Origin of the sequence: Amycolatopsis arida (assembly GCF_900115565.1) — a bacterium.
GTDB classification, from domain to species: Bacteria; Actinomycetota; Actinomycetes; order Mycobacteriales; family Pseudonocardiaceae; genus Yuhushiella; species Yuhushiella arida.
The window spans coordinates 821323-877264 of the sequence record NZ_FOWW01000001.1 but is presented as its reverse complement, the minus strand read 5'-3'; the positions used below and the strand labels follow the sequence as shown (position 1 = coordinate 877264).

General features: G+C 72.6%; 59 protein-coding genes and 1 tRNA gene (2 of these 60 running past the window's edge). 37 read left to right on the top strand and 23 right to left on the bottom strand.

Annotated elements, in window-relative coordinates; genetic code table 11:
- From BM051_RS04100 to BM051_RS04065, 8 genes are all read left to right on the top strand, one after another.
- Nucleotides 1-227, top strand: the final stretch of a protein-coding gene (locus BM051_RS04100) for a phytanoyl-CoA dioxygenase family protein (protein ID WP_092528014.1). The gene continues 556 nt to the left of window position 1, outside the view; only the last 227 of its 783 coding nucleotides appear in the window; its start codon lies beyond the left edge, outside the window; its stop codon occupies nucleotides 225-227.
- A gap of 272 nt (nucleotides 228-499) precedes the next feature.
- Complete coding sequence (locus BM051_RS04095; protein ID WP_092528011.1) at nucleotides 500-742, top strand: hypothetical protein; 243 nt, start codon at nucleotides 500-502, stop codon at nucleotides 740-742.
- Nucleotides 739-1731, top strand: a complete 993-nt coding sequence (locus BM051_RS04090; protein ID WP_092528008.1) for an acyl-CoA desaturase — start codon at nucleotides 739-741, stop codon at nucleotides 1729-1731. Before BM051_RS04095 ends, BM051_RS04090 begins: the two co-directional genes overlap by 4 nt.
- An 89-nt stretch (nucleotides 1732-1820) precedes the next feature.
- Complete coding sequence (locus BM051_RS04085; protein WP_166677717.1) at nucleotides 1821-2156, top strand: STAS domain-containing protein; 336 nt, start codon at nucleotides 1821-1823, stop codon at nucleotides 2154-2156.
- A gap of 6 nt (nucleotides 2157-2162) precedes the next feature.
- On the top strand, nucleotides 2163-2903 hold the full coding sequence (locus BM051_RS04080; RefSeq protein WP_134046156.1) for a GAF and ANTAR domain-containing protein: 741 nt from the start codon (nucleotides 2163-2165) through the stop codon (nucleotides 2901-2903).
- Between the two features lie 28 nt (nucleotides 2904-2931).
- The gene (locus BM051_RS04075) at nucleotides 2932-3690 is read left to right on the top strand and encodes a GAF and ANTAR domain-containing protein (protein WP_092527999.1); all 759 of its coding nucleotides are present in this window, start codon (nucleotides 2932-2934) and stop codon (nucleotides 3688-3690) included.
- Nucleotides 3691-4211: 521 nt separating this feature from the next.
- A complete protein-coding gene (locus BM051_RS04070; protein WP_092527996.1) occupies nucleotides 4212-4706 on the top strand; it encodes a monooxygenase family protein in 495 nt (164 codons plus the stop codon).
- Between the two features lie 215 nt (nucleotides 4707-4921).
- On the top strand, nucleotides 4922-14239 hold the full coding sequence (locus BM051_RS04065; protein WP_092527993.1) for a non-ribosomal peptide synthetase/type I polyketide synthase: 9318 nt from the start codon (nucleotides 4922-4924) through the stop codon (nucleotides 14237-14239).
- Nucleotides 14240-14419: 180 nt separating this feature from the next.
- On the opposite strand, the gene BM051_RS04060 is transcribed toward BM051_RS04065, so the two are convergent.
- Nucleotides 14420-15046: a class I SAM-dependent methyltransferase gene (locus BM051_RS04060; RefSeq protein WP_243859540.1), complete on the bottom strand. Its 627-nt coding sequence runs from the start codon at nucleotides 15044-15046 to the stop codon at nucleotides 14420-14422.
- 44 nt (nucleotides 15047-15090) lie between these two features.
- Here BM051_RS04060 and BM051_RS04055 point away from each other — a divergent pair, with 44 nt between their 5' ends.
- The 7 genes from BM051_RS04055 (at nucleotide 15091) to BM051_RS04025 (ending at nucleotide 21523) form a co-directional block, all read left to right on the top strand.
- Nucleotides 15091-15489, top strand: a complete 399-nt coding sequence (locus BM051_RS04055; protein ID WP_092527990.1) for an ArsR/SmtB family transcription factor — start codon at nucleotides 15091-15093, stop codon at nucleotides 15487-15489.
- On the top strand, nucleotides 15486-17453 hold the full coding sequence (locus tag BM051_RS04050; RefSeq protein ID WP_092527987.1) for a heavy metal translocating P-type ATPase: 1968 nt from the start codon (nucleotides 15486-15488) through the stop codon (nucleotides 17451-17453). The genes BM051_RS04055 and BM051_RS04050 overlap by 4 nt, the downstream gene beginning before the upstream one ends.
- A 71-nt stretch (nucleotides 17454-17524) precedes the next feature.
- Nucleotides 17525-17710, top strand: a complete 186-nt coding sequence (locus tag BM051_RS04045) for a hypothetical protein (protein ID WP_092527984.1) — start codon at nucleotides 17525-17527, stop codon at nucleotides 17708-17710.
- On the top strand, nucleotides 17711-17944 hold the full coding sequence (locus BM051_RS04040) for a hypothetical protein (RefSeq protein ID WP_092527981.1): 234 nt from the start codon (nucleotides 17711-17713) through the stop codon (nucleotides 17942-17944).
- A gap of 81 nt (nucleotides 17945-18025) precedes the next feature.
- Nucleotides 18026-19666: a multicopper oxidase family protein gene (locus BM051_RS04035; protein ID WP_092527978.1), complete on the top strand. Its 1641-nt coding sequence runs from the start codon at nucleotides 18026-18028 to the stop codon at nucleotides 19664-19666.
- Nucleotides 19667-19747: 81 nt separating this feature from the next.
- On the top strand, nucleotides 19748-20380 hold the full coding sequence (locus BM051_RS04030; protein ID WP_424923277.1) for a class I SAM-dependent methyltransferase: 633 nt from the start codon (nucleotides 19748-19750) through the stop codon (nucleotides 20378-20380).
- Between the two features lie 126 nt (nucleotides 20381-20506).
- Nucleotides 20507-21523 (top strand): alpha/beta hydrolase, encoded by a 1017-nt coding sequence (locus tag BM051_RS04025; protein WP_341770798.1) that lies wholly within the window; start codon nucleotides 20507-20509, stop codon nucleotides 21521-21523.
- On the opposite strand, the gene BM051_RS04020 is transcribed toward BM051_RS04025, so the two are convergent.
- From BM051_RS04020 to BM051_RS04000, 5 genes are all read right to left on the bottom strand, one after another.
- A complete protein-coding gene (locus tag BM051_RS04020) occupies nucleotides 21474-23498 on the bottom strand; it encodes a bifunctional copper resistance protein CopD/cytochrome c oxidase assembly protein (protein ID WP_134046154.1) in 2025 nt (674 codons plus the stop codon). The genes BM051_RS04025 and BM051_RS04020 overlap by 50 nt on opposite strands.
- A gap of 103 nt (nucleotides 23499-23601) precedes the next feature.
- Entirely contained in the window at nucleotides 23602-23967 is a 366-nt protein-coding gene (locus BM051_RS04015) for a BlaI/MecI/CopY family transcriptional regulator (protein ID WP_092527970.1), read from the bottom strand.
- 210 nt (nucleotides 23968-24177) lie between these two features.
- On the bottom strand, nucleotides 24178-24657 hold the full coding sequence (locus BM051_RS04010) for a TIGR02611 family protein (RefSeq protein ID WP_243859539.1): 480 nt from the start codon (nucleotides 24655-24657) through the stop codon (nucleotides 24178-24180).
- 216 nt (nucleotides 24658-24873) lie between these two features.
- A complete protein-coding gene (locus BM051_RS04005) occupies nucleotides 24874-25821 on the bottom strand; it encodes a M56 family metallopeptidase (RefSeq protein ID WP_092527967.1) in 948 nt (315 codons plus the stop codon).
- A complete protein-coding gene (locus BM051_RS04000; RefSeq protein ID WP_092527964.1) occupies nucleotides 25818-26234 on the bottom strand; it encodes a BlaI/MecI/CopY family transcriptional regulator in 417 nt (138 codons plus the stop codon). The genes BM051_RS04005 and BM051_RS04000 overlap by 4 nt, the downstream gene beginning before the upstream one ends.
- Before the next feature lie 202 nt (nucleotides 26235-26436).
- Here BM051_RS04000 and BM051_RS03995 point away from each other — a divergent pair, with 202 nt between their 5' ends.
- Genes BM051_RS03995 through BM051_RS28320 form a run of 4 tightly spaced genes read left to right on the top strand, consistent with a single transcriptional unit; the run spans nucleotide 26437 to nucleotide 28956 of the window.
- Nucleotides 26437-27393 (top strand): cytochrome c biogenesis CcdA family protein, encoded by a 957-nt coding sequence (locus tag BM051_RS03995; protein ID WP_092527961.1) that lies wholly within the window; start codon nucleotides 26437-26439, stop codon nucleotides 27391-27393.
- Nucleotides 27374-28117: a peroxiredoxin family protein gene (locus tag BM051_RS03990; protein WP_208325944.1), complete on the top strand. Its 744-nt coding sequence runs from the start codon at nucleotides 27374-27376 to the stop codon at nucleotides 28115-28117. The genes BM051_RS03995 and BM051_RS03990 overlap by 20 nt, the downstream gene beginning before the upstream one ends.
- The gene (locus tag BM051_RS03985; RefSeq protein WP_092527958.1) at nucleotides 28114-28389 is read left to right on the top strand and encodes a glutaredoxin family protein; all 276 of its coding nucleotides are present in this window, start codon (nucleotides 28114-28116) and stop codon (nucleotides 28387-28389) included. Before BM051_RS03990 ends, BM051_RS03985 begins: the two co-directional genes overlap by 4 nt.
- A 39-nt stretch (nucleotides 28390-28428) precedes the next feature.
- Nucleotides 28429-28956, top strand: coding sequence for a hypothetical protein (locus BM051_RS28320; protein ID WP_134046152.1), 528 nt, complete (start codon nucleotides 28429-28431; stop codon nucleotides 28954-28956).
- A 219-nt stretch (nucleotides 28957-29175) separates the two neighbouring features.
- On the opposite strand, the gene BM051_RS29640 is transcribed toward BM051_RS28320, so the two are convergent.
- The 6 genes from BM051_RS29640 to BM051_RS03955 all read right to left on the bottom strand — a co-directional run bounded on the left by BM051_RS29640 (nucleotide 29176) and on the right by BM051_RS03955 (nucleotide 32513).
- Nucleotides 29176-29562: a hypothetical protein gene (locus BM051_RS29640; RefSeq protein ID WP_092527955.1), complete on the bottom strand. Its 387-nt coding sequence runs from the start codon at nucleotides 29560-29562 to the stop codon at nucleotides 29176-29178.
- Nucleotides 29563-29827: 265 nt separating this feature from the next.
- Nucleotides 29828-29900, bottom strand: a tRNA-Ala gene (locus BM051_RS03975).
- A gap of 86 nt (nucleotides 29901-29986) precedes the next feature.
- Nucleotides 29987-30571 carry a YbaB/EbfC family nucleoid-associated protein gene (locus BM051_RS03970; protein WP_092527952.1) on the bottom strand — a complete coding sequence of 195 codons (585 nt, stop codon included), beginning with the start codon at nucleotides 30569-30571 and terminating at the stop codon, nucleotides 29987-29989.
- 3 nt (nucleotides 30572-30574) lie between these two features.
- Nucleotides 30575-30967: a hypothetical protein gene (locus BM051_RS03965; protein ID WP_092527949.1), complete on the bottom strand. Its 393-nt coding sequence runs from the start codon at nucleotides 30965-30967 to the stop codon at nucleotides 30575-30577.
- A 98-nt stretch (nucleotides 30968-31065) separates the two neighbouring features.
- Complete coding sequence (locus BM051_RS03960) at nucleotides 31066-32175, bottom strand: C40 family peptidase (protein ID WP_092527946.1); 1110 nt, start codon at nucleotides 32173-32175, stop codon at nucleotides 31066-31068.
- Nucleotides 32172-32513, bottom strand: a complete 342-nt coding sequence (locus BM051_RS03955; protein WP_092527942.1) for a hypothetical protein — start codon at nucleotides 32511-32513, stop codon at nucleotides 32172-32174. Before BM051_RS03955 ends, BM051_RS03960 begins: the two co-directional genes overlap by 4 nt.
- A 145-nt stretch (nucleotides 32514-32658) precedes the next feature.
- On the opposite strand from BM051_RS03955, the gene BM051_RS03950 reads away from it, so the two are divergent.
- Together BM051_RS03950 and hrpB are read left to right on the top strand one after the other, a co-directional pair.
- Nucleotides 32659-33486 (top strand): glutamate ABC transporter substrate-binding protein, encoded by an 828-nt coding sequence (locus BM051_RS03950; RefSeq protein ID WP_092527939.1) that lies wholly within the window; start codon nucleotides 32659-32661, stop codon nucleotides 33484-33486.
- Nucleotides 33483-35906 carry an ATP-dependent helicase HrpB gene (gene hrpB / locus BM051_RS03945; RefSeq protein WP_092527936.1) on the top strand — a complete coding sequence of 808 codons (2424 nt, stop codon included), beginning with the start codon at nucleotides 33483-33485 and terminating at the stop codon, nucleotides 35904-35906. Before BM051_RS03950 ends, hrpB begins: the two co-directional genes overlap by 4 nt.
- A gap of 15 nt (nucleotides 35907-35921) precedes the next feature.
- Here hrpB and BM051_RS03940 read toward each other — a convergent pair whose 3' ends face one another.
- Nucleotides 35922-36722 carry an ion transporter gene (locus tag BM051_RS03940; RefSeq protein ID WP_092527933.1) on the bottom strand — a complete coding sequence of 267 codons (801 nt, stop codon included), beginning with the start codon at nucleotides 36720-36722 and terminating at the stop codon, nucleotides 35922-35924.
- A gap of 130 nt (nucleotides 36723-36852) precedes the next feature.
- Complete coding sequence (locus BM051_RS03935) at nucleotides 36853-37416, bottom strand: TetR/AcrR family transcriptional regulator (protein ID WP_092527931.1); 564 nt, start codon at nucleotides 37414-37416, stop codon at nucleotides 36853-36855.
- A 65-nt stretch (nucleotides 37417-37481) separates the two neighbouring features.
- On the opposite strand from BM051_RS03935, the gene BM051_RS03930 reads away from it, so the two are divergent.
- The 3 genes from BM051_RS03930 to BM051_RS03920 all read left to right on the top strand — a co-directional run bounded on the left by BM051_RS03930 (nucleotide 37482) and on the right by BM051_RS03920 (nucleotide 39798).
- Entirely contained in the window at nucleotides 37482-38627 is a 1146-nt protein-coding gene (locus tag BM051_RS03930) for an FAD-dependent monooxygenase (RefSeq protein ID WP_092527929.1), read from the top strand.
- A gap of 152 nt (nucleotides 38628-38779) precedes the next feature.
- Entirely contained in the window at nucleotides 38780-38992 is a 213-nt protein-coding gene (locus BM051_RS03925; protein ID WP_092527927.1) for a hypothetical protein, read from the top strand.
- A complete protein-coding gene (locus tag BM051_RS03920; protein WP_243859538.1) occupies nucleotides 38989-39798 on the top strand; it encodes a hypothetical protein in 810 nt (269 codons plus the stop codon). Before BM051_RS03925 ends, BM051_RS03920 begins: the two co-directional genes overlap by 4 nt.
- A 27-nt stretch (nucleotides 39799-39825) precedes the next feature.
- On the opposite strand, the gene BM051_RS03915 is transcribed toward BM051_RS03920, so the two are convergent.
- Entirely contained in the window at nucleotides 39826-40527 is a 702-nt protein-coding gene (locus tag BM051_RS03915) for a TetR/AcrR family transcriptional regulator (RefSeq protein ID WP_208325943.1), read from the bottom strand.
- A 76-nt stretch (nucleotides 40528-40603) separates the two neighbouring features.
- Between BM051_RS03915 and BM051_RS29635 the strand changes: the two genes are divergently transcribed.
- The 3 genes from BM051_RS29635 (at nucleotide 40604) to BM051_RS03905 (ending at nucleotide 42992) form a co-directional block, all read left to right on the top strand.
- Entirely contained in the window at nucleotides 40604-41110 is a 507-nt protein-coding gene (locus tag BM051_RS29635) for an alpha/beta fold hydrolase (protein ID WP_243859537.1), read from the top strand.
- Nucleotides 41026-41418 (top strand): alpha/beta fold hydrolase, encoded by a 393-nt coding sequence (locus BM051_RS29630; RefSeq protein WP_243859536.1) that lies wholly within the window; start codon nucleotides 41026-41028, stop codon nucleotides 41416-41418. The genes BM051_RS29635 and BM051_RS29630 overlap by 85 nt, the downstream gene beginning before the upstream one ends.
- Before the next feature lie 74 nt (nucleotides 41419-41492).
- The gene (locus tag BM051_RS03905; RefSeq protein WP_092527925.1) at nucleotides 41493-42992 is read left to right on the top strand and encodes an FAD-dependent oxidoreductase; all 1500 of its coding nucleotides are present in this window, start codon (nucleotides 41493-41495) and stop codon (nucleotides 42990-42992) included.
- A gap of 13 nt (nucleotides 42993-43005) precedes the next feature.
- Here BM051_RS03905 and BM051_RS03900 read toward each other — a convergent pair whose 3' ends face one another.
- Together BM051_RS03900 and BM051_RS03895 are read right to left on the bottom strand one after the other, a co-directional pair.
- Nucleotides 43006-44169: an epoxide hydrolase family protein gene (locus BM051_RS03900; RefSeq protein ID WP_092527923.1), complete on the bottom strand. Its 1164-nt coding sequence runs from the start codon at nucleotides 44167-44169 to the stop codon at nucleotides 43006-43008.
- Nucleotides 44170-44214: 45 nt separating this feature from the next.
- On the bottom strand, nucleotides 44215-44418 hold the full coding sequence (locus tag BM051_RS03895) for a hypothetical protein (RefSeq protein WP_092527921.1): 204 nt from the start codon (nucleotides 44416-44418) through the stop codon (nucleotides 44215-44217).
- Between the two features lie 123 nt (nucleotides 44419-44541).
- Here BM051_RS03895 and BM051_RS03890 point away from each other — a divergent pair, with 123 nt between their 5' ends.
- The 6 genes from BM051_RS03890 to ykgO all read left to right on the top strand — a co-directional run bounded on the left by BM051_RS03890 (nucleotide 44542) and on the right by ykgO (nucleotide 48095).
- Nucleotides 44542-45564, top strand: a complete 1023-nt coding sequence (locus BM051_RS03890) for a TerC/Alx family metal homeostasis membrane protein (protein WP_092527919.1) — start codon at nucleotides 44542-44544, stop codon at nucleotides 45562-45564.
- A gap of 122 nt (nucleotides 45565-45686) precedes the next feature.
- Nucleotides 45687-46175 (top strand): SRPBCC family protein, encoded by a 489-nt coding sequence (locus BM051_RS03885; RefSeq protein ID WP_166677716.1) that lies wholly within the window; start codon nucleotides 45687-45689, stop codon nucleotides 46173-46175.
- A 97-nt stretch (nucleotides 46176-46272) separates the two neighbouring features.
- The gene (locus BM051_RS29625; RefSeq protein WP_243859535.1) at nucleotides 46273-46446 is read left to right on the top strand and encodes a DM13 domain-containing protein; all 174 of its coding nucleotides are present in this window, start codon (nucleotides 46273-46275) and stop codon (nucleotides 46444-46446) included.
- 88 nt (nucleotides 46447-46534) lie between these two features.
- Nucleotides 46535-46696: a hypothetical protein gene (locus tag BM051_RS28915; RefSeq protein WP_166677715.1), complete on the top strand. Its 162-nt coding sequence runs from the start codon at nucleotides 46535-46537 to the stop codon at nucleotides 46694-46696.
- A 475-nt stretch (nucleotides 46697-47171) separates the two neighbouring features.
- Nucleotides 47172-47801 (top strand): class I SAM-dependent methyltransferase, encoded by a 630-nt coding sequence (locus BM051_RS03870; RefSeq protein WP_092527915.1) that lies wholly within the window; start codon nucleotides 47172-47174, stop codon nucleotides 47799-47801.
- 171 nt (nucleotides 47802-47972) lie between these two features.
- On the top strand, nucleotides 47973-48095 hold the full coding sequence (gene ykgO / locus BM051_RS03865; RefSeq protein WP_092527912.1) for a type B 50S ribosomal protein L36: 123 nt from the start codon (nucleotides 47973-47975) through the stop codon (nucleotides 48093-48095).
- A gap of 206 nt (nucleotides 48096-48301) precedes the next feature.
- On the opposite strand, the gene BM051_RS03860 is transcribed toward ykgO, so the two are convergent.
- From BM051_RS03860 to BM051_RS03840, 5 genes are all read right to left on the bottom strand, one after another.
- Nucleotides 48302-49123 (bottom strand): SDR family oxidoreductase, encoded by an 822-nt coding sequence (locus tag BM051_RS03860; RefSeq protein ID WP_092527909.1) that lies wholly within the window; start codon nucleotides 49121-49123, stop codon nucleotides 48302-48304.
- 444 nt (nucleotides 49124-49567) lie between these two features.
- Complete coding sequence (locus BM051_RS03855) at nucleotides 49568-50275, bottom strand: Crp/Fnr family transcriptional regulator (protein WP_208325941.1); 708 nt, start codon at nucleotides 50273-50275, stop codon at nucleotides 49568-49570.
- Complete coding sequence (locus BM051_RS03850; RefSeq protein ID WP_208325940.1) at nucleotides 50268-50567, bottom strand: thioredoxin domain-containing protein; 300 nt, start codon at nucleotides 50565-50567, stop codon at nucleotides 50268-50270. Before BM051_RS03850 ends, BM051_RS03855 begins: the two co-directional genes overlap by 8 nt.
- A complete protein-coding gene (locus tag BM051_RS03845; protein WP_166677714.1) occupies nucleotides 50564-51028 on the bottom strand; it encodes a DUF1440 domain-containing protein in 465 nt (154 codons plus the stop codon). The genes BM051_RS03850 and BM051_RS03845 overlap by 4 nt, the downstream gene beginning before the upstream one ends.
- 207 nt (nucleotides 51029-51235) lie before the next feature.
- Nucleotides 51236-51808, bottom strand: a complete 573-nt coding sequence (locus BM051_RS03840; RefSeq protein WP_166677713.1) for a CGNR zinc finger domain-containing protein — start codon at nucleotides 51806-51808, stop codon at nucleotides 51236-51238.
- Nucleotides 51809-51892: 84 nt separating this feature from the next.
- Between BM051_RS03840 and BM051_RS03835 the strand changes: the two genes are divergently transcribed.
- Nucleotides 51893-52585, top strand: a complete 693-nt coding sequence (locus BM051_RS03835) for a haloacid dehalogenase type II (protein WP_092527900.1) — start codon at nucleotides 51893-51895, stop codon at nucleotides 52583-52585.
- A 27-nt stretch (nucleotides 52586-52612) separates the two neighbouring features.
- Here BM051_RS03835 and BM051_RS03830 read toward each other — a convergent pair whose 3' ends face one another.
- The gene (locus BM051_RS03830; protein WP_092527897.1) at nucleotides 52613-52942 is read right to left on the bottom strand and encodes a VOC family protein; all 330 of its coding nucleotides are present in this window, start codon (nucleotides 52940-52942) and stop codon (nucleotides 52613-52615) included.
- A gap of 179 nt (nucleotides 52943-53121) precedes the next feature.
- On the opposite strand from BM051_RS03830, the gene BM051_RS03825 reads away from it, so the two are divergent.
- The 3 genes in view from BM051_RS03825 to BM051_RS03815 are tightly spaced (each overlapping or abutting the next) and all read left to right on the top strand, a layout consistent with a single transcriptional unit that may run on beyond the window.
- On the top strand, nucleotides 53122-54267 hold the full coding sequence (locus BM051_RS03825; protein ID WP_092527894.1) for an acyl-CoA dehydrogenase family protein: 1146 nt from the start codon (nucleotides 53122-53124) through the stop codon (nucleotides 54265-54267).
- Complete coding sequence (locus BM051_RS03820) at nucleotides 54257-55546, top strand: sensor histidine kinase (RefSeq protein WP_092527891.1); 1290 nt, start codon at nucleotides 54257-54259, stop codon at nucleotides 55544-55546. Before BM051_RS03825 ends, BM051_RS03820 begins: the two co-directional genes overlap by 11 nt.
- Nucleotides 55543-55942, top strand: partial view of a response regulator gene (locus BM051_RS03815; RefSeq protein ID WP_092528512.1) — the 5' portion only. It continues 248 nt past the right edge of the window; only the first 400 of its 648 coding nucleotides appear in the window; the start codon lies at nucleotides 55543-55545; the stop codon falls past the right edge of the window. Before BM051_RS03820 ends, BM051_RS03815 begins: the two co-directional genes overlap by 4 nt.

The window sequence follows — 55942 nt, the reverse complement described above, 5'->3', positions numbered from 1 at the left end:
TCACCGTCCCGCTGCGGGCCGGCGACGCCACGTTCCACCAGGGCCGCACCGCCCACTACGCCGGCGCCAACACCAGCGACGAGGCCCGGCTGTCGTTCCTGGTCACCTTCACCGACGCGGACGCCACCTACCGGCCGTTGCCCGGCCGCGACCCGCTCGACCTGCGCCCCGGCCAGCCCCTCCCGGAGGCCCGCTATCCCAGAACGCCGCGCAACGGCAACCCGTGACCCACGACCAGCCGGTGGGAAGGCTCTCGACGGCGTGCGCCACCCCCGCTTCCGGGGCCGTCCCCGACGGCGAAGACGAGCAGATCCGACAACGGGTGGCTTCGCTCCGCTGACCGCCAGCTCGGCCGTTTTGGGCTCTCCATTGGGGAATCCCGGCCCGGGTCGGCGCGAAGATTCTCTTTCGAAGTTGGACCATGTTGCCGGTGGAGGGTAGTGTTACGGGTAAGCGCCCTGGACCCCGGTGTGTGACACCAGCCAACCGAGGGACTTCCATGGCGCATCTCCACACCACTTCCGTTCCCGTGCCGGTCGCGGGGATCGCGGAACCTCATCAGAGCACGGTCGAGGTCATCCTGCGCGGGGTCAGGCAGGGCTTGTTCACCATGGCCGAGGGAGAGTTGCTGATCGACCGAGTCCGCGCGCGCGGCGTGCCCATCAATGACGGTCGTCTCCCCTCAGGTGGCGAGCTCGCACCGGAAGCGGTCCAGATCAGTCGCAACAGGACAGTCTCATGACGACATCGACCGCGCCTCGACCGACACCGCGACCCGTTCCCGGCCCGAAGCCGATGATCCTTCCCGGGCGGTCGACGAGCGAGCAGATACTGGTCAAGATCTTCGTGTTGATCCCGTTCGCCGCGCTGATCGCGGCGGCGCCGATCGTCTGGGGCTGGGGACTGGGGTGGACCGACATCGCCTTGGCCGTCGGCTTCTACGTGGTGTCCTGCCTCGGGGTGACGGTCGGCTACCACCGGTATTTCACCCATCGCGCGTTCAAAGCCAAGCGCGGCCTGCGGATCGCGCTCGCCGTCGCGGGTGGGCTGGCGGCACAGGGGCCAGTGATCGGATGGGTCGCCGACCACCGGCGCCACCACGCCTTCTCCGACCGCGAGGGTGACCCGCACTCACCGTGGCTCTTCGGCACCGGACCGGTCGCGCTGGCCAAGGGGTTCTGGCACGCCCACATGGGCTGGCTGTTCGAGAGGGTCAGCACCAACGCCGAACGGTTCGCCCCGGACCTGCTGGCCGACCGGGATCTGCGGGTCATCGACCGGCTCTTCCCGCTGTGGGTCGCGGTCAGCATCGCGCTGCCCACCGTGCTGGGCGGCTTGATCACGTGGTCCTGGTGGGGTGCGCTCACCGCGTTCTTCTGGGCCGGGCTGGTACGGGTGTCGCTCCTGCACCACGTGACCTGGTCCATCAACTCGATCTGCCACATGATCGGCGAACGGCCGTTCGCCAGTCGGGACAAGGCGGCGAACTTCTGGCCGCTGGCCATCCTGTCCATGGGCGAGTCCTGGCACAACTCCCACCACGCCGACCCCACCTGTGCGCGGCACGGCGTGCTGCGTGGCCAGGTCGACATCTCCGCCCGAGTGATCTGGATCTTCGAGAAACTCGGCTGGATCTCCGACGTGCGCTGGACCAGCCCCACGCGACTGGCCCGCATCACGGCGACCACGACAGGGCGCAACGGCGCACGCACCGAGGAGAAGATGCCATGACCGGCCTCCGCCCGTCTCAGTCGTCTTATCGCCTTCCCCATGCCGCCGCGGTTCCGCCGGGCCTGCGACCAGGCCAGGAGCTCTTGACCGTGACGACACAGCCGGTCCCGGGCGGTGCGGTGGTGCTCGGGGTGCGCGGTGAGGTGGACTTGTGCACCAGCCCGTTGCTGCGGGACGGTCTCCTCGCCCACCTGCGGCAGGCCTCTGTACCGCTGGTCATCGACCTCACCGACGTGAGTTTCTTCGCAGCGGCCGGTCTCACCGTCCTGGTCACCGCCAGGCAGGCGGCGGTGACGGCGGGAATCGGGCTCTGCGTGGTGGCCAACAGCCGCCCGGTCCTGCTGCCACTGACGATCACCGGCCTGGACCGCGTGCTCGACATTCACCCCGACCTCGCCGACGCCCTGCTGTGCCTGAGCGGATGACACACCATGCGAAGTCCCCGAGTGGCCGAGATCCTGTCGGTGATCGCTGCTCGCGGGGATGGGCAGGACAGCGCCACGCTGCCCGCCAGGCTGGGTGCGGAATGCTTGTCGGCGTTGCCGGTCAGTGGTGTCGGTGTGGCGTTGATGACCGCCGAGGGGCCCAGCGGTGTCGTGCTCGCGGCCACCGACGAGCGGGCACGGCAGTTGGAGGAATTGCAGTTCGCTCTCGGGGAAGGTCCGTGTGTGGACGCGTCCGGCAGTGGTCGCCCGGTGCTGCAACCGGACCTCGCGGCGGACGGGTCGGCGCGGTGGCCGGGGTTCGGGGCCGCCGTGCTCGATGCCGGGGTGCACGCCATCTTCGCATTCCCGCTGCGGGTCGGCGCCATCCGCGTGGGCGTACTGGACCTGTACCGCGACACCCCCGGGTCGCTCAGCGCCCTCGACCTCGCCGACGCGCTGGCGTTCGCTGAGGCGGCCACCGTCGTGGTCCTACACCTGCAGGACCACGACGAGCACGGTGGTTCAGCCCTGACCGGGCCGATCGACGGCCAAGCCGCGGTCCACCAAGCGACCGGGATGATCACGGTCCAACTCGGTGTCAGCCTCGCCGAGGCACTGCTGCGGTTGCGAGCGCACGCGTACACTACGGGACGGACGGTGTCGGCCGTCGCCGCCGATGTGGTCAACCGGCGGCTGCGCTTCGACGACGGCGAACCTGGCACCACCACACAGCGGGATCGGCCATGACCCCCGACGAGACAGAGGCGGTGGGCTCATGACGAGCCGGGAACAACTCCTCGCCAGCACATTCGTGAGCCTGGCCGACACGCTGGTGGCCGATTTCGACGTCATCGACTTCCTGCACACACTGGCCAGCCGCAGTGTCGAACTCCTGGATGCCGACGCCGCCGGGATCATGCTGGCCGACCGGCACGGCGACCTGCACGTGATGGCCTCCTCCGCCGAGGAAGCTCGCCTGCTGGAACTCTACGAACTGCAGAACAACGAAGGCCCGTGCCTGGACTGCTTCCGGTCCGGACGCTCCGTGGCCCGCGACGACCCGCCCGCGATGCGCGCCTCCTGGCCCGCGTTCACCGAGCAGCTACAGGGGCTCGGGTTCCACTCCGCGCAAGCACTCCCGATGCGCCTGCGCGAGGAGACCATCGGGGCACTGAACCTGTTCCGCATCGAACCCGGCCGGCTGAGCGCGACCGATCGGGAGATCGGCCAGGCCATGGCCGATGTGGCTACCGTCGGGCTGATCCAGGAACGCGCCATCGCCGCCAGCGAACTGCTGGCTACTCAACTGCAAACCGCCCTGAGCAGCCGCGTCCAGTTGGAACAGGCCAAGGGCGTACTCGCCCAACGCGCCGGCCTGCGCATGGACGCCGCCTTCCAGGTGATGCGTGCCTACGCTCGAAGCCACAACCACCGGCTCAGCGACGTCGCCGCACAGGTCATCGACGGATCGCTGGACGACGATCAGATTCGCCAGGGCCCGCATCCGACGCCCAGCGCGGCACCCCGGACTTGACCGGCATGGCGGCCTCGCGCACGGCGGTATGAAGGTCGGCCGCTACCGGAACCGGTGGCGTGCCGACCCTGGTCACGCTGGGTTCGAGGGCGACCTGCTGTCGCCGCACCGCAGCGTCGGCGCTGCGCCAGTTGGTGTGTTCGGGTGGAAAGGTGTTGTTGGTAAGGGCTTCGTCCCACCGCTCCCGCAGAACTCGCCAACCTCGACAATGGCCCTTCGCCGCTTTGTGGGCAGGATCGCCACGGCGAAGTCCGTCACACCCGCGTGGTCGGCGAGCGCTTGTTCTCATGGTCGGTAGCCTTCACCCGAACGTGCGGCGGGTTTGACAGACCGAGCGAGCGCCTGACGAAACCCGCTTCGTTGTCACTCGAACGGCTGAGATTTGTCGGGATCTCCTCTTGGTGGGTCCGAACTGGGCTTCGATGGTCGGAGCTCTATTGCGCGGACAACGGGTGCGGAATGAGGGAGGAACACGGTGGTGGTAATCCACGGCAACACCTGCCACACCGGTTCACCGACCGTTGGACGGACAGGACGCCGACGGGGAAACGGCAGTGTGGCGACCGTCCGTTCGCGTCGGGCAACTGTACGAGCAACTGTATGGCACGATTGGTCGGCACGTGGTGCACCGCTCGATTCTCAACGAGCAGTCCGAGCACGGGTGCCTCGGGTACCACACGTGGTTCGGGCGCACGGTGGTGTGCGTGCAGTACTGGAACAGTATGGAGGCGCTGCTCAGTTATGCGTGGAACGTCGACGCGTCGCACGTCCGAGGATGGCGTTCCTTCATCAGGCGGATCGGCGACAAAAGAGACGTTGGCGTGTGGCACGAGGCTTACGTCACTCATCCGAGTGGCGTCGATGTGATTTACCGGAACATGCCGGCGTTCGGCATGGGCAAGGCGACCACACTGGTGCGACCCGGCGGCCATGAGCCTGGTGAACGCGCGGCCGGAGAACCCGGTGAAGGCTCGACCCGCGACGAGGGTGGTGACGCCGACGGGATCGCCGGATGAGCACGCCTTGATAGACGCCGAGCCGGGACGCACGGTCAGTGAGGCGATGGGGCCTCGTCCCGGCTCCGAGAACCAGCTGGCAGGTGAGTCCCCGGCCTGTCAGGTCGACCTGTCGGCGCACTCCGATCCTCGGGGCCGCCGAATCTCTCGCAGCGACCGTTCGTGCCCGCGCGACGGAGTCCGCTCGCGCCGCACACGTGAAGGAACCTACGTCCATGTTCGACAGCACTTTCCCGGCAGTACACGACAACCGGTTGGCGATCATCGGGATCGGTTGCCGGTTCCCAGGAGGGGCCGGCGACTACCGTACGTACTGGCGAAATCTCCTCGATGGCAAGGACTGCCTCACCGAGACACCGCCCGATCGCTACGACGTCGCGACTCTCGCCAGCCGGGACAGGGCGAAGCCGGGCAGGCTGGTCGGTGGTCGCGGGGGCTACATCGACGGGTTCGACGAGTTCGACCCCGCGTTCTTCGGCATCGGCCCGCGCGAGGCGGAGCACATGGACCCGCAGCAGCGCAAGCTGCTGGAGGTCGCGTGGGAGGCGTTGGAGGACGGCGGGCAGCGGCCCGGTGAGCTGGCGGGCACGGACGTGGGGGTGTTCGTCGGCGCCTTCACCCTGGACTACAAGATCCTGCAGTTCGCGGACCTGAGCTTCGAGACGCTGGCCGCGCACACCGCCACCGGCACGATGATGACGATGGCGTCGAACCGGATCTCGTACTGCTTCGACTTCCGCGGCCCCAGCGTCTCCATCGACACCGCGTGCAGCTCGTCGCTGGTGGCGGTGCACCTGGCCGGCCAGAGCCTGCTGCGCGGGGAGACCGGCCTGGCGCTGGCCGGCGGCACGCTGCTGCACCTGACCCCGCAGTACACGATCGCGGAGACCAAGGGCGGGTTCCTGTCGCCGGAGGGACGCTCGCGAACCTTCGACGCCTCCGCCAACGGGTACGTGCGCGCCGAGGGCGTGGGCATGGTGGCCATCAAGCGGCTGGCCGACGCCGAGCGCGACGGCGACCCGATCCACGCGGTGATCGTCGGCACCGGCGTCAACCAGGACGGGCGCACCAACGGCATCACCGTGCCCAACGCCGACGCTCAGGTCCGGCTGATCCGGCAGGTGTGCGCCGAGGCGGGCATCGCCCCCGGCGACCTGCAGTACGTGGAGGCGCACGGCACCTCCACCCCGGTCGGCGACCCGATCGAGGCCAACGCGCTGGGCCGGACGCTGGCCGAGGGGCGCCTTCCCGGCTCCCGCTGCTACGTGGGCTCGGTCAAGACCAACATCGGCCACACCGAGTCCGCCGCGGGCATCGCGGGCCTGATCAAGACGGCCTTGGCGCTCGAGCACCGCCTCATCCCGCCGCACATCAACCTCACCGAGGTGAACCCGAAGATCGACCTGGACACGCTGCCCTTCGACATCCCCACCGAGGTGGTGCCCTGGCCCGAGCACGACGGTCCGGCCCGTGCGGGCGTGAACTCCTTCGGCTTCGGCGGCACCAACGCGCACGTCCTGCTGGAGGAGGCGCCGCCGCGCCCGGCGCGCCGCGAGCCCTCCGGGACCGTGGCCCGCACCGTGTTGCCGCTGTCCGCCCGCGACCCCCGCGCGCTGGGCGAATTGGCCGCGGGCATCCGCCGGGAGCTGGCCGCGGGTACTCCGCTCGCCGACATCGGCCACACCTTGGCGCACCGCCGCCAGCACCACGAGCACCGGTTGGCGGTCGCCTACGCGGGCGCCGGGGACCTCGACGAGGCGCTCGCCGCTCGCGAGCGCGGCGACGCGCACCCCGACGTGGTGGAGAACCAGGTGTCCGCCGAGCCGGCCGACCCGGTGTGGGTGTTCACCGGCATGGGCCCGCAGTGGTGGGGCATGGGCCGCGGCATGATGGCCGCCGAACCGGTCTACCGCGAGGTGATCGGGCGGGTCGACGCCGAGGTCCGCGCGCAGGCCGGCTGGTCGCTGATCGAGATGATGGCCGCCGACGAGGCCGACTCGGTGATGGCCGAGACGTGGCTCGCCCAGCCCGCCAACTTCGCGGTGCAGCTCGCCCTGGCCGCGGTGTGGCGCTCGCGCGGCGTGCGACCGGCCGCCATCGTCGGGCACAGCACCGGCGAGGTCGCCGCGTTCCACGAGGCCGGCGTCTACACCCTGGCCGACGCGGTCAGCGTGGTGCTGCACCGCAGCCGCCTGCAGCAGAAGCTCGTCGGCACCGGCACCATGCTCGCGGTCGGCCTGACCGAGGACGCCGCGACCGCTCGCACGCTGCCCTACGGCGACCACGTCTCCGTCGCCGCGGTCAACTCCCCGTCCGCGGTGACGCTGGCTGGCGACGAGGACGCCCTGGAGGAGCTGCGCGAGGCGCTGACCCTGGAGGGCGTGTTCGCCAAGTTCCTCACCGTCCGGGTGCCCTACCACAGCGCCCACATGGAGGCGATCAAGGACGAGCTGATCACCGCACTGGCCGACCTGCGCGGCCGGGAGGCGGAGGTTCCGCTCTACCTCACCGGCAGGGCGGGGCGTGCCCGCGGCCCGGAGCTCGACGCCGGCTACTGGTGGGACAACGTGCGCGAGCGGGTCCGGTTCCGCGCCGCGGTGGACGCCCTCGTCGCCGACGGCCACCGGCTGTTCCTGGAGATCGGGCCGCACCCGGTGCTCGCGCACTCCATCGCCGAGTGCCTGGCCGCCCGGGGCGTCGAGGGCCGCTCGGTGCCCTCGATCCGCCGCGTGGAGGACGAACCCGCCCGGTTCACCCGCTCGCTCGCCGAGTTGCACACCCTGGGCGTGCCGCTGGACTGGGACGCGCTCCAGCCCGCCGGCTCCCCGGTGCCGCTGCCGTGCTACCCGTGGCGGCGCGACCGGTACTGGGTGGAGCCCAAGCCGGTCGAGCAGGTCCGCCTGGGCCGGCGCGACCACCCGCTGCTGGGCCGGCGCGTCGAGGGCGCCGAGCCCACCTGGGAGGTTCGCCTGGACGTGGAGGACCTGCCCTACCTCGACGACCACCGCATCGAGGGCACCGCGCTGTTCCCCGCCGCCGGGTACGTGGAGATGGCCGTGCAGGCCGTGCGCGTGCTGACCGGCGGCGCGTCGGCGGCCGTGGCGGATGTGGAGCTGCGCAAGGCGCTGTTCGTGTCCGATACCGAGTCCCGGCCGGTGCGGCTGTCCTTCTCCGGGGAGAACGCCGGGTTCACCGTCGCCGCGGTCACCGACGGCGCGCGGGAGCGCGTGGTGTACGCGGCGGGCAACGTGCTGACCGGCCAGCGCGGCGGGTCGGCCGACCCACTGGACCTCGACGCCGTCCGCGCCCGGGCCCAGCGCGTCCTGGAGGGCCCCGACGCCTACGCGGAGCTGGCGCGGCTGGGCTACCACTACGGCCCCGCGTTCCAGGGCATCGCCGAGGTGTGGGTGTCCGAGGACGAGGCGCTGGCCCGCATCCGCCCGACCGCGGGCATCGACGCCGCCGGGCACCACGTGCACCCGGTGCTGCTGGACTCCTGCTTCCAGGCCCTGCTGACCCCGCTGCTGGCCGACGGTTCGGCCGCGGGCGACGGCGGCATCCGGCTGCCGCTGTCGATCAAGGAGGTCCGGCTCGACCCCGTGGGCGACCGCGAGCTGTGGGCCCACGCGGTGATCACCGACCGCGACGGCGGCGACCTGGTCGGCGACGTCCTGGCCTACACCGCCGACGGAACCCCGGTGGGGCACGTCCGCGGCTTGCGTGCGGCAGACGTCGAGCAGACGGCCACAACGGTCAGCCAGGCCACCGTCGACAGCTGGCTGGCCAGGGTGACATGGGTGAAATGCCGGCCCGCCCCCGAGCCCACGCGATCCGAGGGCCGCTGGTTGCTGCTGGCCGACTCCAGTGGGGTCGGGGACGAACTCGCCGCCGCGCTGCGTGCCACCAGTCGGCAGTGTCACCTGGTGCGCCTCGGTCGCGGCTACCGGCGCGGCCGGTGGGAGTCCACGGTGACCGCCGGGGACTCCAGGGATCTGTCCCGACTGGCCGCCGAGCTCACCGGTGAGCACCGTGACGGGTTCGAGGGCGTGGTGCACCTGTGGAACCTGGACCTCCCGGACCTGGAAGGTCTGTCCGACGCCGATCTCGACCACACCACCGGCCCGGGCGCGTATTCACTCGTCACGGTCGCGCGGTCGCTGCTCGCGGGCGACCTGACCGGCGGGCTGCACGTGGTCACCCGCGGCGCCCAGGCGGTCGTCAACGGCGACCAGGTACGGCCGCTGGGTGCCAGGGCCTGGGGGATCGGCAGGGTGCTGTGGCAGCACGAGCTGACCGCGCACCGCGGCAAGCTGGTCGACCTGGATCCCACCCCACCCGAAGGACCCGACGCCCGCCGGACCGAAACGGACACGCTGGTGCGCGAGATCCTCGCGCCCGTCGACGTGGAGGTCGACGGCGTCGGTGTGGTCGACGAGATCGCCCTGCGCGGCGGCGAGCGGCACACCAGCAGGCTCGCCCCGGCCGGACCGGATCTGACCGGGCCGCTGCCGCTGCGGCTGCGTCCGGACGGCAGCTACCTGGTCACCGGCGCGTTCGGCGCGCTGGGCAGGTTGCTGTGCCGAACGCTGGCCGCACGCGGCGCACGCAGGCTGATCCTCCTCGGCCGCACCGGGCTCCCTGAGCGGGCCTCGTGGGGCCGGGACACCCGCGACGGCCGGGCCGTACGGTTCGTCCGCGACCTGGAGGCCCAGGGTGTCCAGGTCATCCTGGCGCCGGTGGACCTCACCGACGAGCGGGCGTTCGTCACGTGGCTGGCGGACTATCGCCGTGACTGCGGCCTGCCCATCCGCGGCGTGTTCCACCTCGCCGGGCACGTCCGTGACGCCCTCGTCGCGACGATGGATCGCCTGAGCTTCGACTCCGTGCACAACCCCAAGGTCGTGGGCGCGTACCTGCTGCACCACCACCTGCGCGACGAGCCCCTCGACCACTTCGTGCTGTTCGCCTCGAGCGCGTCGGTGCTGACGACCGCGGGGCAGACCAACTACGCCGCGGCCAACGCCTTCCTCGACGCGCTGGCACATCACCGCCGCGCCCGCGGCCTGCCCGCGCTCAGCATCGACTGGGGTCCGTGGGCCACCGGCATGGTCGAAGAGCTCGGTTTGGTCGACCACTACCGGACCGCCCGCGGCATGAGCCCGCTGTCGGCGGCGGCGGGCATGGCCGCCCTGGAGCGGGTCATTGGCCAGGAGGAGGCGCAACTGGTCGTGGTGAACGTCGTCGACTGGTCGGTGCTGCTGTCCTGGTTCGGCACGCCGTCGCCGTTGGTCGCCGTACTCGCCGAGGCCGCCGCCGAGGTCCCCGAGGAGCCGGGCAGCTTCCTGGAGGCCGTCCACTCCGCCGACGCCGAGACTTGCCGTGACCTGGTGGCCCAGCGGTTCACCGCCGTCGTCGCCGACGTGCTCCGGGTGCCCGTCGAGCAGGTGAAGCCCTCCGCCGGGCTGGCCGCAGCCGGGCTGGACTCGTTGCTGGCGATGGAGGTGCGGGCCAGGATCAACAACGAGCTGGGGGTCAGCCTGCCCCTGGTGGCCCTGCTCAGCGGCACCCCGGTCGCCGAGCTCGTCGACCAGGTGCACGCGGAGCTGATCGCGCATGACGCCGTGGGTCAGCACGAGCAGAGGGCAGTGGAGGTGTTCACCGACGAACACTGCTTCCCGCTGACCCAGAACCAGAGAGCACTGTGGTTCCTCAAACAGCTCTACCCCGACGGCTTCGCCTACAACATCGGCGGCGCCGTCGAAGTGGCCGCGGAGCTGGACCCCGGGCTGATGTTCGACGCGGTGCGCGTGCTGACCGACCGACACCCCCTGCTGCGCGGGAACATCACGACGCAGAACGGGCAGCCGGTCCAGCGGATCCGGGCGTCGGTCGAGCCCGACACCGCGCTGTTCGACGTGGCGGACCTCAGCTGGGACGAGATCCAGCGGATGATCATCGCCGAGTACCGCAGGCCCTACGACCTGGAGCGCGACCGGTTGATGCGCTTCCGGCTCTTCCGCCTGGCAGCGGACCGCTGGGTGATCGTGAAAGCGGTGCACCACATCGTCTCCGACGCGCTCTCCACGTTCACCTTCATCGTGGAGCTGCTGGCCGTCTACGAGGGAATGCGCACCGGCCGGCCGGTGGAGCTGCCCGAGCCCACCGGGCGATACCTGGACTTCCTCAACTGGCAGAACCGGCTCCTGGCCGGCCCCGACGCCGACCGCATGCTGGCGTACTGGCGTGACCACCTGCCCGAGCAGGCACCGGTGCTGAACCTGCCGACCGACAGGCCGCGGCCGGCCGTCCGGACCGACAACGGCGCCTCGGAGTTCTTCGCACTGGACGCCGACCTCAGCGCCCGGGTGCGCCAGCTGGCCCGCCGGCACGACGTCACCGTCTTCGTGGTCCTGCTGACCGCGTACTACCTGCTGCTCAACCGCTACTCCGGACAGGACGACATCGTCATCGGCACTCCGGTGACCGGCCGCACCCAGAAGGACTTCGACTCGGTCTACGGCTACTTCGTCAACTCGCTGCCGTTGCGCGCGGACCTGTCCCGGACGCCGCGCGTCAGCAGCCTGATCGACCAGGTCCGCTCGACCGTCGCCAACGGGCTGGAGAATCAGGAGTACCCGTTCGTCCTGCTGGTCGACCAGTTGGGTCTGCGGCACGACCCGAGCCGGTCACCGGTGTTCCAGGTCCTGTTCACCTTCCTCGTGCACGACATGTCCGTGCAGAGGTACGGCTACCGCCTCGACTACATCGAGCTGCCGGAGGAGGAAGGCCAGTTCGACCTGACGCTCGCGGTCTACGAGGACGAGGCGGACAAGCGCTTGCACTGCGCGTTCAGGTACAACACCGACCTGTTCCTCAGCGCGACCGTGCACAGGATGACCAGGCACTACGTCAACCTGCTCGACAGCATGACCCGGGCGTCCGCCGACCCGGCGATCACGGAGCTGGCCCTGCTCGATCCGGCCGAGCGCACGGTGCTCCTCCACGAGTGGAGCGGCGCGGCGCGCACCGAGCCCGCCGACGTGCCGGTGCCGACGCTGATCACCGCGGCCGCGGCGGCGACACCGGACGCCGTCGCGGTCGTCGCACCCCGTGAGCTGGGCGTCGACGCGGACGCCGACCGGCTCACCTACGCCGAACTGGAGCGCCGCGCGACGGCACGGGCACGCGCACTGCGCGCCCGTGGCGTGGCCGGCGGCTCGATCGTGGCGGTGTGCCTGGAGAAGTCCGCCGAACTGGTGGTCACCCTGCTCGCCGTGCTCAAAGCCGGCGGCGCCTACCTCCCGCTGGACCCGGACCACCCGGATCAGCGCCTCAACCACATGATCAGCACCGCGGGCAGCACTCTCCTGCTGGCCGACGAACGCACCCACGAGCGGCTGGCCGGGCTCCACGTGCCGGTCACCGACGTGGCCGACCTCGTCCCGGCCGACGGCGACCCGGAGCCGGGGCCGGTCGACCTCGACAACCCCGCCTACGTCATCTACACCTCCGGCTCGACCGGCACCCCGAAGGGCGTCCGCGTCGACCACCGCAACCTCGCGTCCGCCTACGCCGCCTGGCAGCGGGAGTACCGGCTCGACACCGACGTGCGCGTGCACCTGCAGGTGGCGAACGTCGCCTTCGACGTGTTCACCGGCGATCTGGTCCGGGCGCTGTGCTCGGGCGGCACACTCGTGCTGGTGCCGCGCGACCTGCTGTTCGACACCGCGCGGCTGTACGACACGATGGTGGCCGAAGGCGTCGACTGCGTCGACATGGTTCCCTCGGTCGCGCGCCGCCTCGTGAGCCACTGCGAGCACACCGGCGCCAGGCTCGACTTCATGCGGCTGGTGGTCGTCGGTGCGGACGTGTGGAAGGTCGGGGAGCATCGGCGGCTCGAGGCGCTGTGCGGCTCGGACACCAGGGTGGCCAACTCCTACGGCGTCACCGAGGCCACGATCGACAGCACCTACTTCGACGGGCCGGTGGACGATGCGGAACCAGGCGGCATGGTCCCGATCGGGCGGCCGTTCCCCAACACCGCGCTCTACGTGCTCGACGAGCGAGGCGAGCCGGTGCCGCAGGGCGTCGTCGGCGAGCTGTGGATCGGCGGCTCCGGTGTCGCCGCGGGCTACCTGGGCGACCCGGAGCGGACGGCGCACCGCTTCACCACCCGCGATCTGGACGGCCGCGAGGTCCGGCTGTACCGCACCGGTGATCTCGCCCGGTGGACCGCGGGTGGCGTGCTCGTCTTCGTGGGGCGGGCGGACGGCCAGGTGAAGGTGCACGGCCACCGGGTCGAGGTCGGCGAAGTCGAGACCCACCTGACCCGGTGGCCCGACGTGGCCCAGGCGGCGGTGCTGGTGCGCCCCGACGCGCGTGGCGAGGACACCTTGTTCGCCTACTGCGTTCCCGCCGACGGGACCGACCTCGACGCCCGCGCGCTGCGCGCCCACCTCGGCGAGCACCTGCCGACCTTCATGATCCCGGCCCACCTCGTCGCGGTGCCGGAACTGCCGCTGACCCCCAACGGCAAGGTCGACGTGGACGCGCTGCCGACGCCCGCCCCGGAGGCCGACGACGGTCACCACGAACCGCCGGTCACCCTGTACGAGGTGCGCACCGCCGAACACTGGCAGGCCCTGCTCGACGTGGACCGGGTCGGCCTCGCCCAGGACTTCTTCGAGCTGGGCGGCAGTTCGATCGCACTGATCGAGCTGATCCACCACCTCCGGGCCGAGTTCGGCGTCACCATCCCGGTGAGCCTGCTGTTTCGGGCCACCACCCTGCGTGGCATGGCCAGGACGGTCGAGCACGTGGTCACCGGCCGGATCGCGGGCGCCAAGCCGTACCTGGAGTTCAATCCCGGCCAGGAGCCCACGCTGTTCTGCTTCCCACCCGCGGGCGGGCACGGCCTGGTCTATCGGCTGCTGGCCACCCACCTGACCGGGTACCGGCTCATCGCGTTCAACTACGTGCCCGGCGACGACAAGGTGGCCGAGTACGCCGACCTCGTGGCATCGGTCCAGCCCGAGGGGCGCTACCGCCTGTTCGGCTACTCGCTCGGCGGCAACCTCGCCTTCGAGGTGGCCAAAGAGCTGGAGCGGCGCGGGTACGCCACGGACCGTGTGGTGATCATGGACTCCTATCGGATCCCCGAGCGGTTCACCGTCGCCGACGAGCACATCGCGGGGTTCGAACACGAACTGGCCGATCGCTTCAACCGGCACACCGGCACCGCCACGGTGACAGCGGAGGCCATGCGACAGGCCCGCGAATACCTGCACTACGCCAGCCGCACCCCCAACCTGGGAACGGTGTCCGGCCCGATCACGGTGATCTCCGACGAACACAAGGCCGGGTCCTACGCCCTCGAGGCGCCCGGCACGTGGCACGGAAGCTCCACCGCGGGCACCACCGTGCTGGCCGGGTCCGGCGAGCACGCCGACATGCTGGACGGAGAGCACGTCGTCCGCAACGCGGAACTGCTGCGCGCCGCTTTCGCATCGCGCGGCACCGGCGATGTCGCGTAGGACGAGCGTCGGGCGAGGTCCGCGGCGCGCCAAACCTGGTGGTGTAACAGGTCGACGACACCCCGTCCGACTGGACCCCGCCCCGTTCCCACAACCGGCGTCGCTGGATCACTGTGCGGACGGCGCGGGGGACAGCACGAAAGGCGGGAACAGCGTCAGGGTGGCGACGGTCAGCCCGCGTCACTCCGAGTCCGGCACGGGCTTGGCGGCCACGCCGAGCAGGTAGTCGCCGCGGATCCGGGTGACCGAGCCGAGGACCACGAGCCCGTGCTGGGCCAGCTCGACGAGGAACCGCTCGGCGGTGAACCGGTTCCCGGTGGGGTGGTCGAACAGCCGCTGGTAGATGGGGCGCGCCAGGGCGTGGGCGGTGACCTCCTCGAAGTAGAACCGCCCGCCCGGTGCCAGGACCCTGGCGACCTCGGCGATCGCGGCCGGCCAGTCCGGGATGTGATGGACGATCCCGAAGTCGAACACCGCGTCGTAGCCGCCGTCGTCGGCATCCAGCGCCGCGCGCAGATCGGTCGCGCTGCCGTGCGCGAGCCGAACCCGATCTCCGTAGCGCGCGAGGCGCCGGCCGGCGCGCTCGATCATCGCCCGGTCCAGGTCCACGGCGTCCACGCGGGCGGCGCCGAACCGCTCCAGCACCAGCTGCGAGCCGTACCCGGAGCCACACCCGATTTCCAGCGCCCGCGCCCCTGGGAGCACCCGGCCGCCGAACCGCAGCAGCACCTGGGTCTCGTAGAAGCGCTGCAGCCAGCGTCGGGGAGGGGAGTTCACCAGCGCGGTCTCGACCTTGTTCATCAACATTGGCCAACCTCGATTACATCAAATCTCGCCGCTATCATCGCCTCGTGACGATGAATAGCACGGATGGCTGCCTCGCGTCGAGTACGGCGGGGTTGGACCCGGCGGTGGCGCTGTTCCACAGCCTCTCGGACGCCACCCGGCTGGCGATCGTGCAGCGCCTCGCCCACGGGGAGGCCCGGGTCGCCGATTTGGTGACCGAGCTGGGGATGGCGCAGTCCACGGTCTCGGCGCACGTGGCCTGCCTGCGCGACTGCGCGCTGGTGGTGGGCCGGCCGCAGGGCCGGCAGGTGTTCTACAGCCTCGCCCGGCCGGAGCTGATGGACCTGTTGGCGTCGGCGGAGACGCTGCTGGCCGCGACCGGCAACGCGGTGGCGCTGTGCCCGAACTACGGCACCGACGCCCCTGCCGAGCCCGTTCAGGGCAGCAAGGAGATCGCTCGATGAGTGACGCGTGCGGCTGCGGCCACGACGCACCCGCCACCGGCGAGGAAGCAGAGGAGCACGAGCCGGAACGGCTGTCGCACGTCCGGGAGCTCCGGTTCGCGGCGATCTCCGGGGTGCTCCTGCTCGCCGCGCTGATCGCCGGCTGGGCCGGCGCGCCGCGGCCGGTCGGGCTCGTGCTGGCGGCGGCGGCGTTGCTGGCCGGCGCCTACACCTTCATCCCGGCCACGCTGAAGCGCCTGGTCAAGGGCAAGATCGGGGTCGGCACGCTGATGACCATCGCCGCGGTCGGCGCGGTCATCCTCGGCGAGGTGGGCGAGGCCGCGACACTGGCCTTCCTGTTCTCCATCAGCGAGGGCCTGGAGGAGTACTCGCTGGCCCGCACCCGCCGCGGCCTGCGCGCCCTGCTGTCCCTGGTTCCCGACCAGGCCACCGTGCTGCGCGAGGGCACCGAGAGCGTGGTGTCCCCGGCCGAGTTGCGGGTCGGCGACCGGATGCTGGTCAAGCCCGGGGAGCGGATCGCCACCGACGGGATCATCCGCGACGGCCGCACCGCCCTCGACGTCTCGGCGATCACCGGCGAGTCCGTGCCGGTCGAGGCGGGCCCCGACAGCGAGGTGTTCGCCGGATCGATCAACGGCACCGGCGTGCTGGAGGTCGAGGTCACCACCGTCGCCGAGGACAACTCCCTCGCGCGGATCGTGCGGATCGTGGAAGCCGAGCACGCCCGCAAGGGCGCCTCCCAGCGACTGGCCGACCGCATCGCCACACCGCTGGTGCCCGGCATCATGATCGCCGCCGCGCTGATCGCGGTGCTCGGCAGCCTGCTCGGCGACCCGACCACCTGGATCGAGCGCGCCCTGGTCGTGCTCGTCGCCGCCTCCCCCTGCGCGCTGGCGATCTCCGTCCCGGTTGCCGTGGTCGCCGCGGTGGGCGCGGCCAGCAAGCTCGGCGTGCTGGTCAAGGGCGGCGCCGCGCTGGAAGCCCTCGGCACGGTGCGCGGCGTGGCGTTGGACAAGACCGGCACCCTGACCGCGAACCGGCCCGCCGTCATCGACGTCGCCAGCACGAACGGCGCCGGCCGTGACCAGGTCCTGCACCTGGCGGCAGCGCTGGAAGCGCGCAGCGAACACCCGCTCGCCCGGGCGATCCTCGCCGCCGTCGACGACGTCACCCCGGCCTCGGTCGTGGAGGCCGTCACCGGCGCCGGGCTCACCGGCCGCCTGGAGGGGCGCGCCCTCCGGCTCGGTCGCCCCGGCTGGCTGGACCCCGGCCCACTGGCCGTGGACGTGGAGCGGATGCAGCGGGCCGGAGCGACCGCGGTACTGGTCGAGCGGGACGGCCAGGTCCTCGGCGCGATCGCGGTCCGCGACGAGCTGCGCCCCGAGGCCGCCGAGGTGGTGGCCCAGCTACGCCGGGACGGCTACCACGTCACGATGCTCACCGGCGACAACCACGCCACCGCCACCGCACTCGCCACCGACGTCGGTATCGACGACGTGTCCGCCGAACTCCGCCCGGAGGACAAGGCCCGCCTGATCGGCACGCTGCGCGGCCGACGCTCCACGGCGATGGTGGGCGACGGGGTGAACGACGCGCCCGCCCTGGCCGCCGCCGACGTGGGCATCGCGATGGGCGCGATGGGCACGGACGTGGCGATCGAGACCGCCGACGTCGCGCTCATGGGCGAGGACCTGCGACACCTGCCCCAGGCGTTCACCCACGCCCGCCACGCCCGCCGGATCATGCTGCAGAACGTCGGCCTGTCCCTCGGGCTGATCATCGCGTTGATGCCGCTGGCACTGTTCGGCGTGCTCGGCCTGGCCGCGGTGGTGCTGGTGCACGAGCTGGCCGAGGTCGTCGTCATCGCCAACGGCGTCCGCGCCGGCCGCACCGAGCCCCTGCGGATCACGGCTGGCACCCACCAGCCAGCGTTGACGTCCAGCGCGGCGGAGACCCCCTCGTGACCGCGGGTGCACAGGGGCCGCCGCTCAACTACTATCTACGTAAGTAGGCAGTAGATAGGTGCGGAGGAACTGTGGAGTCACTGCTGTTGACGATCGCGGTCCTGGCCTGCCCGGTCGGGATGGGGCTGATGATGTGGATGATGATGGGGCGCGGCAGGGGCTTCGGCGAGGACGGGAACGCGCAGGTCGGCCAGCTGCGTGCCGAGCTCGACGAGCTCAAGGCCGAGCGCGCCGCGCGTACGGAGGGAACTCGGTAGATGTCCACGCTGGTCACCGCGCTCATCGCGGCCGCTGCCGTCGCGGCGGTGTACTTCTTCTGCCTCCGGCCGATGCGGCAGGGCCGCTGCGGGATGATGGGCGGTTCGCGGGACGCGGAGCTGGATCGGCGGATCGCCGACCTGCGCGAGGAGATCCGGGTGCTGCGGGCACAGGACTCGCTGGACTCGGGACAGGTGCCGACGACCCGGCCGAGCCCGCCCGCGGACACCTGAGCCTGCCCAGGCTCCCGATCGTCGCGGCCACGATCCTACTATGGCACTACGTAGTTGAGGGGTGTCGTGGCTGGGAGAGGGATGTCTGAACCTGCTCTGTCGCGCCGGAGTGTGCTCCTGGGCGCGGTCGGCGTGGGTGGCGCGGCCATGACCGCCGGTGCCTGGTGGGCGTTCCGTCCTGAGGAAGCGGCGGGGGCGGGACGGGTGTCGGCGTCGTCGGAGGAAGTGCGGCGGGTGGAGCAAGTCCGGCGCGGCCGGGGCACGGGTCGCACGGTGCGGGCGTCGCTGACCGCCGAGCCGGTCGAGGTGGACCTCGGCGGCCGGACGGTGCGGACCTGGGCCTACGACGGACGGGTGCCGGGGCCCGTCCTCCGGTGTCGTGCCGGGGACCAGCTCGAGGTCGAGGTGGCCAACCGATTACCCGAGCCGACCACGGTGCACTGGCACGGCTTGCGGATCCGCAACGACATGGACGGCGTGCCGAACCTCACCCAGGCGCCGATCGCTGCGGGCGAGAGCATGCGCTACTCGTTCGTCGCGCCGGATCCGGGCACCTACTGGTTTCATCCGCACGTCGGGGTGCAGCGTGAGCGTGGCCTGTACTGCCCATTGGTCGTCGACGATCCTCGGGACGCCGGCGACTACGACGTCGAGTTCCTCGTGGTGCTCGACGACTGGATCGACGGCGCGGTCGCGACCCCGGACCAGGTGCTGGCCGCACTGCGTACCGGTGGAATGGACGCGAGGTTCCGGACGCCGGTCCAGGCCGGACGGATCGTCGACCGGTCGTCGATGTGGCAGTACCACGTGCCGGCCGCGCTGGCGAACCCGCCGGCCGGCATCCCGCCGGTGCCGCCGGCCACCCGGCTGGCCAGCAGCGTGGAGTTCCCGTTCTACCTGCTCAACGGACGGCTGCCGACGGCGCCGGAGACCTTCCGCGCCAGGCCCGGCCAACGGGCCCGGATCCGGTTGGTCAACGCCGCGGGGGCGACGGTGTTCCGGGTCGCCCTCGGCGGCCACCGGCTCACCGTGACGCACACCGACGGCTTCCCGGTCGAGCCGGTCACCGTCGACACGCTGCAGCTCGGCTCGGGGGAGCGCTACGACGTGCTGGTCACCCTCGACGACGGGACGTTTCCCCTGGTCGCCGTCGCCGAGGGCAAGGGAGCGCAGGCACTGGGAGCCGTGCGCACCGCCGCCGGGCCGGTTCCTCGGCCCACCGCCGCGCCGCGCGAGCTGGCCGGGCGGCTCCTCGCCCTCGCCGACCTCCAGGCCACCCCCGAGGTCCGGATGGACGACCGGAGCCCCGACGTGCACCACACGCTGTACCTGACCGGCGACATGTCCACGTTCGAGTGGCGGATCAACGCCGAGACCTACAACCACCACCGCCCGTTCGACGGCATCACCCCGATGCCGGTGCGCGCGGGGCAGCACGTCCGGCTGGAGATGATCAACCAGACCCCGATGTACCACCCGATGCACCTGCACGGGCACACCTTCGCCATCCGGACGATCGGCGACGCCAGCGGAGCCGGGGACACCGACATGCCCACCGGCACCCGCAAGGACACCGCGATGGTGGCGCCGGGCGAGCGCCTGCTCGTGGACTTCACCGCCGACAACCCGGGACAGTGGCTCGTCCACTGCCACAATGCCTACCACATGGCCACCGGCATGGCGTCGATGCTGTCGTACCTGCCGACCCGGCGATCCGGTTGAACGCGGGGCGATGCTGGACGTCGTGTCCACGCCCCGTACCTCGCCCACCTCGCCACGGCGTAACCCTTGAAGGAGGACAACGTGTCCGCACGCGACCGCAGTGCCCGCTGGCAACGCCACTGGGACAAGCACTCCCGCACCTATGACCGGCAGATGCGGTTCATGGACCGGGTGCTGTTCGCGGACTCCCGCCGGTGGGCGTGCTCGCGCGCCACCGGTGACGTGCTCGAGGTCGCGGTGGGCACCGGGTTGAACTTCGACGTCTATCCCGACGACGTCACCCTGACCGGGATCGACCTCAGTGAGGACATGCTGGCCATCGCCCGCACCAGGACGGCCGAGCTCGGCCGCCCCGTGACACTCCTGCAGGGCAACGCCCACGCGCTGCCCTTCGACGACGCCACGTTCGACACCGTGGTGTGCACGTTCGGCCTCTGCGCGATCCCGGACGTCGACGCCGCCGTCACCGAGATGCGCCGGGTGCTGCGACCCGGTGGCCGGCTGGTGCTGGTCGACCACGTGCACAGCTCGTCGCGACTGGTGCGGGTGGTGCAACGGCTCCTGGAGCTCGGCACGGTCCCCCTGGCCGGTGAGCACTTCCTGCGCAGGCCGCTCCACCACGTCCGCGCGGCCGGGTTCACCATCGAGGACGTGCAGCGCTTCAAGATCGGCATCGTGGAACGGCTCACCGCCCACACGCCAGTCGACGGCTGACGTCGCCACGGGAAGATTCCGGCGAACCGTAAGGCCTGTGGATCCCATGGTCGGCATTGGGGTCTCGGAGCGCGGCGGCGAGGGCGGCAGGTTCGTGCGACCGAAGTGGCGCGGTCGCTTGACTTCATGTCCACATCAATCCGCAGACTTCCGGGTATGTGCAACGAACGCCACCGGTCCGGCCCTCCCGCGGGCGAGCGGGCATCCGGGTCCGAACTCGGGAACGGCTCGCCCCCAGTAACCCGCAGCGAGGTGTCCTTCGACTCCGCCGGGCAGCGTTGCGACGCCTGGCTCTATCGTCCTGCTGGCCCGGGTCCTGTTCCGTGCGTGGTGATGGCCCACGAGTTCGGTGGAAGCAGGTCCGCGCGCCTAGACGCCTTCGCCGAGCGGTTCAGCCGCGCGGGTCTGGCGGTGCTGGTCTTCGACTATCGACACCTCGGCACGAGCGAGGGCCAACCGCGTGGACTCATCGACATCGACAGGCAACGCGACGATTACCGCGCTGCCGTGACCTACGCCAGAGGCCTGCGCGGCATCGACGCTGGCGGGATCGCCCTGTGGGGGACGTCGTTCAGCAGTGGCCACGTGCTGACGCTCGCCGCGGAGGATTCCGAGATCGCCGCGGGAGTCATCCAGAACCCGTACGTCGACGGCCCCGCCGGTGTCCGCAAGTCCCGCGCCTCGGCCGGCCTCAGGACGTCCCGCGCCCTGGCGCGCGCGTGGATCCGCGACGAACTTCGCAACCTGCGCGGCAGAGAGCCGCACCGGGTGAAGCTCGTCGGAGAACCCGGATCGGTGGCCATCTGGACGACACCGGACGCACTGGCCGGGTACGAGTCCATCCTGCCCGCCGACCGCGCGGGGTGGGAACCAGCGGTTCCCGCCCGGATCCTGCTCCGCACCGTCTTCGACCGCCCCATCCGAGGGATCCGCGCCATCACCTGCCCGCTGCTGGTGTGCGTGTGTGACCGGGACCGGATCGCCCCGGTCCGGCCCGCCATCCGGGTCGCTCGGCACGCCCCGCGCGGTGAGCTCCGTCGCTATCCACTCGGACACTTCGACGTCTTCACCGGCGACGGCTTCGACCAGGTCGTCAGCGACCAGACCGCGTTTCTGCGACGGGTGCTGCACACCCAGCCGTAACCGGTGGCGGTTCCGAGCGCCTCCCGGTACGGCTCGCCCGCCAGCTGGTGACCAGAGCGGTGCCGGCGATGAGCACGCTGGCCGATCCGGCCGCCCAGAGCGTGATCTCGCCGGCGAGGACCTGGTCGCCGAGCACGCCGCGTCCCCAGGGGCGGGACGGGCCGGTGTCGCCGTACCCGCCGATGTCGGTGTGCGCGCGCAGCAGCGCCACACCCAGGACGTCCAGCAGCGCCACCATCGCCCCGAGCGTGATCGCCCGAGCCCACGGCGTGGGCCGGTGCGGTGCGGCGTCGATGCCGAGAACGCCCCACCAGAAGGCGTAGCCCGTCATCAGCACGAGCCCGGCGGTGGCGAGGTAACCGGCGTCGGAGCGCCACGCGGTCTCGTGAAGTCCGGCGAAGTGGACGACGAACGCCAGCACACCCTGCACGGTCAACGCGACGGGCGGGCGCACCAGGACACGCAGCGGGCGCGAGCCGAGCAGATCCCGCAGCCACTCGCGTGGCCCGGGCCAGCGCGGGTCCGTGGCCGGGGTGAGCGCGCGCCGGGCGAGGGTGACCGGGCGCCCGGCGACCAGCAGCAGGGGGGCGGGCAGGGCCAGCGCGAGGTGCTGGACCAGGCCGGCGCTGAACAGCACCTCGGCGTAGCGGGCGAGCCCGCCACCGATGACCCAGGCGATCAGCAGCCACCCGGTGACCCAGCTGGCGGACGACGTCAGCGGCCAGGTCTCGCCGTCTCGGCGTAGCCGGCGGACGCCGGCGAGGTAGAGCAGGACCGCGACGGTGGCGATCGTCAGGAACACGGGTTCGGGTCGCCCGGTCAGCAGCAGGGAGCGCACTCCCGGTGCCTCCGGCATCGCGACGCCGCCCACGTCGGCCGGGCCGTGCGCGCCTCCCGCCGACTCGCCGGCCGGGGTGGGCGTGCGGGACAGCCCGACGGCCAGACCGATGGAGGCCGCGACGATCACCAGCTCGACCGTGGCCAGCTGGGCGAACGCCGCCCGCCGCCCGCGGCGCAACGCGGGAAGCGTGCGCAGGCGGTGCAAACCGCCGACGGCGGCGAGTACTCCGAACGCGCCGACCTTGGCCAGCACCAGCCAGCCGTACGGGCTCTGCCACAGGCCGCTGAGCGGGTCGAGCCGCGCGAGGACGTTCAGCAGCCCGGACAGGCCCACCGCGGCCAGGCACCACCCGGCGAGCCGCGAGTAGCGGCGCGCCGCGCGATCGAGATCCGCGGTGGGGAGCCGATGCGCCAGCGTCAGCGCCAGCAGCCCACCCGTCCACAGCACGACCCCGACGATGTGCATCAGCATCGCCGAGATGGCCATTCGGTGATCACCGGAGCCGCCCCCCGAGTGACCACCGAACGCCGGCGGCAGGGTCGCGGCCAGCGCGAGCGCGAGGAGCACCACCACACCGGCCCGCGAGAGCACGGCCCGGCAGGCCACGGCGAGCACCGCGACGAGGCCGGCGACCACCAGCAGACCCGGAACCGGGGGCAGGCCGAGCCCGGAGCCGAGGACTCGCGGGTCACCGACGACCTCGCCCAGCGGACGCCCGAGGATGTCGGAGACGGTGTAGCCGGCGCCCAGCACGGTGGCGGTGAACCAGACCAGCGCCGTCCAACCGGCGGCCCGCGTCCATCGGTAGGCGTGCGGCCCCACCGTCCGCGCCGGCTGGTCCGAGCTCCGCCGCGGAATCGGGCCGAGCACCGCGGCCGCCAACAGGAGCCCGACCGTCGCGACGGCCGCCACGTCGCCGAGCACCCGGGTCGCCGGCAGTGCCCACGGGGTCACCGGTCCCGGCCCCGGCAGGCCGGGCAGCTGGCCGGCGCTCGCGCCCCCGCCGAGCCGCAGGACCACGGCCACCGTCAGGAACGCGGCGGTGAGGCCGGCGATGGCGAGCCCGAGCGCGGCCACCCGACCACCGCGAGCGCCGCGCCCGGGCACGCTGCCTGCCGACGAACCCTTCACCACACCGGCAGCTTAGTCCTAACCAGCATAGTAGTTCGCCAGGGTCTGGCCATGGTGCCGCACACCACGCCCACCGGCCAGCGACCGACCGGGTTCAGCGCCGCGCTTACCGGCGGGGCGCCCGCTTCCTGCGCAACACGCGACGCAGGACGTCCGATTCCTTCTCCGACGCGGTGGCGGCGAAGTGCATCAGGACGCCCTCGGGGTCGCCCGAGGAGTCGAGCACCTCCCGCAGGGCCCGCGCCGCGGCTTCCTCCCGGCTGAACAGCGGTCGGTAGAGGTAGGCCTTGCCGTGCAGCTCGCGCTCGACCCAGCCCTTCCGGAACAGGTTGTCCAGCACGGTCATCACGGTGGTGTACGCGAGCGGCTTGCCGGTGTCCAGCCGCGCCAGGACGTCGCGAACCCTGGCCGGCTCCTCGGCCCGCCACAGCACGTCCATCACCGCGGCTTCGAGTTCACCGAGCCCGCGCATACCCGCACCCACGATGATGGACAGTACCTCAGCGACGTGGCGTCCGGCCGGGTCGGCCGAGGTTCCCGGCGACGCTTCACCGGCCCGGATCGCGGTGGCGTTCGACGGCGGCGCGCACCTCGTCGAGGCCGCGGAACACGAGGGGGGCGGTGACGCGTTCCCGCACAGCGGTCGTGTGCGGCCTTCGCGGTGTCGTGTTGGACGCTGCCGTCAACGTGGCGCCAGCGGTGAGCTCAACCAGTCCCAGCCGAGGTCGAGCCACCCGTTGACCAGCCCGAGCGCGCCGGTCAACCAGAGGGTCACCAGCACGACCAGACCCGTGGCGGCGCCCAGCCCGATCCGTACCCCCGGGTGCTGGCGCCGCAGCCAGGCAGCCCAGCGCCGGTAGGTGCCGAGGGCGTAGGTGTTGACGTGGTGGGCCCAGACGAACTCGGTGGCCAGGATGCCGAGACCGGCGAACACCACCAGCCATCCTGGCCCCGGATACGGGATGAGCACCACGCCCGCGAGCACGACGACACCGCCGAGCGCACCGACCACGACCCGGTAGGCCGAGTTGAGCGCGGGCCTGGCGCGAAGGCGCTCCCGCCCCGGACGGTGCCTGCCTGGCTGGGTCACGACGTCGTCCTGCCGCGAGGTGGGGTTCGGCTCGGCCGGGTCCCGCACGATCCACCTGCCTTGTCGCGACACGTCAACTACGGTCCATGCTAGGAGTACTGGCGTCGAATCGGCACACCGTCTACGATCTTGAGTAGTAGTGGTCGTTCCGACCCCCGGCAGGACCACTACCCGGTGAGGCCGGCGCCGATTGTCTCCTTCCAGCGTTGGCCTCCGCGCTGTGCCGGACGGGCCCGACCCCCAGGGGCCCGTCCGGCCTCCACCGTGTCGCGTGCTGGTCGTGGCAGGTCAGTAGGGGGTGCTCGGGTCGCACAGGACAGTGGCGGCGGCGAGCACGGGCCCGGCGGCCAGCAGCGTCACCATGACGGTGAGGAACAGGCGGGTGCGCATCCGCTGGCGGAGGCTGGCGGGCTCGGCGAGCCGCTCGGCGCGGGCGAGAACTCCCACGGCCGTGGCGCCCAGCGCGCGGGTGGGCAGCGAGGCGGCCCCGGAGAGGGTGAGCAGCGCCCCGAGCACGGTGTGGGAGCCGTGGTCGCGCGCCGCGGCGTCGTCGGCGCACATCTCCAGCAGGCGGGCGATCTCGGCGGTGCCGGTGGTGAACAGGTCGACCCGGGGCAGCACCGTGGCCAGGCCGCGGGTGGCGGCCAGCAGAAGATGGTGGCGGCCGGCGAGGTGGGCCCGTTCGTGGGCCAGGACCGCGCCCAGCTGGTGATCGTCGAGCGCGTCCAGGGCGCCGCTGGTGACGACGATGGTGTTCGGCCGGCCGGCGACACAGTAGGCGAGCCGTTCGGGGGCGTCGAGGACGACGGCGTCGGACCCCGGCATGCGCCGTCCGACCACACGCGCCATCCGGGCGTGGTCGTGGGTGCGGGACCGTGCGCGGACCAGGGACCGGCCCATCCGGACGGCCAGGACCGCCGCGGCCGCCAGCGCCAGCGCGGTGAGTGTGAACAGTCCGAGCTGGAGGACGGGTCCGGCGCCGCCGGTGGCCACCCCCTGCAGCGCCGCGAAGCAGGTGCTGATGATCCGGCCCGGCTGGTTCCAGTCGTGGACCAGCTCGATCACCAGGAACACCGCCGCCGCGGCCCAGGACGCCAGCACGCTGCCGATCGCGACCAGCCATGCCGTGACGCCGAGCCGCGGAGCCACCCCGGCTCGGGTCCACCGGACCAGCTGGCGCGGCCCGAACACGGCCACCGCGAGGCTGTACAGCAGCAGGCAGGCGGCGACACTCATTCGGCCTCCTTGCCTGATACCGGCTTGCCCGATACCCGCTTGCCCGACGCCCGCGTGCCCGACGTCCACCGGCGCAGCACGTCACGCAGCCGGGAGGACTCGTCGTCGGTCATCTGCTCGAGGAAGCGAGTGAGCACGACGTCAGGATTCCCCCCGGCGTCCAGTGCGTCACGCATCAACCGGGCGCTGTACTCCTCCCGAGTGAGGGTGGGCCAGTACCGGAACGCCCTGCCCTGCCGTTCGCGGGCCAGCCAGCCCTTGCGGTGCAGGTTGTCCATGGTCGACATCACGGTGGTGTAGGCGATCTCCCGGGTCGTCTTCAGGGACTCGAAGACCTCACGGACCGTGATCGTGTCCGCGCAGGTCCACACGCGGTCCATCACGACCGCTTCGAGCTCCCCGAACCCGCGCATCCGCCCTCCCGTGCTACCTCGGCCCCATCCAGCCTACGTGGGCGGATCGGCCCACCGTTTCCCCTGGTCGCCGTCCCGATGGACGACGAGACGAAAGGCTCGCCCAAGGCACAGTACTATCTACGTACGTAGGCCGTAGGAGAGCGGCTGGGCCGAGAAGGGGTCTTCATGCGCGTACCGGCGCCGGCGAGGAGGTCTCGCCGTGGGTGAGCTGTTGTTCGGCACGACGTTGCTGGCCTCGTTCCTCGGGGGTGTGGTGGCCCTGCTGGCGCCGTGCTGCGTGTCGGTGATGCTGCCGGCCTACCTGTCCACCGGCTTCCGGCACCGCGGCGGCGTGCTGCCGGCGACCCTGGTGTTCGGCGCCGGGGTGGCGACGGTGATCCTGCCGATCGGCCTGGGCGCGACGGCGCTGAGCAGGCTGTTGGTCGAGCAGCACGTGTGGCTGTTCTCCGCGGGCGGAGCGCTGATGATCCTCGCCGGGGCGGCGGTGCTGGCCGGGTGGAAGCCGAACCTGCCCATGCCGGGGGCGCGCAGGGTGAAGGAGGGCAGCTTCGGGTCGGCCTACGCGCTCGGGACGTTCTCCGGCCTGGCCAGCGCCTGCTGCGCACCCGTGCTGGTGGGGGTCGCCGTGCTCTCCGGCGCCTCCGCCTCGTTCCCGGCCGCGTTGGCCATCGGGCTGTCCTACGTCGCCGGGATGGTCGCGCCGCTCGCGCTGGTCGCCGTGCTGTGGGACCGGCGCCGCGAGCGCGCCTCGACGGTGCTCAGTGACCGCCCCGTGCGCCTGCGGCTGGGCCGCTGGCAGCGGCACCTGGCGCTGGGCACGCTGGTCAGCGGGCTGCTGATGATCGGCATGGGTGTGCTCGCCCTCGTGCTGGCCTTCACCGGACCCGGCATGCCCAGCGGTGGCTGGCAGACCGAGCTGAGCGCCTGGCTGCAGCACCTGTCCAGCGTCACCGTGGACGCCCTGTCCTGGATCCCGGGCTGGGCGCTCGCCCTGATCCTCGCCGCCGGCTTCGCCCTGCTGCTCCGCCGCGCCACGCGCGAGAAGACATCGCGCCCGGCCAACCCGGCACCGTGCTGCGCCGGCGAGGAGAACCCCGAGCCCACATCGATTCCCGCAACCGTGGAGGAGAACCACCGTGAGCAAGACCAGCGCTAGGACGCGGGCCAAGCGTTCCGCGACCGGCAAGAACAGCCGGGACACGACGTCGCGCACCCGGCCCCCGACGACCGGCGCGGTCGCGAAGGCCCGCGGCTCATCGCGCGGTCCACGCCGCGGCGCCCTCATCGCCGGGGCGCTGGTCACCGCCTTCGCCGTCGTCGTGCTCTACCTGGTCTACCAGAGCTCGGAGCCCAGTCCGGACACCTCGGCGGGCGGCAGCGGCTACCACCACGTCGCCGGCGAACCCGGCATCGGCGACACGGCCCCCGGCTTCACCCTGCCCTCCAGCAACGGAGGCGAGGTCAGCCTCGCCGACTACCGGGGGCAGAGCGTGCTGCTCTACTTCCAGGAGGGCCTGATGTGCCAGCCGTGCGTCGACCAGATCACCGACCTGGAGTCCAACGAGGCGGCGCTGACCGAGGCGGGGGTGGACGAGGTCGTGTCCATCTCCCACGATCCGATCCATCAGGTGGCGCGGAAGGCGGCCGACGAGCAGCTGTCCACCCCGTGGCTGTCCGACCCGAGCCAGGAGGTCATCCACGCCTACGACGCCCACAAGTACGGGATGATGAACGAGACCACCGCCGGGCACAGCTTCGTCCTGGTCGGGCCGGACGGGACCATCCAGTGGCGCGCCGACTACGGCGGTGCCCCCGACTACACCATGTTCGTCCCGACCGAGAAGATGCTCGCCGACCTGGCCCAGGAGCGGGCCTCGTGACCGCCCCGACGGAGATCACCCTGCTGACCCAGCAGGCCTGCGCCTTCTGTGACCACGCCAAGGACGTCCTGCGGCGGGTCGGGCAGGACCACCCGCTGCGGATCACGGAGATCGACCTGGCCGACGAGGAAGGGCAACGGCTCGCGCGGCGAGCCGGCGTGATGTTCGCCCCCGGCGTGCTCGTCGACGGCGAGCCCTTCTCCTACGGCCGGATCTCCGAACGCAAACTCCGCCGCACCCTGAGCAAGCGCGCCGCGGCGAGCGGCCGGTGACGGACCGCCGGGGCCGGTAACGTCATGACCAATGGAACGATGAGTAGCACGACGGCCGGGTTGTTCATCGAATACTCCATTTTTTATCTCATCGATCCCGACGATCAAGACTGCCCTGTGTACACGGGCAACTTTCCAACGCCTGATGTTACCGGACTTATCGCGGTCGCTCCCAACTTTGCCGCGATCACGTGCGGCGTCTATATAGGAGAGATCGTCGTGAGCGTTGAGATCTGGAACGAGCCCGCGAAGATCGAGCTTGATTCCTGGGACGATGTGGCGGAGGCGTCAACAACATGGCGCGCGAGCCAGGTGCAGGTATCCGGAGCGGCGGTCGATGAGCCCAAGGACTTGCGGGTGTCACTGCCCAGGTCAGAAAACGGCTCTTTCAGGATCCGCGCGGCCGTCAGAAACCGTGACGCTGGCGAAGACCGAACCAGCGCCGATCCCGTCGAGGAACACCTGATCCAGATCTGGGCTGCTCCACCCGCTCCGCAACACTTGACCAAGAGCTCGGACAGAGTAGGGGCAGTGTGGCGCCGACGCGCCAATCAGCCACCCGCCTGACGCTCCACGAACCGAGGTCCGGGAAGCGGGGGCAACGCCAAGGTGTCCGGACAACCGGGGGAAGCTCCCCACCACTATCTCAAGGGCTCGGTGTACTGCGGCTACTGCCGACGGGCCGGGCGAACCCAGCGGCTGGCAATCCAACGGACGGTCAACCGCCACGGCTACGAATATCTGTACTTCTTCTGCCGAAACAAGCGCGACGGCCTATGCCGCGGCTCACACATCCACATGTACCAGGTCGAAGAGGCAGTCGAGCGGCACTACGCCAGCATCCGGTTCCGCCCAGAGTTCATCTCGGATGTCGGTGCGCATGTCGACACCGTCATCAGCGAACAGGAAGCCTCCACGCGCCTCCTGCACAAGCAGATCTCCGCCCAATTGCGTGAACTCGAGGAGAACTTGATCGACCTCGCCGCCGACGACACGCTGCCGCAAACCAAGGTCAAAGCCAGGCTCCGCGACATCGAACGCGAACGACGACACCTCACCCAGCGGCTCGACACCGCCAGCGCCGACCTCACCGACAGCGCTCGGCTCATCCGAGCCGCCCTCACGCTCCTGGAAGCCCCCGAAGAGCTCTACCGACGCTGCAACGGCCAGCAACGGCGCCTACTCAACCAAGCGATCTTCCACGGCCTCTTCGTCGAAGACGACCAGGTCACCGACCATGACCTCCGTCCCCCTTCGGGCAGCTTCTCGCACTCCAACGCGAGCACCTCCCCACGCCCGCGAGCGCGCCGATCACCCGGTCACCACATGGGCGCAGCAAAAAGGCCACCCGTCCAGCGGGTGGCCCTTCAACCTCCGGTGTCGCCCTCCTGCTCAAGGACATTCACACGGGCCAGGGTTCTAATAGCAACCCCAAAGGTGGAGCTAAGGGGACTCGAACCCCTGACCCCCTCACTGCCAGTGAGGTGCGCTACCAGCTGCGCCATAGCCCCGGGCGCGGAGGCGATCTCCGCATCGCGTGGAAGATACGGTACAGCATCGCTCCGCGCGAGGGGGCACGGGGGTCCCAACGCGGGAGTCAGCGGTCCGAGCGGAGGGTGGCCGGGTCGAAGGTGTCCAGGTCGTAGTCGTCGTCGGCGGCCGCCGGGGGAGTGGCCCCGCCAGCCCCGCCAGGCCCACCAGCCCCGCTAGGCCCGCTAGGCCCGCTAGGCCCGCTTGGCCCACCTGGTTCGCCGGCGGCACGCAGCCGCTCCTCCCGCCGCCGCTGGAACTCCTCCACCGTCATGCCCGGGTCGTCGTGCTCGGCGCGGGCCGGTGCGCGCTGCCCGGACAGCTGCTCGATCAGGTACGTCATGTCCTCCCCGAGCAGCAGCGCCACCTTGTTGTAGCTGGCCTGCGTCGCCTCGCGCATGGCGACCTGGGCGACCTCCACGATGAGCGACCCGAGCCGCTCCGGCCCCCAGTTCACCGCGTTCGGCGCCAACCACAGGTTGCGCAGCCGCCCGCGCGCGTCCACGGTCACCTCGATCGTGTCGTCGACGTCGTGCGCGGTGCCGGTCGCCTCCGCCATCACGTTCCTGACCCGCGCGAACGCCTCCTCGCGGGCCTTGGTCTCGGCGATCAGCTCCCGGGTGCTCCGCTCCAGCGGCACCTGCTCCACCATCGCTCACCGCTCCCCGAAGCCCGGTATCCCGGACACGTCGTCGTCCTCGGGCAGCGGCTCGTAGCCCAGCTCCCGCAGCCGCCGCTCGCTGCCCGGTCCGAGCACCGGCGCCAGCGTGTGGAACATCCGGTCGCCGGCCCGCCGGGTGGCCTTCTCCGCCAGCTCCATGATCTGCCGCGCCACCGCGTCGGACCCGCTGCGCAACGCCGTGGACGTCAACCGCACCTCGGCCAGCAGCCCGCCGGGATGCACCTCGACCCCGACCGCCCCGTCCGCGGACTCCGCGCGCCCGGTCACCCGCCCCACCCTGGCGAACTGCCGCTCCGCCCGCTCGGCCGTCCGCTCCACCCGCTCGGACACCCGGGCGATCTCCCGCTCGACGTCGAACTCGGCCACATGCCCTCCCCGCTACCGCGTCACCAGTATCCGCCGGCCGCACCTCCTCCCGCCGGGGCTCGGCCTACACCCGGCGGTGGAGACTACCCCGGTCGAGGTCATCCGGTCGGTCGGTAGAAGCCGATGAACTGCTGCCCGGCGTTGGTCGTGCGGATCGGGTTGATCTGCACCGGGTCACCGGCCTCGATCATCTGCCCGTTGCCGATCACCATCGCCACGTGCCCGGACCACACCACCAGGTCGCCGGGCAGCAACTGGTCGATCGACGGCACCTCCGCCCCCACGGTCTGCGTCTTCGCGATCCGCGGGATCTGCAACCCGGCCTCCCCGTACGAGGTCATGGTCAGCCCGCTGCAGTCCAGCCCCTGCCCGGGTGCCGTCCCGCCCCACACGTACGGCACGCCCAGCTGCGACAGCGCCGCCCGCACCGCCTTGGCCGCGGTCTCGTTCGGCGCCCGCACGGTGCTGCCGTCGGGCAGGTTGATCTCGACCCCGGTGCCCGGCTGGGGCGGGATCGCCACCGGCAGCCGCGGCTTGGTGACCACGCCACCGCCCACCCCGGCGGCACCCCCACCGCCGGAGCCTCCGCTCCCGCCGGTGCCCCCGGTGTTGAACGACGGCGCGACCTGGGTGGCGCCGCCCGCGCTGCTGGCCGACGTGCCCTGGTCGCCGCCGCCGAGCCGACCGGCGATGGCGGAGAGCTTGTCGATGGTGGCCGCCGCGTTGTCCGCGGACTGGCCGTTGTACTGCTGGAGCCGCTGGAACAGCCGCATCAGCTCGTCCTGCGCGGCGGCCGGCCCGTGCGGCTGCTGGGTGCGCAGCGCCGCGACGCGCTGCATGGTCTCCGCGATGTCGTTGATGATCTCCTCGCGGATCCTGTCGTTGGTGACGTTGCCGACCTGCAGCGCCTCCGCCGCCTCCGCGACCGCGTTCTCGATGTCGGCGCTGAGCTCGAGCACGTCCTGCACCTCGCGCTCCAGGTCGACGGAGGTGCCGGTGGCGCGGTCGGTGGTGGCGCCGGCCGAGGCGGCCGCGAGGCGGGCCCGCTCGGTGCCGGCGTCGGCCCGCAGCCCGCCCATCGACTCCCGCAGCGCCGGATGCGCCGACCTGGCGGCCTCCACCGCGCCGGCGTCGGTGCGCATCTTGCCGGCGAACCGGTTCGTGGTGTCCAGCCCGGTCCGGAGCACCTCCGCGGTCTCGACGGTCATCCGAGCTCCCCGCGCAACCGGTTCATGACGGCCTGGTGGTCGGCCTCGACACCGGCGTAGTTGCCGGCGGTCCTGCGGGCTGCGTCACCCATCTGCTCCCACTTCCCGCCGAGCGTGCCCATCCGCCGCTGCAGCTCCCGCATGCGCGCCGCGTAGGCACCGGTGAACCCGGACTCGCCGCCCATCGCGGAGAAGCCGTCGCCGGCGAGCTCGGTGTGCGGCGCGACGTGCCGGCCGCCCGCCCCCCGGATCTCCTCGCCCAGCGGGTCGACGTTGCGGGCGTAGGTCTCGTACGCCCCGTCCTCCACCCAGAAGCCCCGGTGTGGTGTCCCGTCCACGATCCCTCCTCGTCCCAGGCGTGCGACGCGGCGGCTCCGGCCGCGGTTCCCCCGAACGCCCTGGCGTTGGGGAGCGTAACCGAGGAACTCCGGTTCGTGGTGTCCCTTACGCTGGTTCGCGACCCCAGACGAGGCAGGAGACGCGATGCGACTCGCCCGAACGGCGCTGGCGGTGCTGCTGTGCGGCGCGAGCGTGGCCTGCTCGGCGAGCGGCGCGGCGCCGGACTCGGTGGTCACCCGCGCCGAGGAGCACGGCACCCTCACCATCGGCATCCGGTTCGACCAGCCGGGCCTCTCGGAGCGCACGGTGGACGGCCGCTTCCTCGGCTTCGACGTCGACGTCGCCACCCACGTCGCGGCCCAGCTGGGGGTGGACGCCGAGGACATCACCTGGCGGGAGACCACCCCGTCCCGGCGGGAGACCGACATCACCTCCGGCGCGGTGGACCTGGTGGTGGCCACCTACTCGATCACCGACCGACGCAAGCAACAGGTCGCCTTCGCCGGCCCGTACTTCTCCACCGGCCAGGACCTGCTGGTGCGGCTGTCCACCACCGGCATCACCGGCCCGGAGTCGCTCAACGGTCGCAAGCTGTGCGCGGTGCCCAACTCGACCTCGGCACTGCAGGTCAAGGAGCGGTTCGCGCAGGCCGTGCGGCTCGTGGAGTACCCGCGCTACCCGGACTGCGTCACCGCGCTGCTCGCCGGCCAGGTGGACGCGGTCACCACCGACGGGGTGATCCTCGCCGGCTACGCGGCCCAGCACCCCGAGTTGCTCAGGGTGGTCGGTCAGCCGTTCTCCGTGGAGCGCTACGGCATCGGGCTGCGCAAGGGCGACACCGACGGCCAGGCCGCGATCAACGACGCGATCCGGAAGATGATCAGCAGCGGGGCGTGGCGGGAGTCGCTGGAGCGCAACATCGGCCCCTCCGGCTACCCGCTGCCGGCGCCGCCGGAGGTCAGTGAGCGGTGATCCCGGAGCTGCCCGACCTGCCGGTGCGTGCCGTGCTCGACACGCTGACCGGCGCGCTCACCGCCTCCGGTGGTGCCGTGCTGGTCGCCCCACCGGGCACCGGCAAGACCACCGTCGTCCCGCTGGCCCTCGCCGCGGACACGCCCGGCCGGATCGTCGTCGCCGAGCCGCGCCGGCTGGCCGCGCGGGCCGCCGCCACCCGGATGGCCGCGCTGCTCGGCGAGCCGGTCGGGCGCACCGTCGGCTACGCCGTCCGCGGCGAGCGGCGGGTCTCATCCGGGACCAGGATCGAGGTCGTCACCTCGGGGCTGCTGGTGCGCCGCGTGCAGGCCGACCCCGAGCTGCCCGGGGTGGCGGCCGTGCTGCTCGACGAGTGCCACGAGCGGCACCTCGACGCCGACCTGCTGTTGGCCCTGCTGCTCGACGTGCGGGCCGGGCTGCGCGACGACCTCCGGCTGCTGGCCACCTCGGCCACGGTGGCCGGCGACCGGCTGGCCGCGCTGCTCGGTGGCGTGCCGGTGGTCACCGCGCACGCCCGCGTGCACCCGGTCGCCGTCGAGCACCTGCCGCCGGCGCGCGGCGAGCGCGTTGAGGCCCACGTCGCGCGGGCGGTCCGCCGCGGGCTGGCCGAGCACGAGGGCGACGTCCTGGCCTTCCTCCCCGGCGCGGGGGAGATCGGCCGGGCCGCCGCGTTGCTGGCCGACCTGCCCGGCGTGGATGTGCTCCCGCTGCACGGCCGGCTGCCGGCGGCCCGGCAGGACGCCGCGCTCGCGCCGGGCCCGCGGCGCCGGGTCGTGCTCGCCACGGCCGTGGCCGAGTCGAGCCTCACCGTTCCCGGCGTGCGCATCGTGGTGGACTCCGGGCTCGCTAGGGTGCCGAGGGTGGACCACCGCAGGGGCCTGCCCGGCCTGGCGACCGTGCGGGTGTCGGCGGCGGTGGCCGACCAGCGGGCCGGCAGGGCGGGACGCGAGGCGCCCGGCGTGGTCTACCGGTGCTGGCCGGAGCACGAGCACGGCACGCTGCCGGCGGCGCCCGAGCCGGAGATCCGCACCGCCGACCTCGCCCGGCTGGCCCTCGAGCTGGCCTGCTGGTCCACTCCGGACGGTGCGGGGCTGAGCTGGTGGGACCCGCCACCGCCCGGTCCGCTGGCCGCCGCGCGGGAGCTGCTGCGCGCCCTCGGCGCGGTGGACGCCCGCGGCGCGGTCACCCACCGCGGGCGCCGGATGGCCGACCTCGGCCTGCATCCCCGGTTGGCCAGGGCCCTGCTCGACGGTGCGGCGGCCGTCGGGTCCCGACCCGCCGCGGAGGTGGTGGCCCTGCTCGACGCGGCCGGCCCGGCCAGCTCGTCCGACGTGGACACCGAGCTGCGCCGGCTGCGGTCGGCGGGCGACGCGGCGGGGCAGCGCTGGCGCGCCGAGTCCCGGCGGCTGGCCGGGCTGGTCACCGGTGGTCCGGACGCGCCCGACCCCGCGCGGGTCGTCGCGCTCGCCCACCCGGAGCGGCTGGCCCGCCGCCGTGCCCCGGGGTCCCCGGTCTACCTCATGGCCGGTGGGACCGCCGCCGAGTTGCCGCCGGGCAGCGGCCTCGGCGACGCCGAGTGGCTGGCCGTCGCCGAGGCCACCCGCGATCCAGGCCGGCCGCACGCGATGATCCGGCTGGCCGCCCGCGCCGACGCCGAGCTGGCCGCCGACGCCGCGCGGCCGCTGCTCGCCGAGGCGGACGAGGTGAGCTGGGCCGGTGGCGACGTGCGGGCTCGCCGGGTGCGCCGGCTCGGCGCGATCGTGCTGGCCGAGCGACCGCTGCCCAACCCCGAGCCCGGCCGGGTGCGCGCGACGCTGCTCGACGGATTGCGCCGGGAAGGGCCGGGCCTGCTGCGCTGGACCGCCGACGCCGAGCGGCTGCGGCAGCGCCTGGCGTTCCTGCACGAGCGGCTCGGCCCGCCGTGGCCTGCGGTCACCGACACGGCGCTGCTCGACCGGGCCGCCGACTGGCTGGAGCCGGAGCTGTCCGCGGCGACCCGGCGGGCCGACCTCGTCCGGATCGACGCGGGCGTCGCGCTGCGCCGGCTGCTGCCGTGGCCGGAGGCGGCCCGCCTGGACGAGCTGGCGCCCGACCGGATCGCGGTGCCGACCGGGTCGCGGATCCGGGTGGACTACGGCGGTGCCGAGCCGGCGCTCGCGGTGCGGCTGCAGGAGACCTTCGGCTGGCGGGAGACCCCGCGGATCGCCGGCGGCCGGGTGCCGGTGGTGCTGCACCTGCTCTCCCCGGCGGGTCGGCCCGCGGCGGTGACGGCCGACCTGGCCTCGTTCTGGCACACCGGCTACCCGCGGGTGCGGGCCGAGCTGCGCGGCCGGTACCCGAAGCACAGCTGGCCCGAGGACCCGCTGACCGCCGAGCCGGTCCGCGGCGCGCGCCGCTGACCTCTGTGGACTGTCCTAGTCGAACAGCTTGCGCTGGGATGGTTCGGGTAGCTCGGCGGCCAGCTCCTCGTCGGTCTCCTGCTCGTGCAGGCCGAGCTCCACCGCGCGGCGGATCTGCTCCCGGTTCTCCCGCACCACGTGCGTGAAGAACTCCCCGGTGCGCGGGTCGGTCAGCACCTCCAGGGTCACCCGCATCACGGTGTCCACGACGGACCGGACGATCTCGTCGTGGAACGGCAGTCGGGACAGTCGCCCGGCCTGTGGGTCCTCCTTCAGCTTCTCGGTGACCACCGCGCGCAGCAGCTCCTTGTGCTCGGCCAGCGAGCGGGCCAGGTTACGCGGGTACTCCCCGGTCTCCAGCACCTTCACCGTCTCGTCCAGCACGGCGACGGTGATCGGCTGCTTGATCGCCAGCACGATCGGTCGGGACAGCTTCTCCACCAACCGCTGGGTGAACAGCTCGCCGAAGGTGCGGTCGGCGGTGCGGGCCAGCCGCATGACCACCACGACGATGCGCAGCAGCCGCAGCCCGCGCAGCGCCGGGTGGGCCAGCGGGATCATGCCGAGCACCTCGTACCAGTTGCGCAGCGGGAAGGCACGCGGCCACCCCGCGGCCCGCCAGCGGACGAGGAACTCGACGGCGAACACGCCGCAGATCGAGGTGTCGACGACGAAGACCACGTGCGCCGTCCCGGAGTCCACCGGGAAGAACGTCACCCACGCCAGCAGCGCCACCGACACCACGGCCAGCAGGAGCATGACGACGTCGTCGATCCGGCGCAGCCGGGTGCGCGGGGTGGGCGGCGCGTCGGTCATGCGCGGCATTCTGCCGGTTCCATTGACCCACCCCCCAACCCCGCCCGCCCCGACGCCGTGTCCGCGTGTTGTGCGCGGGTGTTGGCGCCGCACGGCGCGGACACGTGTGCACGGGGCGCGGACACACGGTTCAGGTGGGGAGGAGGGTGCGGAGGAGGTCGCGGGTGCCGGTGACCAGCTCCGCCCGCCCCGGTGGGGTCGCCGTGCCCGCGCCGGCGATCGCCTCGAACAGCACGCCCTCGCACCAGGCGACCAGCAGTCGCGCGTGCCGGTCCGGCTCCACCGAGCCGGCCGCGCGGAGCAGGGCGGCGGCCCGCTCGCGCAGCCGGCCCCCTGCCCGGTCGTAGGCCGCCCGTAGCTCCGGCCGGCGGGCGGCCTCCAACGCCAGCTCGTACCGGGCGAGGGTGCGCGCCCTTCCCGCGGTGATCGACTCGTGCAGGAAGCCGGCGACCGCGTCGGCGAGGTCCTCCGGGCGGCCATCGCCCAGTGCGGCGGTGTCCACGTCGTCGTGCTCGAGCATCCTGGCGATGGCCAGCTCCAGCAGCGCCAGCCGGGTGCGCGCGTAGTAGGAGGTGGAGCCCGGTGGCAGCCCGGCCGCCCTGTCGACCGCGCGGTGGGTCAGCCCGCGCAGCCCCTCCCGCGCGATCAGCTCGATCGCGGCGTCGCCGATCAGGCCCACCCTGCTCCCCGCCACCGCCCCAGTTTACCCGGCGGGCTCTACGGCTGTAGAGTCCACTACAGGTGTAGAGGAGGAGTGCGATGCCCCAGGCGGTGGTGGTCGGCGGCGGGATCGGCGGGCTCGGCGCCGCGCTCGGGCTGCGCCGAGCCGGCTGGCGGGTCACGGTGCTGGAACGTGGCGCGGCCGGCACGGACCTCGGCGCGGGCATCAGTCTGTGGCCCAACGCCCTGCGCGGCCTGCGCGAGCTGGGGCTCGGCGCGCGGCTGCGCCCGCTGCTCACCCCGCAACGCACCGGGGCGCTGCGCGACCGCCGTGGCCGCGTGCTGGCCGAGGTCGGCGGCGATGTCCTCGAGCGCGCTCTCGGCCTGCCGATGGTCGCCATCCATCGCGGGCAACTGCTCGACCTGCTGCGCGCCGCGCTTCCGGCGGAGTCACTGCGGTACGACGCCGAGGTCACCGGGATCACCCCGTCCGGTGAGCTGCGCGGCGCGGGGACCGACCTCGCCGGGGCCGACCTGGTGGTCGGCGCGGACGGCATCGACAGCGGGGTCAGGGCCGCGCTGTGGCCCGCCCATCCCGGCACGGCCTACTGCGGGGTGACGGCCTTCCGCGCGGTCGTCGATCCGGTGCCGGGCGCCGTCATGGACGGTACGTGGGGTCCCGGCGCGGAGTTCGGGGCGGTGCCGCTGGTCGACGGCCGGCTGTACTGGTTCGTCTCGCTCACCGCTCCCGAGGGGCTCCGGCCGGCCGACCGGCTGGCGTTCCTGCGCACCCGGCTGCGGGACTGGCATCCCGGGGTGCACCGGATCCTGGAGCGCACCCCGCCGGAAGCCGTCCTGCAGCACGACGTTCGGGTGCTCGCCGCGCCGCTGGACAGCTACGTGCGGGGCCGCGTCGTGTTGCTCGGTGACGCCGCGCACGCCATGGCGCCGTTCCTCGGCCAGGGCGGGTGCCAGGCGATCGAGGACGCGGTGGTGCTGGCCGCCGAGCTCGCGCGGGAGCCGGACGTGCCCACCGCGCTGGCCCGCTACGACCGGGTGCGCCGGCCGCGCACCCAGGGGCTGGCCAGGGCCTCGGAGCTCGCCGGGCGGTTCGGGCACCGGGTGACCAACCCGGTCGCCGTGGCGCTCCGGAACACCGTCCTGCGCCTTCTGCCCGCGGCGGTCGCCGCGCGTGGCACCATGGCCGCCGCGCGCTGGACCCCGCCACGCATCGAACCGGCCTGAGATCGCGCGGCGGGGTACGGGCCGCGCGACCTCAGGGCCTCCGCTCGCGCCGCAGCCCACCTCAGGGTGTGCCGACCAGCGCGGCACCCGGTGACGCGCGACGGCGACCGTGGTGCGTCATGATGGCCGCGACGTACTGAAAGGAGCACGCGATGGGGCAGCCGCGTGACTTGGCCGAGCAGCTCGGCCAGGAGCCACCCCCTGGCGTCGCGGCGCTGCCGGCCGACCAGCGGGAGTTGCTGGCCACCGCGCTCGCCGACGCCCGCCGGCAGCAGGCCGCGGCCATCCGGGCCGCGGCCGAGGAGTCGCTGAGGTACGTGCCGGCGCTGCTGCGCGGCGCGGTGCGCAGGGCGGTGGGCCTGTGACCGGGTCGACGGCGCTGGCCGAGCTGGAGGCGCGGGCGGAGGTCGACAAGCTGGCCCGGCTGCTGAGGACGGAGCCCGAGCGGCTGGAGTTCCTGGCCGGTGTGGACCCCGCCGACGTGCGCCGGTTCCGGGAGCAGGTCGTCGACACGCTGTTCGACGCCCATGGCGGCGTCCTCGGCCGGATGGCCGGGGCGAGCCGGCTGCTGCCCGGCGCCGTGCTGGCCAAGATCGCCGAGAGGGTGTTCGGCCCGTTGCTGTGCGCCAGGATCGCCGGACTGGTGGACGTCTCCCGCGGGGTGGACGTGGCCCGGCGGTTGCCGCCGGCGTTCCTCGCCGACGTGGCCGCCGAGCTCGACCCGCGGCGGGCCGGCGAGATCATCACCCGGATCCCGGCGCCGACCGTGGTGGCGGTCGCCCGCGAGCTGGTCGCCAGGCGGGACTGGATCACCATCAGCCGGTTCTTCGACCGGCTGCCGGACCCGACGGTGACCGCGGTGTTGCCGGTGATCCCGGACGCCGGGCTGCTGCGGATCGCCTTCGTGGTGGACGCCAAGGACCGGATCGACCACGTGCTCGGGCTGGTGCCGGCCGAGCGCTTCCCCGGCATGGCCGCGGCCGCCGCGCGGGAGGGCCTGTGGCCGGCGACGTTCGGCGTGCTCACCCACCTCGGCGAGGCCAACCGGCGGAGGCTGCTCGACGCGGTGGGCGAGCTCGATCCGGAGGTCCGGGCCGACGCCGCCGAGCACGCCCGCGCCCTCGGCCTGCTCGCCGAACCGGGCCCGGTGCGCGACGCCCTCGGCGGCTGAGGCGGCCGGCGAACCGAGCCCGGTTCGCTACCTCGACGCCGGGTCGTCCGCCGCGGCCGGGCCGTAGGCGGCGAGGAAGACGCGGACGGCCTCGTCGGCACAGCGGTCGCGCTCGCCGGGCGGGAGCGCGGTGTCGGCGCCGAGGAACATGGCCCGGTTCAGTGGGATCGACAGGATCAGCCAGTTGAGGTGCTGGGCGGCCAGCAGCGGGTCGGCCACCCGCAACAGCCCCCGCCGGGCCAGCGCGTCGAGCTGCTCGGCGAGGAGGGCGTGCGCGCGCTCCGGCCCGCTGGCGTACCACGTCCTCGCCAGCTCCGGGAACCGCTCGGCCTCGGCGATGATGATGCGGCGCAGCCGGATCAGGTGCGGTTGGGTGACCTCGACGATGTGCCGCCGGGCGAACCGGCGCAGGTCGGCCGGCACGTCGTCGCTGCCGCCGAGCGCGGCCACCATGTCCGCGGTGAGCGCCTCGGTCGCGCTGATGTCCCCGGTGACGATGGCGGTGAACAGCCGCTCCTTGTCCGCGAAGTGCTTGTACACCGTCTGCTTGGACACCGCGGCGAGCGCGGCGACCTCGTCCATGCTGGTGCCGTCGTACCCCTTGCGGAGGAACACCGTCCGGGCCGCCGCGAGGATCGCGGCGCGCTTGCGGGCCGACCGGCCGAGCGTGGCGTCGGCCGCCGGGGCGGGGCGAGCGGCCTCGTCGACGGCCGGCTTTCCTTCGTGCACGGCAGCAAGAGTACTGGACCGGTCAGTACTGGCGATAGTACTGTACCGTCTAGTTCCCACAATGCCAGGAGGAGCCATGACGAGCACCGTGACATCACCGGACGGCACGACGATCGCGTTCGACCTGCTCGGGGAGGGTGACGGGCCGCCGGTGATCCTGGTCGGCGGTGCGTTGCAGGGGCGGGCGGCCTACCAGCCGCTCGCCGAGGCGCTGGCCCGTCGGGTCCCCGTGGTCAACTACGATCGAAGGGGCCGCGGCGACAGCGGGGACGCCCCGTCCTACGCGGTCGAGCGGGAGGTCGAGGACCTCGCCGCACTCGTCGCCGAGGTCGGTGGCACGGCCGCGCTGTACGGTCACTCGTCCGGGGCGACACTGGTCCTGCACGCGGCGGCGCGCGGCCTCCCGATCGACCGGGTCGTGCTGCACGAGCCGCCGTTCGGCACCGGCGGCGAGGAGGAGCGCCGGGCCGAGCGGGAGGAGGCGGAGCAGATCGCCGCGTGCTGGCGCGGGACCGCAGGGCCGAGGCGGTGGAGTTCTTCCTCACCTCCGCCGGCGTGCCCTCGGCGGTCGCCGCGAAGCTGAGCCGGGACGCGGCGATGCTGGCCAACGCGCCGACCCTGCGTCACGATCCCTTCGCGGTGATGGGCGAGCGTTCCCGGGGCGGTCGGACGCCGAGCGAGCAGGCCGCCGGCGTGCCCGTGCCGGCCCTCGTGCTGGCCGGCGGCGCGAGTCCGGAGTGGATGGTCGAGACCGGCCGGCGGATCGCCGCCGCGCTGCCGCGCGGGCGGTTTCGGCTGCTCGAGGGCCAGGGGCACGTCGTGCCGCCGGAGGTCCTCGCGCCGGTCGTGGTGGACTTCCTCACCGAGCCGGCGTCCGCGCCGGCTCGATGAGAAGCGGCGGCCGGTTCGACCGGCCGCCGCGTGGGTACTCCTCGCACTGTCGCCGAGCGAGGGAGGACCAGCGCATGCCGACGACGACCGGGGAGCACTCGTTGTGGCTGGCGGCCCAGCCGGCGAGCGGATTCCCACCACTGACCGGGGAGATGACCGTCGACGTCGCCGTCGTCGGTGGGGGACTGGCCGGGCTGACCACGGCGTTGCTGCTGAAGCGGCAGGGCGCCAGTGTCGCGGTGGTCGAGGCCGACCGGGTGGGCAGCGGCGCCAGCGGCAACAACACCGCGAAGGTCACCGCGCTGCAGTCCACCGTGTACTCCACGATCACCCGCCGGCACGGCCGGGAGGCGGCCGCCGACTACGCCGCGGCCAGCGCGGCCGGCGTGGCCAAGGTCGCCGAGCTGGTCGAGGTCGAGGGCATCGACTGCGCGCCGCGCCGGCTGCCCGCGCACACCTACGCCCGCACCGAACGCGAGCGCTCCACCGTGGAGGCCGAGTACAAGGCCGCCCGCGCGGCCGGGCTGGACGTCCGGCTCGACGACGCGGTGGACCTGCCGTTCCCGGTGGCGGGCGCGGTGCGGCTGGCCGACCAGCTCACCCTCCACCCGCTGCGGTACGCCCTCGGGCTGGCCGCGGCGGTGGACGGGGACGGCTCGGCGGTGTACGAGCACAGCCGGGTGCGGGAGGTGGCCGAGGGCCGGCCGTGCCGAGTGCGCACCGACCGCGGCACCGTCCACGCCGACCGCGTCGTGGTGGCTACCCACTTCCCGATCCTGGACCGCGGGCTGTACTTCGCCCGACTGGAGCCGTCCCGGTCCTACTGCGTCGCCGTCCGGCTGCGGCACGGGTCGCCCCCGGCCACGCTCGCGATCAACGCCGGCAGCCCGACCTGGTCGATCGGCTCCACCGCCGATTCGCTCGTCCTCGCCGGGCAGAGCCACCACGCCGGCGCGCACGGGGTCGACGACCGGCGTTACCAGCGGCTCGTCGACTTCGCGCACCGGCACTGGGACGTCGCCGAGGTCACCCACCGGTGGTCGGCCCAGGACCCCGTCGCCTACGACCGGCTGCCCATGATCGGCACCTACACGCCGTGGTCGTCCCGGCTCTACGTCGCCACCGGCTTCATGAAGTGGGGGCTGTCCACCGCCACGTTCGCCGCGATGCTGCTGGCCGACCTGCTCGCCGGCCGGTCCCGCCCGTGGGGGAGGCGGTTCGACCCGCACCGCGTCTCCGCCCGGTCACTGCCGACGCTGGGTCGGCTCAACGCCACGGTGGCGACCGACTTCGTCGCCGACCGGCTGACCCCCGCCCGGTCCGGCGGCCCGCAGGACGTCGGACCGGGCGAGGCGCGGGTGGTCCGCGACGGGCTGGGCAAGGTGGGCTACTACCGCGACGCGGGCGGCGAGCTGCACGCGGTGTCGCTGCGCTGCACCCACCTCGGCTGCTACCTGCGGTTCAACTCCGCGGAGCGGAGCTGGGACTGCCCCTGCCACGGCTCCCGGTTCGACGTCGACGGCAACGTCCTGGAGGGACCGGCCACCGCCCCGCTGGACCGGCCCGACTCCTGACCCCGGGACACGGTCAGCCGCGGACCAGCCGGAAGAAGGACCGCACCTCGTCGACGAACAGCTCCGGCTGCTCGAGCGCGGCGAAGTGGCCACCCCTGGCGGGCTCGTTCCAGTACCGGATGTCGGTGTAGCGCCGGGCGGCCCAGCGGCGGGAAGGGCGCGGCAGCTCCTTGGGGAACACCGAGCAACCGGCGGGGACGTCCACGGTGTCCTCGACCGCGGCGGTGAACCAGCGCTGCACCTGCCGGATGCTCTCCCAGTACAGCCGCGCGGCCGACGCGCCAGTGCGGGTCAGCCAGTACAGCGTGATGTTGTCGAGCATCTGGTCGCGGGAGAGCACGTTCTCCGGGTGCCCCGCGCAGTCGGTCCACGCGTGGAACTTCTCCACGATCCACGCGCAGAGCCCGGCGGGGGAGTCGACCAGGGAGTAGCCGATCGTCTGCGGCCGGGTGGACTGCTCGACCGAGTAGCCGTCCTCCCACTCCTTGGCGTGCTCCAGCGCGGCGAGCGCGGCCCGCTCGGCGGCGGTGAGGTCGTCGAAGGTCGCCGGGTCGGGCGCGGCGATCGGCGGGACGAGGTGGATGCCGGCGACGTGCTCGTGGTCCCGCTGCCCGAGCGCGGTGGTGATGCTGGTGCCCCAGTCGCTGCCCACCGCGCCGTACCGGTCGTAGCCCAGCCGGGCCATGAGGCGGGCCCAGGCTCCGGCGATGCGCCGCACGCCCCACCCCGGCCGCGTGGGCTTGTCGCTGAACCCGTAGCCGGGCAGCGTGGGCAGGACGAGGTGGACCGCGTCGGCGGGGTCGCCACCGTGCGCGGCGGGGTCGGTGAGCGGCCCGATCACGTCGAGGTACTCGACGATCGAGCCGGGCCAGCCGTTGGTCACGACCAGCGGCAGCGCGTCCGGCTCGGGCGAGCGCACGTGGACGAGGTGGATGCCGAGCCCGTCGAGCTCCGTGCGGAACTGGGGCAGCGCGTTCAGCCGGGCCTCGACGCGTCGCCAGTCGTACCGGCGGGCCCAGTGGTCACACAGGTCGCGCAGGTAGTCGAGCGGGACGCCCTGCGACCAGCCGTCCACCGGCTCCGGCTCCGGCCAGCGGGTCCGCGCCAACCGCTCGCGCAGGTCGGCGAGCTCGGCGTCGGGGACCTCGACGCGGAACGGCACCACCGCCTCGGACATCCACACTCCTCCGGTGTCGGGAAAGGGAGCGCCGCGACGGCGAGGTCAGCCGCCGGCCAGGTACCGTCCGGTCGGGCCGAGGTCGAACGGTTGGCGCTCGCCGGGCAGGTCCGGGCGCTCGGTCTCGGTGACCTCGGCCATCTCCTGCGGCAGCACCCTCGGCGGCAGCTCGCCGAACCGCGCGAAGCGCAGGAAGGCCAGCTCCTCGTCGGTGAACCGCTCCACGCGCTCCGGCTCCTGGTGCTCCATGCGTCGAGCATCCCGATCGTGCTCGCGTTCGGCAAGGGGGTCGGGAGAGCACGCGGTCGGTCAGCGGAGCGACGCGCGATTCGGCATGATCCTGCGGACAGGGAACCGACGCGGAGGGACCGGATGCTCCACATCAGCGTGCTGACCTGGGTCGTCACCATCGGCCTGATCGTCACCCTGCTCGCGGTGGACCTGGCGCTGGCGGCGCTGCGGCCGCACCGGGTCGGGTTCGCCGAGGCCACCGCGTGGTCGGTGTTCTACGTCCTCGTCGCCGTCGGCTTCGGCGTGTGGTTCGCCCTCGCGCACGGTGGCGACTTCGGCACCGAGTACTTCACGGGCTACCTGGTGGAGAAGAGCCTCTCGGTCGACAACCTGTTCGTCTTCGTGATCATCATGACCACGTTCGCCGTACCGGAGGAGCACCAGCACAAGGTGCTCACCTTCGGCATCGTGCTGGCACTGATCATGCGGGCGATCTTCATCGTGCTCGGCGCCACGCTGCTGTCACTGTTCTCGTTCATGTTCCTGCTGTTCGGGCTGCTGCTGATCTACACCGCGGTGCAGCTGTTCCGGCACCGCGACGAGGACCCCGACGTCGAGGACAACGTGGTGGTCAGGGGAGCCCGGCGGGTGCTGCCGGTCAGCGACGACCACGTCGGCGGCAAGCTCTTCGCCAAGCTGGAGGGGCGCAGGGTGGTCACGCCGCTGTTCATCGTGCTGGTCGCCATCGGCAGCGTCGACCTGCTGTTCGCGCTGGACTCGATCCCCGCGGTGTTCGGCATCACCGCGGAGCCCTACATCGTGTTCACCGCGAACGCGTTCGCGCTGCTCGGCCTGCGCGCGCTGTACTTCCTGGTGAAGGGCCTGCTGGACCGGCTGGTGTACCTGTCCACCGGGCTGGCGCTGGTCCTGGCGTTCATCGGGGTCAAGCTCGTGCTGCACTGGGCCCACGTCGACATCGACGAGAGCGTCCCGGAGATCCCGACGCTGGTCAGCCTCGGGGTGATCGTCGTCGTGCTCGCCGTGGTCACCGTGGCCAGCCTGGTCAAGACCAGGCTCGACCCGAGTGCCAGGGCGCACTCCGGCTCGCTGCGCGCCCACCCGCCCAGGGCGGACGAGACCGATCGGGACCGTGCTCGCGGCTGAGTCGGCGCCGGCGGCGGCTGCCGGGGAAGTCGGCCGGGCATCGGCACGGAGCCCTTCTCCGGTTCTGCTCGGTGTCGCCGCGCTCGTTGTCCGCCGGGTCCGGGCCAGGTTAGCGTGGCCGGGTGGAGCCGACGATCTCCCGCGGCATCGACGTGGCCGCCGACCCGCTCGCCGTGTGGGCGTTGGTGACCGACCTTCCCCGGATGGGTGAGCTGAGCCCGGAGAACGTCGGCGGCCGGTGGGTGAACGGCGCCACCGGCCCCGCCGTCGGCGCCGAGTTCCGGGGGGTCAACCGCAACGGCGAGCGGCGGTGGTGGACCAAGGTCAGTGTGGTCGAGTGCGTCGCGGGCCGCCGGTTCACCTTCGACGTCCGCACGCCGTTCGGGGTTCGGGTGTCGCGCTGGTCCTACGAGATCACCCCCACCGCCACCGGTTGCCGCCTCACCGAGCAGTGGTACCGGGTCGGGAACTGGTTCATTCGCCGTGTCATGGGGCCACGGGTCACCGGCCGAGCGGACCGCCCCGGCTACAACCTGCGCTCGATCGAGCACACCCTGGCCGCGGTGAAGGCCACGGCGGAGGCTCTCGACCGTGCCTCCGACCCGGCCTGACCGTACGGTGGCGCCCGCCGCCGGTAGGCGATCGGTCGTCAGCTTTCCGCGCCGTGCCGCTGGTTCGTCGGGCCGACTGGGCTGGGAGGGCTGGGGTGTGTTCGACGACGGGGCGTACGTGAGCCTCGGCGAGCTCGAGGGCAACAGGGGCGATCAGAACTACCCGCTGCCCGCCGGGACCGACCGCGGGCGGTACCGCAGCCTGAGCATCTGGTGCGACCGCTTCGACGTCTCCTTCGGGGCGGCCGGACTGACCACGACGTCCGGGTGAACCGCGCGCCGTCCGGGAACAAACCGACCGCACTGCTTCGTCTTCCCGGGTGGAGGCGCACGCGTCGGGCGAGCACGCGGAGTCGATCATGGAGTCGGACACGGAGTTCCTGGCGAGGCTGGACGAGGAGGTGCGGCGGGCGCACGAGGCGATCGCCCGGCTCCACGCCGAGGCGGTGGCCGACCTTCGGCGCGCGGCGTGGGCCGCGCAGGCGCCCGGCGCTCGCCGTCCGCCCGAGCGGCGGCACTGACCACCCCGAGGACCTCGGCGAGTCGAGGCCTCGCACCGACGGATGGCTCGCGGAGGTGTCGGCCTCGAGGTGGGCCGGTCTCCCCGGCGACCGTCCGGTGTGGGCGGTGCCGGAGCGCCTTCCGCTCACGTCACTTCGGTTCCGTGTCACCTCGGCACTGTGTCACCTCGGCACCGCATCACTTTGGTTCCGCCTCACCTCGGCACCGCGCTGTCTCGACGCCACGCCAGCACGGTGCCGCGACCCGGGGGCCGCGACGAGCCGGCGACCGGACGTCAGCGCCGCGTAAGGCGGGCGGACCGTGACCGGGCGGACCTGGTCGTGCTTCTCGTGGTGGCCGCGCTCGACATTCCTGGATCAGCCACCGTCGCCGATACCGAGCGTTATCGAAAATGATTATCAGTGTGTGTGTTAGTCTTCGTACCGGTCAAGGCTGACATGCCCGCCGGGGCCACCACCGGACAAGGAACGCCACGTGACCGACGAGTACCTCCACTCCGCGGAGTTCCTCGATCCGGGCATCGCGCCGCACTGGGCCGGGTTCGGTCCCGTGCTCGCCGACGCCCGCACCGGCCTGAACCCCGCCGGCGGGGTGGTGGTCGACCTGGGTGCCGGCAGCGGGCTCGGCACGCTCGTCATCGCCGACGCCGTCCTAGGCGGTGAGATCGTCGCGGTCGAGCCAGCTTCCGGGCCGCGCTCGGTGCTGCTGGCGCGGGTGAACACCGAGGCCCGGCCGCGGGAGGCGGTGACCGTGGTGCCCGAGCCGTTTCCCGCGGCGCGGCTGCCCGAGCGGATCGGGGCGGTGGTCGTGATGAACGTGCTCGGCCACGTCACGCCCGCCGACCGTCGCGGGCTGTGGTGGCTGCTGGCCGAGCGGCTGGGTGAGGGCGGCCGGGCCGTGCTGAACCTCCTGCCGCCGGCCGAGCCGGTCGCGGTGCCGGACCGCGTGATGTCGAGTGTCCGGATCGGACGCCGCCGGTACGAGGGGGCGGGCCGAGCCGTCCGGAACCGAGCATGTCACGTGGCACAACCAGTACCGGACCCACGAGGACGAGCGGCTCGTCGACGAGCCGACCGTGCGCTACGGCTGGTGGGTGCTCGGTGAGGCACGGCTTCGGGAGGAACCGGCCGCACGACCTCCCGGCGACGGCCGTGGGCTGGCCGAACCCGGGATGGAGGTGATCACCCGCTGAGCAGCGGCGCCGGACGCCGCACTCGGCGAGGTGCCCGACCCTCGCCGGCATCCCGCCGGCGAGCCGAAACCCGAGGAGGGACAGTGAAGGTTCGCAACTCGCTGCGTTCGCTGAAGCAGAAGCCGGGGTCGCAGGTCGTTCGCCGGCGGGGCACGGTGTACGTGATCAACAAGCGGGACCCGCGGTTCAAGGCGCGCCAGGGCTGAGCCTCGCACGCGATCCGGGCGCCGCACGACGCCGGCCACGCTGACTCGCCCAACCCCCGGCGGTGTGTCAAGGCCGGTGCCCCGGCAGTGGGCAGGCCGTGCCCACGCCGGCGGCGGCACGGCCTTGCCCGTTCCGGTAGGCCACTCGTCCCGGTGACGCGAGCGCTCGTGACTCCTCCTTTCGTCGATCAGCGCCATGGCCGTGGTCAGCCGCCGAAGGCCGCGACGTTCTCCCGTACCCACTCGGCGAACGGGGTGGCCGGTCGCCCGGTGACCTCCTCCACCGTCGGCAGCACCGTGTAGCCCGCCTCCGGCGGGTTGGTCCGCATCGCCAGGAAGAACTCGATGTCGTCGGCCGAGTAGCCCTGCTCCCGCCACCGGGCGACCATCTCGTCCCTGCCCAGCTCGACGAACCGCACCTCACGGCCCAGGACCTCGCCGATCACCCGCACCCGCTCGCGTGGAGTGAGCGCCTCCGGCCCGGTCAGCCAGTACTCCCGGCCGGCGTGGCCGTCCCCGGTCAGCACCGCGGCGGTGACCGAGGCGATGTCCGCGTCGTGGACCATCGCGCTCTTCGTCCCGGCGAAGCCATCCCGAACGATTCCTTCGGTCCGCACGGAATCGGCCCATTCCATCGTGTTCGACATGAACTCCACCGGCGCCAAATACGTCCATTCCAGACCACTGGCCTCCACGGCCTGGTCGAGAGCGGTCTTGTCGAGGTCTCCCTTCAGCACGGTCACCCTGCGGACCCCGGCGCGCTCCGCCAGTGCGACGATGTCGGCTCCGTTGTCCAGTGGCGCGTAGCCATCCCCGAAGCTGATCAGGTGCGCGGCGGTGACGCCGGTGAACACCTCGGCCAGGCTCGCCGTGTCGGACAGGTTGCCGGCCACCACCTCCGTGCCCGCCGGGAGGTTCGCCGTCCGCGAATCGCGGGTGAGCGCGCGCACCGGATGCCCGGCCGTCAGCAGCCGTTCCACCAGCGGGCGGCCCACGTTGCCCGTCGCGCCGGTCACCAGGATGGTCATGCGATCTCCTTTCGTCATCGCCGACCATACGAAGAGCCACGGTCACCTTCTGTCCTCCTTTCCTCGCCCCCCAAGGCGAATCGCCGGCGCCCCGAGCACCCGCTGCCGATGCCCGCCTTGCCGCTGCCGTCGGCCGCGTTCGCCGTCCACTGTGCCGCTTTCTCGTCTCCGCGCAAGCCCCACCCCCGAGTTGTCCACAGGCAAGGTGCGATGTGGACAACCTCGAGCAGAAAGCGGTTTCTCATCGGGATGCCCTTCGCGGCCGAGCTACCGTCGAACTCGGACGACCGCGCCGGCTCACGGCGCCGGCGGCGTACCCGACAGAGGTTGCCGGCTCGGCCGGTGCAAGGAGGGGCAGTGCAAGGAGAGCCGGTGCAAGGAGAGGCAGTGCAAGGAGAGGCAGTGCAAGGAGAGGCAGTGAGTGCTCACACCAATGACACCCGGCTAGTCGACCGCGGCGCCGTCCGCGATCGCGGCGAGCCGTGCCGGATCGGCGATGAGGATGCGGCCACGGCGGAGCCGAACGAGGCCGTGCCGGGCGAGCTCGCCGAGCGCGATCGTGGTGCGCTCCCTGCTGGCGCCGACCAGTGCCGCGAGCTGCTGGTGGGTCAACCGGATCGGCCCGGCGGGATCGTGGCGGGCGAGCCGGCACAGTGTGGCGGCCAACCGCTCGCCGAGTGCCCTGCAGGTCAGGTCGGTCAGCCGGTCCTCGAGCTCGGCGATCCGGGTGGAGAGCTGCTCGGCGATGCGCACGGCCACTCGCGGATCGGTGAACAGCAGCTCGCGGACGTCAGTCCGGCTCATCACGCACAGGGCGCCCGGCTCCAACGTCTCCGCCCAGGTGGCCCGCATCCGCAGCCCCAGCGGCTCCATCTCACCGAACACCGCGCCCGGCCCCAGCACGGCGGTGGTGACGTCACGTCCGTCCGGTCCGATCCGGTACAACCGCACCCGGCCCCGCTTGACGATGAACAACACCTCCGCAGGCCGCGCCGGGTGGTACACGACCTGCGCGGCCGCGACGGTCCGCTGCGGCGCCCTGGCCCCCAGCGCGGCCATCTCCCGCCGGGACAGGTCGCGGAACAGGTCGACCTCGGCCAGGCAGTAGTGCTCGTCGGCGGGAAGCTCTGCGGGCGGCATCAGGTCAGTCATCGTCGTCCCGTGCGCACGCGTTGTCCAGTCGGGACAGCAACTCCGCCGGCTCCGGGTTGCCGAGCGAGACCACCTCGTCTCCGATTCGGTAGGCCGGTGTGCCGACTACCCCCGGCGGAAGCGTCGTGCCCGGGTCGCGGCCGAGGTCCACCACCTCGACCGGTTGGTCCGGCCGAGCCCGCCGCACCGCGGCCGCCAGGTCGACCGCGGCGCGGCAGCCGGCGCAGCCGGGCGCCACGTAGATTCGCAGCACCGGGATCCGCCGCGCCGGCCCCTGCGACGGCCGCGTCATCGGCCCGCGCGGCGGCGCAGGCCGTACAGCGTTCCGGCGGTGACCAATCCGTAGATCACGTGGCCCATGAGGCTCAACCACTGGTCACGGCCCACGGTGAACACCATGTCCCGCATCGTCGGATCGGCGGTGACACCGAGCCACAGCGGCATGAGCAGCAGGGCGCCGAGCACCCACCAGACCACGCCGTAGACCATGCCGGCGCCGAGCACCGGGCCGACCCGGTCGGCGAAGCCGTAGGCGAGCAGTCCGAAGACGGCGCCGATGACGGCCGAGTTGACCAGGTGTACACCGAAGCCGACGAGGGCGTTGTCGACGCCGACGAGCATCCCGACCATCGGCAGCATGCCCATCATCGCCATGAGGATGCCGAACACGACGCCACCGACGAGCCCGGCGAGCGCCCCGCTCCCGGCGCGGGACGCCAGCCCGGATGTCGTCGGACGAGCTGTTGCGGACACGATGGCTCCTCTCCTCCGCACCGCCGGCTCTCGGCGGCGCGAGGCGAGGGTGCCCGCGACCCGCGGTGGAGTTCGGTGACGTGGGTCACCCACCAACCCGGCGTGACCGGATGGTGGCCTTCGCGTTTGGAATGTGCCTGACGCGGTGTGTCGGCACGGCCAGGGGTGGATCCGGCAACCGGCGGAACGGGCGTACCGGCATCGACGTCAGGTGGTTCGCGCGGTTTCACGATCCTCGGTCGTGGCCGATGCTCGCCTGCGCGCCCGATAAGCCGCGGCCTTGACGCGGTTGCCGCACCCGTCCATCCCGCACCAGGTGCGCCGGGCGCCACGCGAGCGGTCCAGAAAGATGCGCGTGCAGCCAACGCGACCGCACTCCTTGAGGCAGGCGTCGGGATCGGCGAGCACGGCGATACCGCTCCTGGCGATGTGTGAGAGCACTGCTCGAAGGTCTCCCGACATCCGCAGCCCCGCGTCACTGAGCCTGATCGTGGGCACCGGCCCGCCGGCCGTGTGATTGACGATCTCGAGGCTGCTCGGATCGAAGGGCCGGTCGAGCACGCGACCGAGCGCGAGTCGGTAGATCGCCTCTCGTAGTGACAGCGCGGACTCGAAGGTCGCGACGTCGGCGGTGACACGGTCGGGGAGTTCGTCGCATGCGGTCACCCACCGCTCGAGGTCGGTGGGCGCGGCCAGGACGTCGATGGGCTCGTCCCGACGAGACAACACGGTGCCGGCCAGATCGAGGGCCGGGTTGCCGCTCACGAATGCGAAGTCCACGTCACCACCTTGACCGGTGACGCGGGCTGAGGCAAGATCCGTCACCTACTGAACGGGTGACGCAACCGCGAACAGGGGGAGCGCATGGCCGAGGCCCGCGACATCGAGGTCGTCGTCTTCGACGTCCTCGGAACACTGGTCGACGAGCCCAGCGGGCTTCGAGCGGGAATCCGTGACGCGGTGCCCGCATCCGACGATGCGTCCGTCGACGAGCTGGTCGCCATGTGGCAGCGGCACGTCGAACTCGAGCAGCAACGCATCGGGCGAGGGCACCGCGCCTACGTCAACAGCGAGATCATCGACGGAGAGGCCGCGGGGCGGGTAGCCGACCATGTCGGACTCGCCGATCCGGCGACCATCGCCCGGCTGGCCACGGCGGGTCAGCGTCTGCCCCCGTGGGGCGACTCCGTCGCCGGCCTCGAGCGGCTCGCGCGGCGGTTCCCCGTGCTCGGGCTCTCCAACGCCAGCCGCACCGCCCTGCTGCGACTCAGCGCGTACGCCGGGCTGCGCTGGCACCAGGCCCTGTCCGCCGAAGCCGTCGTGGCGTACAAGCCAGCGCCGGAGGTCTACCAGCTCGCCATCGACACCGCCGGATGTCCTCCGGAACGCGTGCTCATGGTGGCCGCCCACGCCTGGGACCTTCGCGGAGCCCAGGCGAGGGGCATGCGGACCGCGTACGTGCGGCGACCGGTCGGGGATCCGCCGGCGAGCTCCGACGTCGTCGACTGGCGGTTCGACGGTCTGGAGGAACTGGTCACCGCACTGACGGCGAGGTAGCCGGGCCGATCCGTGGCGGGGACGATGTCAGCGGTGGTTCAGGACGTTGACCACGCGGTCGTTGGGATCGCGGACGAAGAACCGCCGCACGCCCCACTCCTCGTCCTGCAAGGGGTGCACGATCTCCGCGCCGTGGTCCCGCATCGCCGCGTACGCCGCGTCCACGTCGTCGACCTCCACGCTCATGTCCGGTGTGACCGGTGCGGTCTTGTCGCTGCTCATGACACTGATCTGCGCGGTGGGGCTGGACGGAGAGGCGAGTGTCATGATCCAGCCGAGATTCATGACCTCCTCGAAGCCCAGCAGGCCGTAGAACTCCCGGCTCTCCGGCGCGGGCTCTGACTGGATGATGGGCATGACGCGACGAACGGTCACCGGGCGACTCCAAACGGGAACAGGGATCTCTGTGACTTCTCGGTAGGACTACATCCTCGGTAGTACTACAGCAGTACTACAGGCGTCCAGCGCAGCACATACTTTCGCACCAGCGGTGGAAACCGCCTCCGCGCGTCGGGCCGGTGGTCGATAATGCCGCCATGTCCCTGAATCATCCCCTCGGCCCGCCGGAGTCGGAGCGGCACTGGGTGGCGACCGCGGCCGAGCTGGCGACCGGTTTCGCCGCGACCGCGGCCGAGCACGACGACACCGCCGAGCTGCCGGTCGGCAACCTGCGGGTGCTGCACGCCAGCGGCCTCGACGCGGCGCTGCTGCCGCGCGAGCTCGGCGGGGAGGCACTGAGCTACCGGTCGTTCGGGGAGATCGTCCGGATCCTGGCCGCGGCCTGCCCGTCCACGGCGTGCGTGTGGCTCATGCACGTCGGGGCCGCCACCGTGCTGGTGCAGCTGTCCACTCCGGACATGGCGGGGTGCTACGCCAGCGAGTTCCGCGCCGGCCGGCGGTTCGCCAACGCGTTGTCCGAGCCGAGCTCGGGCAACCTGTTCCTGATGCCGCTGCAGGAGGCCGAGCCGGTGCCCGGCGGGTACCGGCTGACCGGGGCCAAGCGGTTCGTGTCCGGTTGCGAGATCGCCGACCACCTGCTGGTCAACGCACTGGTGGACGGCCAGCCCGCCTTCTTCGGGCACGCCCCCGACGAGACGGTGCGGTTCGAGCCGATCTGGGACGCGATGGGGCTGCGGGCCAGCCGCAGCCAGCTGGTTCGGTTCGACGGCACGGTGCTGCGCGCCGAGCGCCGATGTCCTCCGCCGGACCCGGAGGCGCCGCCGCGGCCCAACCACATCGCGGCCGGGCTGGCGTTCCTGTCGCTGGGCATCGCCGACGCCGCGCTCGCCGCGCTGCTGCGGCACGCCCGGTCGCGCACCCTGCCGACCACCGGCGAGCCACTCGGCGCGCTGCAGTGGGTCCGGTTCGCGGTGGCCGACGCCCGGCTCCGGCTGGACTCCGCGGTGCTGTACGCCTGGCACATGGCGTGGCTGGCCGACCAGTGCGCGCCGGAGTTCGAGCCGGCGGCGTTGCGGGCGAAGCCACTGGCCAACGAGGTCGCCAGGGACATCGCCCAACTCGGCGTCCGCGTCGGCGGCGGTTCGGGGTACCTGCGCAGCTCGCCGATCCAGCGGCACTTCCGGGACGCCCAGGCGCCGGCGCTGATGGCCTACTCGGTCGAGGTGTGCAAGGACCGTGTCGGCCAGGAGGTGCTCGCCGAGGGCACCGCCGATGCCCCCTGACGACGACGCTCGGCCGCACGGGTCGGACCGGTGGGAGGCCACCACCGCGCCGACCGGGCGGCCACCACGAGCCGCCGCGCCGCACGGGCCGGATCCGGCGGGGCCCCTCGCCGCGCCGGCCGGGCGGTGGCGGGTCGCCGTGCCCGGCGCGGGGGACATCGGGTTCGCGCTCGCCGTGGCGGTCGTCGTGGTCGCCGGGACCGTCGGCGCCGTCGACCGGGCGGCCACGCTCTGGCCGGGCGGCTGGGCACTGCTGCTCGCCGGCGCCGCGGCGACCGCCTGGCAGCGGCGGCACCCGGTCCCCGTCCTGCTCGCGACCTTCGCGGTGATGAACGGCTACCACCTGCTCGGCTACCCGGGCGGGCTGGAACCGTTGCCGTTCGCCGCCGCGCTGCTCGTCACCACCCTGGAGGGGCACCGGCTGGTCGCGGTCGCCGCCGCGGTCGCCGCCGCGGCCCTGCTCACCCTGCCCACCCGGTCGCTGGACGAGCTGCCGCTGGTCGCGCTGGCCCTGGCCGTGGTGCTGGCCGCCGGCGAGGTGGGGCGGGCCCGCCGCGCCCATCGCCGGGAGGCCGAGCGCCGGGCGGTGGACGCCGAGCGGTTGCGCATCGCCCGCGAGCTGCACGACGCGCTGGTGCACCACCTCTCGCTGATCAACGTGCAGGCCGGCGCGGCGCTGGTGCGCCCGGATCGGTCCACCGAGGCGATCGAGGCGCTGACCGCGATCCGCGCCGCGAGCGGTGAGGCACTACGCGAGGTCCGCGCCGTCGTCGGCGCGCTGCGCGAGTCCGAGACCTCCCGGCTCGTCGGGCTCGACGAGCTGGTCCGGCGCGTGAGCAGTGCCGGCCGGTCGGTGACCCTGCGGGTCCGCGGCGCGCCGGGAGTGCTGCCGCCCGAGGTGGACCACGCGGCCTACCGCGTCGTGCAGGAGTCGCTGACCAACGCGGTGCGGCACGCGAACCCCACCAGGATCAGGGTCACCGTGGACCACGCGGAGGACGGGGTGACGGTGCGCGTCGACGACAACGGCGCCGGCGGCGCCGGCGGCACCGGCGGCACCGGCGGCACCGGCGAGTCCGGCGACCGGGTCGCGCCGGGCCACGGCCTGACCGGGATGCGGGAGCGGGTCACCGCGCTGGGCGGGTCGCTGCGTGTGGCGGTGGACGGAGGGTGCTCCGTCCGGGCCTGGTTGCCGACGACCGCGGGGCACCGGCCGCCCGCCGGCGAGGGGGAATCGCGGCCCGGAGAGCGGCCCGGAGAATGGCCCGACGAATGCTGATCCGGGTCCTGCTCGCCGACGACCAGTCCCTGGTCCGTGCCGGCCTGCGCACGATGCTCGAGGCCCACGACGACCTGACCGTGGTGGCCGAGGCCGGCAACGGCGCCGAGGCCCTCGTCGCCGCCGTCGAGCTGCGGCCGGACGTGGTGCTGATGGACATCCGGATGCCGGGTGTCGACGGGCTGCTGGCCACCCGGCGGATCGTGGCCGACCCGCGTTGCCGTGCGACCAGGGTCGTCGTGCTGACCAGCTACGACCTCGACGAGTACGTCTACGAGGCGCTGCGGGCCGGCGCCAGCGGGTTCCTGCTCAAGGACTGCGAGCCGTTCGAGCTGGTGCACGGCGTGCGGGTGGCCGCCCGCGGCGACGCGTTGATCGCGCCGTCGGTCACCGCGC

Coding starts and splice junctions, on each gene's coding strand:
- BM051_RS04050 (WP_092527987.1), top strand. CDS start 15,486: ATGAGTGACGCGTGCGGCTGCGGCCACGACGCACCCGCCACCGGCGAG.
- BM051_RS04025 (WP_341770798.1), top strand. CDS start 20,507: ATGTCCACATCAATCCGCAGACTTCCGGGTATGTGCAACGAACGCCAC.
- BM051_RS04060 (WP_243859540.1), bottom strand. CDS start 15,046: ATGTTGATGAACAAGGTCGAGACCGCGCTGGTGAACTCCCCTCCCCGA.
- BM051_RS04035 (WP_092527978.1), top strand. CDS start 18,026: ATGTCTGAACCTGCTCTGTCGCGCCGGAGTGTGCTCCTGGGCGCGGTC.
- BM051_RS03850 (WP_208325940.1), bottom strand. CDS start 50,567: ATGACGCGGCCGTCGCAGGGGCCGGCGCGGCGGATCCCGGTGCTGCGA.
- BM051_RS04065 (WP_092527993.1), top strand. CDS start 4,922: ATGTTCGACAGCACTTTCCCGGCAGTACACGACAACCGGTTGGCGATC.
- BM051_RS04040 (WP_092527981.1), top strand. CDS start 17,711: ATGTCCACGCTGGTCACCGCGCTCATCGCGGCCGCTGCCGTCGCGGCG.
- BM051_RS28320 (WP_134046152.1), top strand. CDS start 28,429: ATGAGTAGCACGACGGCCGGGTTGTTCATCGAATACTCCATTTTTTAT.
- BM051_RS04015 (WP_092527970.1), bottom strand. CDS start 23,967: ATGCGCGGGCTCGGTGAACTCGAAGCCGCGGTGATGGACGTGCTGTGG.
- BM051_RS03970 (WP_092527952.1), bottom strand. CDS start 30,571: ATGGTGGAGCAGGTGCCGCTGGAGCGGAGCACCCGGGAGCTGATCGCC.
- BM051_RS03835 (WP_092527900.1), top strand. CDS start 51,893: ATGGCCGAGGCCCGCGACATCGAGGTCGTCGTCTTCGACGTCCTCGGA.
- BM051_RS03860 (WP_092527909.1), bottom strand. CDS start 49,123: ATGACCATCCTGGTGACCGGCGCGACGGGCAACGTGGGCCGCCCGCTG.
- BM051_RS04090 (WP_092528008.1), top strand. CDS start 739: ATGACGACATCGACCGCGCCTCGACCGACACCGCGACCCGTTCCCGGC.
- BM051_RS29635 (WP_243859537.1), top strand. CDS start 40,604: ATGACGAGCACCGTGACATCACCGGACGGCACGACGATCGCGTTCGAC.
- BM051_RS03895 (WP_092527921.1), bottom strand. CDS start 44,418: ATGGAGCACCAGGAGCCGGAGCGCGTGGAGCGGTTCACCGACGAGGAG.
- BM051_RS03820 (WP_092527891.1), top strand. CDS start 54,257: ATGCCCCCTGACGACGACGCTCGGCCGCACGGGTCGGACCGGTGGGAG.
- BM051_RS28915 (WP_166677715.1), top strand. CDS start 46,535: ATGGAGTCGGACACGGAGTTCCTGGCGAGGCTGGACGAGGAGGTGCGG.
- BM051_RS03900 (WP_092527923.1), bottom strand. CDS start 44,169: ATGTCCGAGGCGGTGGTGCCGTTCCGCGTCGAGGTCCCCGACGCCGAG.
- BM051_RS04075 (WP_092527999.1), top strand. CDS start 2,932: ATGACGAGCCGGGAACAACTCCTCGCCAGCACATTCGTGAGCCTGGCC.
- BM051_RS03960 (WP_092527946.1), bottom strand. CDS start 32,175: ATGACCGTCGAGACCGCGGAGGTGCTCCGGACCGGGCTGGACACCACG.
- BM051_RS04080 (WP_134046156.1), top strand. CDS start 2,163: ATGCGAAGTCCCCGAGTGGCCGAGATCCTGTCGGTGATCGCTGCTCGC.
- BM051_RS03890 (WP_092527919.1), top strand. CDS start 44,542: ATGCTCCACATCAGCGTGCTGACCTGGGTCGTCACCATCGGCCTGATC.
- BM051_RS03905 (WP_092527925.1), top strand. CDS start 41,493: ATGCCGACGACGACCGGGGAGCACTCGTTGTGGCTGGCGGCCCAGCCG.
- BM051_RS04095 (WP_092528011.1), top strand. CDS start 500: ATGGCGCATCTCCACACCACTTCCGTTCCCGTGCCGGTCGCGGGGATC.
- BM051_RS03830 (WP_092527897.1), bottom strand. CDS start 52,942: ATGCCCATCATCCAGTCAGAGCCCGCGCCGGAGAGCCGGGAGTTCTAC.
- BM051_RS03940 (WP_092527933.1), bottom strand. CDS start 36,722: ATGACCGACGCGCCGCCCACCCCGCGCACCCGGCTGCGCCGGATCGAC.
- BM051_RS03825 (WP_092527894.1), top strand. CDS start 53,122: ATGTCCCTGAATCATCCCCTCGGCCCGCCGGAGTCGGAGCGGCACTGG.
- BM051_RS03950 (WP_092527939.1), top strand. CDS start 32,659: ATGCGACTCGCCCGAACGGCGCTGGCGGTGCTGCTGTGCGGCGCGAGC.
- BM051_RS03925 (WP_092527927.1), top strand. CDS start 38,780: ATGGGGCAGCCGCGTGACTTGGCCGAGCAGCTCGGCCAGGAGCCACCC.
- BM051_RS03855 (WP_208325941.1), bottom strand. CDS start 50,275: ATGACTGACCTGATGCCGCCCGCAGAGCTTCCCGCCGACGAGCACTAC.
- BM051_RS04000 (WP_092527964.1), bottom strand. CDS start 26,234: ATGCGCGGGTTCGGGGAGCTCGAAGCGGTCGTGATGGACCGCGTGTGG.
- BM051_RS03930 (WP_092527929.1), top strand. CDS start 37,482: ATGCCCCAGGCGGTGGTGGTCGGCGGCGGGATCGGCGGGCTCGGCGCC.
- BM051_RS04005 (WP_092527967.1), bottom strand. CDS start 25,821: ATGAGTGTCGCCGCCTGCCTGCTGCTGTACAGCCTCGCGGTGGCCGTG.